We start from the raw sequence: 57,671 nt of genomic DNA on the forward strand, positions 1-57,671 counted from the left end.
TAAAAAAAGTGCTCCTAAAATTGTTAGATTATGTCTAACAATTTTAGGGCACTTCATAGATTGAGTCCCAGATATTTTCATTTGTGTTGGAGTTTCTTATAAAGTATTCCTTCAGGAAGTGAGGTAACAATTAAAGTAAGTAAAACTGGATAAATAATGAAATAAAATATGTGAGGCAGAAGAGAATATACATTTTGCTGTATTATGACTGCCATGAGAATCGCTACTTCAAGTATGTAAATTCCTGGTATTTTAAACTTTTTATGGATAGAACCCTCTTCGGGAACTGAAATAATAATCAAAATAATTAAAACTGAGCAAACTACATAATAGGGTGTAGAGGATAAAATGGTATATTTACTTTGCTCTACGATAATGTCGATTAAAATCATTACTGCAAATAGGTACATTCCTTGTGATAGGTAATGTATTACTTTTTTCATTTATTGGAGTCCCCATTTAACAAGTGAACCTTTGTTGCTTAATTTAATCCATACCCCTCTGTTAGATGGAATCTCTCCAATTAACGTACTGAGAGCTGAAGAAATAAATGTGGCTGTACCCGTGGAAAGACCAGCTGTGGCAGCTACAGAGGCAATGGAAGCTGCTACAGCACCCACTCCCACGGCTTTTGCAATTTTAACAATAGCTGAATTAAGATAAACTGTAAATCCAGTACTGTTAGTCTTTATATATGTCCCACCTTGGCGTAGCATATCCTGTCTTAGAAGAGCTATTCTCTCTGATTCAGGAATCTTAGCGTATGCTTCTGGATTGTTTTCTTTTAGAGCATCTAAAATTTGACCATTACTAATGCTGATATATTTATCAGGAATAGTAATTTCTTCATTTACGTTGTTAACTGTGTCTGCTTTTGCAGTAATTACACCAATAGAATTAGTTCCTAACATTAGTAGTGTAGCTCCTGAAATAACAAGTTTGTTCATTAAATTCATAATATATAGTTCCTCCTTTATTTTCTGATAGGATACTAGGTCAAAAAATAAATAGATTTTATCTAGAATTTTATCTTTTATTTTTTAGTAGCCCTATAACACCTTTTATTATGAAACCGATTTCTTTATAATTAAAGAAAGGAGTTCTTTCGAAAGAGCTGCTTTCTATCTTTTATGGGGGAAGGGGGAAATTATGAGAATGTCTGAAAAATTGAAATATCAAAGAAAAAAAAGCGGATTTTCACAAGGCGACGTTGCTAAAAAGTTGAATATTACTAGGCAAGCAATATCTCAATGGGAAAGAGGAAAAAGCTGCCCCGACTTAGAAAATTTGCATTTAATATCAGGTATTTATCATGTTGATTTATCTTATTTTTTTGATTAAGTATATAGAAAAGAATTACGATTATTACAAAAGAAGGCACTTCTCATTTTGATTAGAGAAGGCCTTCTTTTTTGCTGTTCTTTCTGAATTGAGAGGGACTCATATTAAATCTAATATAGAATTCTTTCCTAAATTGATGGTACGTAGAGAATCCACAATTATCGATGACCTGCATTATTTCTATATTAGTATTTTTTAGGTAATCTTCGGCGTGTTTCATTCTTACATTGGTTAAATATGTATAAAATGTTAAACCGGTTTGCTTTTTGAAAAAATCTGAGAAATAAGCTGGAGATAAGTGAATGTAGTTTGATATTTCCTTTAATGTTATGGGCGTAGAGTAGTTACTTTCAATGTAACCTATGGCTTGCCCCATTCTTTTGTGATATTTAAAGTTTTTTGCGGCAGATTTAGAGGTCAGAGTTGTATAGAAGTAAGTAGTCAAAAGATAAAGCAAATCAAATAGGGATGATAATCCAGATAAATAAGCATTTGCTTTATGGTTTTTATTAAGAAAGAAATCCATTCTAACGATATCATCCTTTAATTGAGTTATTGCTGGATGTTGATTATTGATCATAAAGTGATAAGTCGAAAAATTTGGAATGAAATTGATTAAAAAATCGTAGGATATTTGTAATACATAATTTTGAATATGCGTTGAAGAACTCGTTGTTGAATGAATATCATTGGAATTAATAATATAGACACTTCCTGGATTTAATTCGGTAACTGAATTATTATCAAATATTTTTACATTACCTTTTATTAGATAAATAATTTCAACGTCGTCGTGATAGTGAGGGACGATGTACGAATGGTCAGTCGATTTGGGATGTTGATCACTCATATATATTTTAAAGGGAATATTAGGTAAAAGATTAATTAATTCATGTTGGACATTATCCCGATTTTCATTATTATTTTTTAACATTTTACGATCTCCAAAATCAATTTAGAATCTTGAATTAATTATAGCTTTATAAAAATCGAAATATAAGTACAATATTTACCAAACTAATGGGCTAATTTATATCTGGATAGATGCTAGAATTATCAATTGTAAGCGATAACAATAACTTACAAAATCATTAGGCCTAATGATTAATTAGAAAAAGGGGCAAAAAGATGATAAAAAATAAACACAGTTTTTTATTTAAAGCCTCCATACTTGGGATATCTATTGATACAACGGCAGCGGGTGTTATTTCAGGAGCTATTCCCGTTATTAAAGATAGTTTTCCAGGAGTGGCTTCATCAGCTATTGAATCTATCACGACTTTACCTAGCTTGGCAATTTTAATATTTGTCGCCATTAGTCCTTTAGTAACAAAGAAAATTGGGTATAAGAATACAGCATCTTTAGGACTATTAATTTCATTTATTTCCGGAATTGCTCCGGCATTTATAAATAGTATCTATGGAATATTAGTTTGTCGTTTCCTGTTTGGAGCCGGAATCGGATTGTTAAATCCTCTATCATACAGTATAGTTTCGTACTTCTACGAAGGAGACGAGCGTGCCCAGATGTTTGGCTTTATAGGTACAGTTTCAAATTTAGCAAGTACGTTGTTAACTATGTTAGCGGGAATATTACTTCAAATTAGTTGGAGATTTAGTTTTCTAACATATTTCATACTTTTAATTGTCTTGCTATTGGTTATTGCCTTTCTACCTAAGATGAACATTCAACAAGAAAATAAAAAGATAAGTATAGTTAAAAGCTTAAAGAAGTTAAACGGAAAAGTATTTGCATTTTGTGCGGCTATGTTTTTTATGCAGTTTATCTTTATGACATTAATGATTAAATTGTCATTGTTGATTACGGATGTCGGTTATGGAACAGCCACTTCAGCTAGTTTCATATTAAGTTTCACATCTTTAACTGGGATGATTGTTGGGGTCTTATTTGGAAAAGTTCATCAGTTATTAGGTTCGAAAATGTTCCCATTGTTCATCTTGATTCTTAGTGGAAGCAGTATCCTGATTACATTTTCGAAGAATCTATTGTTCACAGGCGTTCTAGTAATTATTATGGCTGCATCATTCACATTTTTATCACCATATATGTTTTTAAGAATTTCAGAATTATGTCCTAAGGAGTTAACTAATTTTTCTAATTCGTTAGCTTTGGTATTTATCAATATCAGTGTTTTCTTAACACCTTATATTCAACAAATAATCGGTGATGTAATTGGAAATCAAACTCCAGCCGCTGCCATGATAACAAGTGGTGTTGTTGGATTAGTAGTACTTATCGTTGTAATTTGGAATTCATTCGGTATGCAAAAGGATTCATTAAAAAATAAAGTAAATTAATTATGTATAATTCATTTCGTCCAGGACAAGTTTGGTTAGATACAGATGGTAACAGAATTCAAGCACATGGTGGTTCTGTTATGTATATAGATGGTACATACTATTGGTACGGTGAAAACAAAGAGAAGTCAGATGGTGAGAATGGAATTTGGCAATGGGGTGTTCGTTGCTACAGTTCTCAAGATTTGTATAATTGGAAGAGTGAAGGAATTATTATTCCAGCTAATACTGATGATCCAGAATCACCATTCTATTACAAGAATCAAATGGATCGTCCACATATCATCTATAATAAGAAAACAAAGAAGTATGTCTGCTGGGTCAAAGTAATGCATAAGGATGATACTCAAACAGAAACAGTTTTGACGGCTGATAGCATTCTTGGACCATACACAATTGTTAACGAGGATATTTCTCCATTAGGTATGAGTGCTGGTGATTTCGATTTGGCTGTTGCTCCAGATGGAAAAGGCTATTACTACTTTGAAAGAGTCCATTCAGAAACAATTTGTGCCGATTTAACTGATGACTACACTGATCTAACAGGTTATTACACAACTCACTTCCCACATCGTTTCCCACCATATGTACGTGAAGCCACAGCTCATTTCATTAGAAACTATAAACATTATTTGTTGACTTCAGGTACTACTGGATACTTCCCAAGTCCTTCAGAAGTTGCTATTGCCGATACATGGCATGGTCCTTACACTGTTTTGGGTAATCCTAGTCCTCAAGACACAACAAAGACTTCATATTATTCTCAAGTAACTTCAGTCTTTAAGGTACAAGGAAAGAAAGATTTATATATTGCTTGCCAAGATCGTTGGTTACCTAATGAAATGAATCGTAAGTATGAAGATTATGCTAAAACATTTGAACAATTCTTCAATCCAGCAATGAAAGATACAAAGCCTGATAATTTGGATGATGTAGTTGTTGCGAATACATCAATTGCAGATTATGTATGGTTACCAATTAGATTTGTTGGAGACAGACCATATATTGATTGGCATGATGAATGGTCTCTAGATGATTATGAATAATCAATAAAAAATATAGCAGTGATTTCACTATGGAATCACTGCCTTTTTTGGAGGTAGTTAAATGTCATTTAAATTTCAAATTAATGAGAATATAAAATTTACACGTAATAAAAAATTTTTAGAAAAGGCAGAAGAGAGTAAAACAGCTTTAAATTACGAAAAATATAAACCAGTTCGTTGTATTGAGGCGAATTCTTCTACAGAAATAAAAAACGTAAATCACCAAATTGAAGATTTGCATAGTAAGCAATTTGGACGGGATGACAGTATTATTTTAGATTTTGGTGAACATCACGTTGGCAGATTTTCTATTGATATCAATAGAATTGGATCAATGATGGATGCACCTTTGACGATAAAATTTCAATTTGCGGAAATTTCTAGTGAACTATTGAGTAATCCAAATGAATATGACGGATGGTTATCTCGCTCCTGGATACCAATAGAAACTTTTCATATTGATGAATTACCTTGTAAGTTACATTTACCAAGAAGATATAGTTTCAGATATGTAAAAATTACTGTAATAGATACTTCACCAAAATGGAAGATAGAATTAAATAATCCGATTGTTGAAGCACAGAGTGCAATTTCGAATAGAGAACTATCAAATATGGAATTGTCGGGAAGTACTCAATCGTTACAAAATATTGAAAAAGTTAGTCTAAAAACCTTGGCAGAGTGTATGCAAGATGTATTTGAAGATGGGCCTAAGCGAGATCAAAGATTGTGGCTTGGGGATTTACACTTGCAAGCATTAGCTAATTATTCGACTTTTAAGAAAAACTCATTAGTTAAAAGATGTTTGTACTTATTTGCAGGAATGACGACTGAAGATGGAAAAGTTAGTGCAAATATTTTTACTAGCAAAGATGAGGTACCGGACGATACTTTTTTGTTAGATTACAGTTTGTTTTTTGTAAGTACGTTAAAGGACTATTTGAAAAATACTCAAGATCAGGAAACTGTTAGAGAACTTTATCCAACAGCTAAAAAGCAAATTGATCTAGCACTCGCATGTGTTAATGGAGATGGAAAACTGATGATTCCAGACGAGTGGCCGTCATTCATTGATTGGGGAGATGGTTTTGACAAAATCACTGCTACTCAGGGCGTACTTATTTATGTGTTAAAAGATTTTTTGGAATTAAGTAAAGATTTGATGATTGAAGTTGATGATGAATATAATAAAAAATTACAACTCTTATCTGATTATTCACGAAAGAAATTGTATGACTCTTCTAGACAATTATTTATTTCGGGTGAGAAGGCAGAGTTAAATATTTATAGCCAAGTATGGATGATTCTGGCAGGAGTATTTCCTGAAAATATTGAAAAATCAATCATGCTTGCTACGTATAAAAAATTCTTTCCTATTAAAAATATTGAAACCCCGTATATGTATCATTATGTTGTAACGGCATTATTGAAAGCTAATATGAGAGCAGAGGCCATCAATTTAATAAACGATTATTGGGGGTCTATGATCATTAATGGTGCCGATACTTTTTGGGAAGCATACAAACCTGATGAACCAAACTTTTCTCCGTATGGAAGTTCCTTAGTTAATAGTTATTGTCATGCTTGGTCTTGTACCCCGGTTTATTTAATTAATAAATATCGTCTTTGAGTGAAAATTTAAACGTTTTCTTTAAAAAATGAAAATTATAATTTTTCTAATAACTCCTCTAGATTAAACCAGACTTTAATTCTATACTGGTTTTATATAAGGGAGGGAACGAAATGAAAAATCCAAGTTCCGATTGTACTGAAATTCTAGTTGGTAAAGCCGCTAGTATGGATGGTTCCACTATAGTTGCCCGTAATGAAGACGGCTATGGCCCAATTAATCCGATCAAATTTGTCGCACACGCTGCTAAAGATCAAGAAGATGCATTTTATATTTCTAAGACGACAGGTGTAAAAGTTCCGCTACCTAATCATGCTTATCGCTATACAGCAACTCCACAAGCTGATCAAAGCGATGGCCAATATGAAGAAGCTGGTATCAATGAATTAAATGTTGGTATGAGCTCAACTGAAACAACTGCTACTAATGCCCGTGTTTTGGGTTACGATCCATTAGTTCATGATGGTGTCGATGAAGAAGCTATGTTAACTTTGGTATTGCCTTATGTAAAGACTGCCAAAGAAGGCGTTCTTCGTTTAGGTGAATTACTTGAAGAATATGGTACTGGCGAATCAAACAGTATTGCCTTTAATGATAAAAATGAAGTTTGGCTTTTAGAAACAGCTGGTGGACATCACTGGGCTGCAATGCGTTTACCAGACGATGCTTATGCTATTGTTCCTAACCAAACTGTTATGGAAGAGGTTGACGTTAGCGATCCTGAAAACTATTTGATAGCAACTGATTTAATTGATTTTGTTGAAAAACATCATTTGAATCCAAATCCTGATCATTTTAATTTCCGTGAAATTTTTGGAACACAAAGTGAAGCTGATGCATATTACAACACTCCACGTACATGGTATGGTCAAAAATTATTCAATCCTGAATTTGAACAAGAACCTACATCTCAAAAGATGCCTATGGTTAGAAAACCAAGTAAGAAGATTGCAATTGAAGATGTAGAGTACTTCTTATCATCACACTATAACGGTACTAAGTATGATCCATTTGGTACTTTTGCTTCTGGTACAGCAAATGAACAACGTCAATTCCGTTCTATCGCGATGGATCGTAATCAAGCATCATCAATTCTTCAAATTAGAAATGATGTTGATGATAATCATGCCGCTATCCAATGGTTGGCATTAGGATTCTTCGCATATAGTCCATATGTTCCATTCTATACAAATATTACGGATACACCTGAGGACTATAAGAATACAACAAATGAAGTTTCAGTAGATAACATGTATTGGCTAGAAAAAACTTTGTCCGTTATGATCGAACCTCACTATCATGAATATTCAGATATGGTTCACGCATATTTGGACGCTTGTCAGTCATATGCTCGTCAAAGAATTGAAATTACTGATGAAGTAATTGATGGTTTCAATAATGATGTCTCACAATTCTTAACTTCAAGCAATATGAAGACAGCCGCTGAAGTTACAAAACGTACACATCAATTATTCAATGATTTGGTTAAAAAAGGTTTGATGCTATCCAAGACAACTTGGGAAAAGGGTCAAAACTTATAGTACTCATAGTTTGATAATTGAAGCCAATCTCAATAGAGGTTGGTTTTTTTTGTTGACTAAAATTAGATTTGATTTAAACTTTGATAATAAATCAAATTGGTGATATTCATGAAAAAAAGAAATTTATTAATGAGCCTGTGCATAATTATTTTTGGCCTTGTAATGGTGGAAGTACATTCACAACAAGAAGTTTTAGCTGCCACAAATAATCAAAGTCAAAAGCGGCAGGTACCAACGCTTTTCTTTCATGGCTTTGGTGGCACAGTACATTCAATGGACTATTTAATCGATCAATCTCAAGCTGATGGTTATGCTACAAGAACTTTAACCATTTTTGTTTCCCCTAAAGGAAAGCTGAGCCTTGATGGAAAATGGCCTAAGTCAGCTAAGAATCCGGAAATCCAAATTCTATTTGGTAATAATCACGAATCTGATTATCATCAGACTGCGAAGTGGATCAATTCAATTGTGAAGATGTTACATCGTAAGTATGGCGTTACAAGTTTCAATGCAGTGGCCCATTCTTGGGGTAATAACGCCGTTATGTATTATCTTGAGAAATACAGTGATAATAAGAATCAGCCCCAAATTGACTCACTAGTTAATATTGCGGCTCCAATGCAAGTTTTGAATCATAATATTTATCGTCGTAACGGTTGGCGTTATTCGCCACAATTAACAAAAGACTTTAGATCTTACATGGCCCCTGATTCAGTAATTCATAAATTACATATTCGTGAATTGAATATTATGGGACAGTTATCAATGAAAGATCACTTTGATAAGGCAGTTCCTGTATCTTCAGCTAAATCTTTGAAAAGAGTTTTCAAAGGCCCACATCAAACATATGAAGCACGTCTTTTCACTGGTCGTAGAGCCGAACATAGTGCTTTGACGAGACGAAATCCACGTGTATTACATGATATTGAAACTTTTCTTTGGGAAAGAAATAAGTAATTAAATTTACATAACAAATTCATTAATTCGTCACATTTCTTTTGTAAAGTTCTTGTTATCGAAACTTAATTAGAAATGATAGGTGACAGGATGAATTTCTTAATAATGGTAGTAATTTTTATAGTAGGACTGTGTTTGATAATGTCAGGCAGTCATATGAAAAGCAATATTATATCTAAACTATTTTATTTCGTTGGCACATTTAGTGTCCTCTTAGCAATGTATATTGCCTGGCCAAAATAAAAAGCATGTTCGTATTTTGAACATGCTTTTTTGACCTATTCAATTGAAATTAGTTGTACATTATTAACAAAATCGGATTGTTTTAATTTATCAAGTAAATCATCAATCGTACCATTTAAATGACCAATATCTAAAGAGATCACAACAGTAGCAATATTATGGATAGGAATATTTTGATTGATAGTTAGAATACTGGCATTAGACTCGGAAATGTCCACCAGTACTTTAGATAGAATTCCTTGTTCATGATGCAACATCATTGAAATGACAGCTTTACGATCGTTCATTTCTTCATCAGGTAGAAAGACTAAGTCCTTATATTTATAATAAGTACCACGACTGATACCGACCTCTTTTACGGCTTCACTAACGTTGTGGACTTTTCTCGTTTCAAGCAGATTACGTGCTTTAATTACTCTATCAAAGGATTCAGGAAGAATAGAACTGTCGACAATATAGTATTTTTCCATTGCTATGCTCCTTAATTGTACTTCATATCACTTAAATTATATCATTCAACGAAATCCATTTTAGCAAAATTTCAAAAATAAGTTGTTCAACTGTATAAGTCCGCAAATTTTTGCTATTCTAAGGTTGATTGGAGATGTTAATTTGAAAACGTTAATAATTGTTTCTCATCCGGAAATAAATAACTCGCAAACGCAGCAATTCTTGATGCAAGGAGCAAAGTTATTTGATGTTACATGGCATCATGTCGAAGGATTGAAAAAAATTGATGTCGATAATGAACAGAAGTTGTTAAGAGATGCCGACAGAATTATTTTTCAATTTCCGCTCTATTGGTATGCTGCTCCAGCGGGCTTAAAAGATTGGGAAGATAAGGTTTTGACTCGGAACTTTATTTACGGTGATGGTAATGACAATTTACGTGATAAGGAATTCGGAATTGTTGTCAGCACCGGTATGCCACTTAAGGAATTTAGACGAGGCGGGACCGAAAACATTACAATTGATCAAATCATGGCACCGTTACGTGCTATTGCAGATCGTGCTAAAATGCAAAATTTGCCAGTTTTCGTTATTTCACAATTTCAATATTTAAAAGAAGAACAACAGATGCAAACTTTGATTGATTATCAACGTTATCTAACTCAGAAGTATCCTGATACGTTAACTAATCGTCAAGAATGGTTTGAACAGGAATTTGCTGATCGGTTGAAGACTTTCGATGAAACAAACTGCACTGAGTGCGAAACAATTTTGAATACATTTATTCAGCAAAAAGAAGATTTAAGTCAGTTGAAGAGTACCATTAGTCTGATCAAGCAAGGGGAGGACGAATAATCATGGCAGAAGATACTGGAATTTGGTTAAGTAAAGAACTCTCCAAATTAGCAGATAAACAGAAGGCTTATGAGAATCGTGCTTTTTTAACAGCTATGAAAAAGGTTGTTGAAGAGCAAAATGATCGTATGAAATTACTACAGGGTGAAGTAGATGGGCGTCTATGGAATCATGAGCAATGGTAAAAAAATAACATCTAATAAGGTTTGTCATACATATTCTTTGTGTGATAAATATATTAGATGTTTTTTAAAACTTTATGTTTGTTATCTTGTTAATTATATAGTAACATGTAGTAGAAAGTTGAGGGTGAAATAAATGAGATATATTATAACTGGTGCTACAGGTCATTTAGGTAATCATATTTTTAATGAATTAATCAAGTTGGTCCCTAGTTCTTCAATAACTGCTGGAGTCCATACGGTTTCAAAAGCTGACAAATTAGCTCAAGCAGGTGCTGAAGTTGTTGGTATAGACTTTTTTAATGAAGATAGCTTAATTAAGGCCTTTCAAGACAAAGATGTTTTAATTTATGTTCCAAGTAAGAGCCATGATAGTTACAGTCGGATAACTGAACTAGAAAATGTTTTACAAGCCGCTAAGAAGGCATCGGTTGGTCACATTTTGGCAATGGGCTTTATTGCAGATCAGGTTAACAACCCATTTGACTTGTCGGCGTTCTATGGATATTTGCCAAGAAGATTAGCTGAAACAGAAATTCCTTACACAATTATTAGAAATGGACTCTATGCTGATCCATTAGTTCCGTATTTGCCAGAATTGGTTGAACGTCATAACGTTATCTATCCTATGAAAGACCAAGCTTTATCTTTTATTAGCTTAGATGATAGTTCTAAAGCTTTTGCGAAAGTTGCTGCTACAAAGTCTTTACTTAAGGATGGTCGTATCTATACTTTGACACAATCAAGAAACTATACGATGCCACAATTGGCTCAAGTCTTATCAAAAGTTGCGAATGCTGAAATTGGTTATCAACCAGTCAGTTTGGATGAATTTGGAGCCATGTATAATGAGGGCAACGAAGGTCATATGTTATCTTCAATGTATAAAGCAGGTGGTATGGGACTTCTTGATGAGGTTAGTTCTGATTACGAAGAAATTATGGGACATCCGGCAACTGATTTAAAGGAATTTTTGCAAGCAAATTATCAAAATAATTAAAAAATATTCTTATTTTAAATAAAATTTTGTCACTTGGCATAGAATTGTTGTAACATATTCAACATACTGTGAGGAGTGATAGCATCAAAAATTCAATACAAACAAGGGTAATCGGACTAGTAAGTGGCCTGATACTAAATGCTTTTGGCAACGGCTTGTGCATAACAGCTGATATGGGAAGTGGCTTGTGGACGGCCGCCGCCGTTAATTTAAATAAATGGTTTGCTTGGAATACCGGATTAATCTTATTTGCATTCGGTGTCATCAATGCGATAACTAATCAATTTTTAATTAAAAAATTCGATGGTAAGAGATTGATTGGACAAATCTTATATGTTCTATTTTTTAGCTATTTTGTTAATGTTTTTACTGATTTACTGACATACGCGGGTGTTCCCAACTTGCCAATTGTCGTTAGAACAATCCTATCTTGTTTAGGAGTTGTCTTCTTCTGTGTCGCCATATCTTTATACCAGAGAGCTAATATTGTAATGCATCCCAATGATGATACGACAAATATTCTCAGATTCTTCTATTTGAATGGTAATTCAACCAAAGCCCAGATTATTGATTTTCTACCACCAATTATTATTATTCTAATTGCTGCGGTCGGCATTCATAATGTCTATTCAGTCAATATTGGAACACTATTCTCATTTATCTTTAATGGTATTTTGATTGCTTCGGCTGACAAGCTTATTTGGCCACAATTGAAACACAATTTTAAAACGCAAACTGATTAATATTTTCTTTTAGACTGAAATTTTTTACTATAAGTCGTATAATGTAAATACAAGATATAGAAACCGCTTACATAGAGCGATATCTTGCGAGAGATTTTAATAATTAATTAGGTGGTGCGTATTGATGAAATTAAATGACAATACAGAGGCAAAGAGAATTCTATCGGAGCTATATACCGATATTAATAATAATAAAGAAATCGATAAAAACGACTATAGTAAAGATTTTGTTTTGAAAACATATAATTTGTTAGATAAGAATTATTCAGAAACATACTTATTTGGTCGTTTGCGAGATGATCGTCAGGTTCAAAGCGTTTTGAAGCATATGGATAATGGTTCAGAATATCAAGAAAGCATTGATCAACTTTCTCGTAATTTAGGTTATGCGGTCAACTAAATATAAAAATGGCAACGTGGGGTTGCCATTTTTTACGGTTGAATTTTAGTTGCAAATGCAACAAAATGATTGTACAATACCTTTATTGAAAGCGAGGTAGTCTGGTGGTAGAAATTTTGCGGTCAATTGGTGTAATTGCACGTTCCTTAGATTCAATTAGCAACATTGAATTTAAGGATTATGATCTAACTAAGGGGCAATATTTATATTTAGTAAGAATTTATGAGAATCCTGGTATCATTCAAGAAAAGTTAGCTGGAATGATTAAGGTTGATAAGACAACAGCTGCTAGAGCCATTAAAAAATTGGAAAAAAACAATTTCATTGTCAGAAAACAATCGGTTGATAATAAAAAAGAGAAAAAATTGTATGTGACCGACAAGGGTAAAAAGGTTTATCCGGTTATTAATCGAGAAAATGTTTATTCTAATCAAGTGGCCTTAAAAGGCCTAGATGCTGCGGAACAAAAGCAGATTTTAAAGCTATTGAAAATAGTCGAAAATAATATAGCGTCCGATTGGGAATATGTTAAGAAAGGTAATAAGAGAGAATATTGAGAATTAGACAGTGCAACCTAGATGACTTAGAGGTTCTTCAGAATTTAAGTAGAGAGACTTACACAGCTACTTTTGGCCAGGATAATACAGAAGAGAATTTGAATGCTTATTTGGAAGAAGCTTACAATACTGAACAGCTTACTTCTGAATTAACGAATCAAGATTCAAAATTTTACTTCATTTATCAGGACGAACAATTAGCTGGTTATATGAAACTTAATATTTTATTAGCCCAATCAGAACAAATGCCTGATAACTATTTAGAAGTGGAACGAGTTTATTTTAAAACAGCTTATCAACATTTAGGATTAGGAACCAAAGTATTTGAATTTGCCGAAGAACGTGCCAAAGAATTATCAAAAGATAATATTTGGTTGGGGGTTTGGGAATTCAATTATCCGGCTCAAAAATTCTATCAAAAGATGGGTTTTGAAAGATTTAGTGAACATAAATTTGTTATGGGAGATTCAGTACAAACTGATTTCCTAATGAAAAAGGATTTGAGGGTAAGATAATGACAAAGGTAATCGTTGATCAAAAATTTTGGGAACTATTTCCTGATGCACAAATTAGTACTTTGGTAATTCATCAAATAAATAATCATGTTGATGAAAAAGATGATCCATATTTTGCTAAATTGTTGAGTGATGGTGCGGAAGAATCAAAGAAATTCATTAATGAGGAAGTTTTCCGCGAGAGTGAAGTAGTAGACCAATGGCGTCAAGCTTTTCGTGAATTCAAGACTAAAAAAGGTGCACGTTGTTCAATTGAAGCTTTGTTGAAACGAGTTAGCCAAGGAAGAACATTTTCACCAATTAATCCACTAGTTGATATTTATAACAGTGTTTCTTTGAAGTACGCAGTACCTTGTGGTGGTGAGAACTTAAATGCTATGTCAGGTGATTTACATCTTGGAGAAGCTCAAGGTGGCGAAGGCTTTAAACCATTAGGTGCTGATGAAGATGCTCCGGCTTTACCAGGTGAAATTATTTATTATGATAATGATGGTGCCATCTGTCGTTGCTTGAATTGGCGTGAGGCTCAAAGAACAATGTTAACTGAAGAAACAACGGATTCAGTTTTGGTTATCGAGGCCATTAATCAAGAACAGGCTCAAAGAGCTAATGAAGCAATTAAAGAATTAAAGCAATTGATTGAAGATTATTTCCATGTAGATGGGAAAATAGAAATTTTGACGAAGAACAATTCAGAAACAGATGAATTGTAATACAAATTTAAAAATTCACCCCATAATTGGAGTGAATTTTTTGTTTAGTTTTCTATTTGAATATTTTTCTGATCATTATCGACCATTCCGAAGACTAATATAAGAATACCGATAACTAATGAGCCGACGAAATAGGAAAAAATAGTTGAAATACTTAAATTAATACTTAATGAGAAGCCAATTAAGTAAGGTCCAATGGTAGCGCCAATACGTCCAATTGATTGAGTGAATCCGATACCGACGCCACGAATGTTCATAGGATATTGTGTTGGTGTTAAAGCAATCAGAATTCCCCAGGCTCCCAGAGTAAAGAAGGAAAGTAGACAGCTGCTGAATACAACCATAAAGACATTTTGCGCAGTTCCAAATAGAAAAGCTCCGATAATTGTCCCAACTAAATAGATCCCCAAAACTTTTTTACGACTCAATTTACCCATTAGATAGGCTGCTATAAAGTAACCAGGCAATTGAGCAAAACTCATTATTAATGTATAACCAAAACTGTGGACGACTGAGAATCCTCGTTTGATCAGTACACTTGGTAACCAAAGGAACATACCGTAGTAGGTGAACATAATGATAAACCACAACAAACTTAAACAAACAGTGGCACGACGATATTTTTTAGACCAAATTTGATTTAATGCAGTACGCAAGTTTAAACGTTTATTTTTAACGTTAGTTTGCTCTGGTAAATGGCGACGAATTACCAAAGTGTATAGAGCCATAATGGATGTGGCGATAACTGTAAATCTCCAACCATATAGTGGCATGAAAAGGAAGGCTAGAAGGGAGGCCAAAATCCAACCGATTGCCCAAAAACTATCAACTAAAATCAACATCTTGGAACGTCTGTGACCAGAGAAGGAATCAGCGATAATAGTTGTGGCAACAGGTAATTCACCACCAAGACCAACCCCAGTAATGAAGCGAACAAGCATAAATTGTTCAACGTTAGTTGTTAAAGCCAGTACCAAATTACTAACGGAAAAAATTAAGAGCGTAATAATGATAATATTCTTCTTACCAAATTTATCAGCTAGATAACCGAATAATATAGCACCGAACATCATACCGACAGTAGTAATAGAACTGACTAATCCAATTTGGTTGTCGTTCAAAAACCATTCTTTTTTGATCAGTGGCATGATAAAAGATAATAAGGCTACATCGGCTGCATCAAAAAGCCAGGCAGTTCCGATGACCATTAAAAGTTTAAGGCCACTCTTTTCTTTTGTTTGTGTGTCCAAAACAGTAAATACCTCCTAAATTTATAAAGACAAATAAATAATATTATTAAAGGTAAAAGTTACCTTTAATAATGCAAAACAAAGACTATCATTAGTCTTATTTAGGGTCAAGCGATTCACGCAACTTGTACAATTTTGCAGGGCGACCACTCTTACCATGTTCAGTTCCAATTTCAACAAAAAGATGTGTATGGGTCTTACGAAAATTAGAATTATCAATGGTTTGATAGGGTTGTTTCCAAAATGTTGAGTAGACCTCACGTGCTTCTTTGAGGGTGAAATCATCACCTAAAATCAAAAGGATTGTGGGTAAATAATTCAAACGATTTGTAATTCTTTGAAAAGCGTTACGCAAAATCAAAGCATGATCGGCGCTAAGATGCTTGTCATCATTGTATTCTGCTAGATGTTCATAAAAATCTTTATCGGATACTTTTTCACTTAAAGTTTTGAAAGTTAAATTATTATGTTCCAATAAGAAACAGTCTTGATCGTAATTAACATTGAACCATGCAACTTCTTTCGCTCCATAACCAGCTGTTAGTTCAGGCATATAAGGCAAGTAAGTCATGTAACTTAAGGCAATTTCGCGGTCTTGTACTGTACGGTTAACATTACTGAAAGTGGCTAATTGTTCAGTATAAAAGTTAGGCAATTGAATACCAATTTTTTCATTGATCAATCGTAAAGAGGCTTCCTCAGCATCTTCATTGGCACGTAGCATTGTTGTAGGCAAGCCCCATTTGTCAACATTAGGTCCGAGAGAATTTTTAACTAGGAGAATTAATACTTTATTATTAGTAGTATCGAAACTCCAGATGATATTAACGACACTGATTTTTAATTGATCGTCGGTTGCTGTATCTGTCATACTATTGACTCCATTCTAGATATGCCCTCATTATAATTTACTTGTTGTACAGTTCCAACGTTTTGACGAGTTTATTCTTGTTTATTTATCCAAAAAAATATATAACGTACGCAGAGATTGAAAGAGGTCTCTATGTGATGGATATTCTCCAATTCAGCAGAGTCCAATTGATCCACCACATTAAGGCTCTGCTTCATAGCGACCAACAGTCGTTTATGAGGGGGAAAATATTATGAAAAAACTCGTAAGAAATAGCATGCTAGTAGGGGCAGCTGTTTTAGGAATTGGTTCATTGGGTGCAGTTGCTCAAGCAGCAACGACACCAGTTACAAGTACGGCTACGGCTGACATAACGCCTGGAACGATTACTTTAAGTTCGGCCCCTGGTTTCCAATTTGGTACAGTAGCAGCTTCAGCAAACGATATTTCGTATACATCAACTTCCACATCGGGAGTCTTAGATATTGCTGATGCTGGTACCGGTACTGGATATACTGTAACTGTTGCAGCATCACCATTCACGGCAACAGGCGGTGCGGCTTTAAAGAATGCACAACTAATATTAGATAATAAAGAAGCAACTCCTATTAAGGCGGATGATGCTGATAATGTATCAACACCTCCAACACTTGTTGCAAATCTTACACTATCAAGCTCACCAGTAACTGTTCTTAGTGCTGCAGCTGGTAGTGGTGTAGGTGCTTATACTGGAACATATGGTGCTACTGATGCTTCACTTAAGGTCCCAGCTGGTAATATTGGCGGATCCTACAGTTCAACATTAACATGGACATTAGCTAATGCACCTGCTTAAATATAAAAATTGAGGGCTTGTAACTTAATTGTTGCATGCTCTCTTTTTTTCTTCGGGAGATGATATTTTGAAGAAGCGTATTTGGATTTTTATGCTGTTTTTAATTAGTGTCATAACCTTTGGCTGCTTGGGTACCCAGAATGTTTTAGCCGCTACCTCAGAAGCTCAACCAGCAGTGACTTATAATATTGTGCCAGAACTTTCAAATGATCAGATAGATAAAAAAGTTGGTTATTTTGATTTGAAAGTGACGCCAAATCAAAAGTTACAAGCTAAATTTAGGATTAACAATAACGATACTAAAACGCATACTTATACTGTAATGGTGAACCGCGCATCGACTGATACCAATGGGGTAATAGTCTATAACGAACATAATGTTAAAGCTGATTCATCTTTGAAATACGATATTGAAAAATTAGTTACATATCCTAAGAGCGTCACCGTTGATGCAAAATCCTCAAAAGAGGTAGTCATCGATATTAATGCTCCTAAAGGAAATTTTGATGGCGTATTGTTAGGTGGTATCTTTATCGAACAGGATAATCAAGTCAGCAAGAGTAATGCTAAAGGTGTAACGCTGAAAAATAAGTATAATTATGTTTTAGGGCTACAGTTAAGACAAAGTACTGCTACAGTTGAGCCAAATTTGAAGTTGGTCAGAGCATATGAAGATACTAAAAATGGTCAGATTACAGTCAACGCACTATTAGATAATGATGTGCCAAGATTGGAAGAAAAAGTTGATATTAAGGCAAAGGTAACATCAGAAAATAATAGTAAGGATGTTATCTTACAATCGGAAAAATCAAATATGTCGATTGCTCCGAATAGTTACTTTGCTTATCCAACCAATGTTAATACTGTTATTGGTACTAACAAAGATAAGAGGTTAAAGCCAGGTACTTATATGCTGTATTTGAATGTGAAGGCTAATGATGGTCAAAATACTTGGAAACTCCAACGTAAATTTACGGTTACTGGTAAGCAAAGTCGTGAAATCAATAAGAAGACACCAGTTAAAAATAGTCATGCTAAATCCAATATGGCTATTATCGAAACAGTTGCTGCAATTATAGTGGTTGCTGGATTAGGTGTTTGGTATTATAAGAAACACAGGAAGTAGAATATCTTAAAAATAAAGGACCCAATAACCCAAATGAGTTATTAGATCCTTTATTTTTTTCTTGTTTTTTGTATTTGGCTAAAATACATTAATTAGAACTGTACCTGAGACGACTAAGAATAGCCCGGCAATTGAGTAAATTGATAGTGTTTCATGGTAGAAAACAATACCAGCAATAGTGACTAGAATTAGGCCAACGCTACCCCATGTAGCGTATGTAAGACTAAGTGGTAGTCTTTTAAGGACGTGGGAAAGAACAAAGAGACATATAAAATATGACATTAAAGTTCCCACTGTAGGTAAGAGGTTGGTAAAGCCATCTGTTTTCTTCAAAAGTGAAGTTCCCAAAACTTCAAAACCGATGGAGACCAACAATAGTAAGTAGTTCATAAGCATTTCCTCATTCGAAATTTCTTTCAATATCATACACGAATTTAAACAAAAAAACACCAATTATTTTTAAAAATAGAAAAAATTTTTTCACAAATTCTAATACAAATGAAAAGGTTTACAAATGTCGATATTGTGATAATCTGAACTAGAAAGCGAGGGATTGTAATGGCAGATTATAAATTTTTGAAACCATACACGTTTGAGAAGAAGGGTATTACGGTAAAAAATCGTATTGTTATTCCACCAATGACCGAGGAAATGAGTTTTTCAAATGGTGAAGTAACATCAGATGAATTACGTTATTATCATATGCACAGCGGTGGTGCTGGGATATTTGTGACTGCTGTTGCCAATGTTAATGCGCTGGGCAAAGGCTTTGAAGGTGAACTTAGTGCCGAGGATGATAAGTTCATACCTAGTTTAAGAAAATTGGCTTCAGCTATGCATGTGAATGGCACCAAGGCAATTTTACAAATATTTAGTGCTGGTCGTATGTCTTCAACTGCTATTTTAAGAGGGCAACAACCAGTCAGTGCTAGTGCCGTCAAAGCAACGAGAGATAATTCAGAAGTACCACGTGAATTAACGGAAGAAGAAATTGAACAAACAATTAAGGATTTTGGCCAAGCCACAAGACGTGCAATTGAAGCAGGGTTTGATGGGGTCGAAATTCATGGCGCTAATACATATTTGATTCAACAATTTTTCTCACCACATTCTAATCGTCGAACTGATAAATGGGGTGGTTCAGTTGAAAAGAGAATGACCTTCCCATTGGCAGTGGTTGATGAAGTAGAAAGCATTATTGAAAAATATGCTGATAGACCATTTTTGATGGGTTACCGTATTTCTCCAGAAGAAATCGAAGATCCAGGCATCAGATTTGAAGATACATTGGAATTGGTTGATGCCCTGAAGGAGAAGCCACTCGATTACCTTCACGTTTCAATGGGAGATGTTTGGAGGAAATCGCTTAATGATAAATCCGTTACTACACCATTGAATCTAACTATTAAAAAGCATATTGGCGACTTACCATTGATTGGTGTCGGCGATATTCAAACACCCGCTGACGCTGAAAAGGTTGTCGACGAAGGTTTAGACTTTGCGGCTATTGGTCGTGAGAGTTTACGTGAACCACATTGGGTTCAAAAAGTTATTGCTGGTGATGAAGATGCTATTCGTTACACTATTGCTCCAGCAGATCATGAAGAGCTAGGTCTCTATGGTACTTTCTGGGACTTTTTAATTACAGCTTTTCATTCAGGCTTGCAATTGAGCAGTGAACCACATACAGAAGAGAATCGTAAAGAGTTTAGTGGTATCTTGGATCACATATTTGGTGGTGGAAAATAAAACCTAGAGCTGTCCGAAAGGATGGCTTTTTTTATAAAAAAATTCTAATAAAAAGTTATATCAAACAGCTAATTGACAGTAATAGGGACCTATATTAATTTTGTTAGTAAATATTTAATTGTTATAGGGGATTGCTAAACTTGTTTGAGAATGATTGGAAATTATTTAAACTGCAATTAAAAATGATTATGCAAGAAAAGATTGTTTTCTTTTATACCTTAATAGTGCCAATAATTATAGCTTTTTTGAACAATAATCTTAATTTTCGGGGAAATGAAGTTTTGTATATTTATTGGGCATATATTGTTGTAACGACGGTCTTGAATGGCTTTCTAATGAATCTAATTCGAGTCCGAGAAAGTGGCTTTTTTAGGCGACCGTCAAATTTGATTGATTCTAATTTTTCGATTTTGTTTACAGCATTTTTTGTTCAATTGTTTGTCATTCAAATACAGATCTTTATTTTTAATTTGGTGATCGATTGTTTTATTACGCCAGTGTCACCATATACGTTCTTATATGGATTCTTAGTTTCATTTTTAACAACAATTATTAGTATTTCGATGATGTCCTTACTACTACTATTTAAATGTAAGCAAAGAACCTTCTATATGATTATAAATTTGTTTCTATTCGGTGGTTTACTATTATTGAGTGCTCGTCCAGAAGGAGTATGGAATTATATTCTGACAATGATCAATCCTTTTCAATTTATTTATGCACTTTATTCAGTACCGTGTATCATTAATTCCTTCAGTTTGATTTTAGGAGCATTTACTATTTGTTATATGTTAATCGGAATTATTGTTTTAAGTCGTTTAACTAAAAAAGATGATTAACTCATTTTAAAATAAAATATTCCATATCTCTTAAAAAGGAGATATGGAATATTTTTTGTTCGACCATTATAGATGGAATTCCAGCAAATAATGTATTGTATTGAGTTCATTTATAAAGGAAATTGTTGGTGAAGCAAAAGTATTTGAATTTGAAAAAATCTAACTGATATGGCATCAAGAATCTTTTTACAATATCCAGTCGTTGTTAGGAATATCAGGACGATTACGTTAGCCGTTCTAATTATATTAATAGAAATTCTTCCAAACATGATTTTAAGGAAAAATATATTCTTCCCAACTATTCTTCATTCAGATTTGGATGTTCTTTTGTTGCTATCAACTATTTGGAATTGATTTAAGAAAATACCATTAGTATTGTTAATCTTTTTAATTATATACAGGAAGCAATAAATATTTCAAAATCAAATAAACTTTGCCAATAAAAGGATATAACATATAAATATATGAATTGATTTTTAATTCTAATACTGGGGGAATCAAAAAATGCAAAACGATATATTAGAATACTTAGAAAATGAAACAGCCTTTATTAATTTAGATGATATTAGTAGTATCTTTACAGCCAAGGATATTGCTAAGAAATTTAGTATAAAAAGAAATACAGCAAGCCATTATTTAAATGAATTAAATAAAAGTGGAGTTTTAGTGAAAATTGAATCACGTCCAGTCTATTATTTTGATAGAAAAGTATTCGAATCACAAAATTTTGCACTGGATAAGAATATTTATAAGTCTATTGAATCCCTAAAAAACGAAAAACCTATGATTCTTAATAAAAATAATCTTTTTTCGATGTTAATTGGGCATGACAAGAGTCTAAAACCTGTTATTGAACAAATAGAATCAGCATTATACTATCCAGATAATGGGTTGCCTGTAATATTGACGGGGGAGAGTGGAACTGGAAAAACATATATGGTTCATCTAATTTATCAGTATTGTTTAAATAATGGATTGATTGATGACGATGCTCCTTTTATTTCTGTCAATTGTGCACAATATGCTAACAATCCTGAACTTCTTACTAGTAATCTATTCGGATATGTAAAAGGAGCTTTCACTGGTGCTACAGAGGATAAAAAAGGAGCGTTCGAAAGCGCCGATAGAGGGATACTATTTTTAGATGAAGTGCACCGTTTGAACTCCGAAGGACAAGAAAAATTATTCACTTTTCTAGATCAAGGTATTATCTATAGAGTCGGAGACACTAATAGTCCTATAAAATTAAAAATAAGATTATTTTTTGCTACAACTGAAAGTTTGAGTGGTGACTTTTTAACAACCTTTGTTAGGAGAATCCCAATCCAGATCAGCCTTCCCTCCCTTAGTGACCGTAGTAGGGATGAAAGACTTGAACTTATATATTCATTTTTCTTAAATGAACAAAGGAAAATAAAAAAAGAGATTACTGTGACTGGTCAAACTCTTAATTTGTTATTGAATCAATCTTATGGGGGAAATATTGGCGAACTAAAAAGCAATATCAAGGTAACTACCGCTAGAGCAATCTCAAAACAAATAAAAAGCGAAATTATCGATATCAGTATTTATTCACTGCCAAAAAGAGTTTTAATGGATGCTGATAATACAGGAGAATTGTCCAAGCAAGATTCAATTCATTTGACTAGCGATACTGAATTAGAGGATTTGTTAGTTGAACAAAGACCCCAACAGGAAAGAATTATCAAGTCTTATGAGAGAATAATACAAATATTTCAAAGAAATAATCAATCATTAGAGCATGCGATTAATGAAATTAAGGAAGAAGTCGAGACGCTCTTTGAATTTTTAATATTTGAAACTAATTTTAAGGAAAATCATGAGCCATTAACATATTTGACAAAATATACGAGAAATATTTTAAATCAGATGGAATCCTCCTACCAGATACATTTTAACGGTAATAGCGTAAATGCAATAAGTTATTATATATTCCAAAGAATCAATTGTAATTGGACGATAGAAGATGATGGAATCAAAGAAATAATCATTAACCTAGAAGAACAGATCAAAAATACCTATCCAAATAGTTTTAATTATGTAAAGAGAATTCTACAACTATGCAAGCCAAAAATGGATATAGATATTCAACCAATGGACATAATAGTATTGACTCTACATTTATCCAAAAATGAATGGAATAAAAAAGCGGGAATTCCTAAAGCAATAATTGTGGCTCACGGTTATGCAACTGCCAGCAGTATTGCTGATGTTGTAAACACTTTCCTAAAAAAAGACTTATTTGAATCATTTGATATGCCAATAAGTATCTCGCCAAGAGAAATAGCAGATGAAATACTCGATTACAGTAAAAAAAATGATATTTCAAATGGATTAATTATTTTGGTAGATATGGGATCTCTCAAAGATATTTATCAATATTTTCCAAGTCAAATAAAAGCACCAATTGTGATAATGAATAATGTAACGACGCCATTAGCTATAGCAGTTGGAGAGCAGATTCAAAAGAAACTTTCCTTAAAGAAGCAGGTTGAACAATCACTTAAACAAATAAAGATGGACTACAAAATTATTTATCCAGATGTACATAGGGACAAAATGATTATAACTACGTGTCTAACGGGGATTGGTACTGCCACTAAAATATCTTCCCTCATAGAAAAAAGTTTACCTAGCTCAATTTCATTAAAAGTACTACCGTATGATTTTGCAGCTCTAAAGGATAAAGGGCAAGTTAAGACTCTTTTTTCAATGTATGATTGTTTAGGAATCATCGGTACTGATAATCCCATGATAGAAAAATTGCCATATATTTCTCTAGAAAATCTGATATCTGGAGAAGGAATAAATACACTGTGCTCGTGGGTTTCAAATTACTTTACTCCAAAAAAATTGATGGAATTTAATGATAATATTATCCGTAATTTTTCTTTGGAAAAGGTTATGAATGTTGTTACGATTTTAGACACAGATAAAGTGGTTAAAGAAGTTGACGTATTTCTTAAAAAGATACAAGAAATAGGAGATTATCATCTAACTAATGCTAAAAAATTAGCTATATATATACACGTTAGTTGCTTAATAGAAAGATTAGTTAGAAATTCTCCCATAAAATATTATGGGGGGTATTCAGAATTAGAGAAGTGTCAAAAAGATAAGTTAAATAAAATAAAATTAGCATTTAGTGTCATAGAAAACGATTATAGTGTCAAAGTTCCAAAGCCCGAAATTGCATATGTTTATGATTTGATTTTTGGAAAGACTGACAGTTCAACAAAAGATGAAGACTTCTAAAAAATATTAACGGCGTGCCATTAAGTTGGCACGCCGTTTGCTTATATAAAAGTGTAAAGGGGAGATGATCAAATATGGAAACGAGAATTGTATTGGCATCTCATGGCAAATTTGCTTCTGGTATCTTAAGTTCTTTGAAATTGCTTTATGGGAATACCGAGTCTGTAACCGCAATGGATTGCTATATTGATCCAAAATATGATTTACAAAAAAATGTAAAGAAAGTGATAGATGAAAACAGTGATAATAGATTACTAGTAATTACGGATATTCTTGGTGGGAGTGTTAATAATGAATTTCTAAAATATATAAAAAAGTCTAATTTTTATCTAGTTTCTGGATTGAATCTCCCATTTCTTTTAGAACTTATGACACAAATAACGGAGACTAGTGATTTAGAATTACTGATAAAAAACGTTTTGGATAATTCAAAAGAATCAATCCAATTTTGTAATGAAAGTATAAAAAGAATTAATAAAGAAGAAGATTTTTAATTTGAGGAGGGAAAAATAATGATTGTATTAACCAGGGTTGATCATAGACTGCTACATGGACAGGTCGCATTTTCTTGGACATCGCATTTGTCAGCAAATTGTATATTAGTTGCTAATGATGCGGCATCATCTGACCAAACGAAAAAGACCATTATTAAATTGGGAAAGCCAAGTGGCGTCAAATTAGTTATTAAAAATATCGATAATTCAATAAAAGCTATTAATAGTGGAGTGACTGACAAATATAATCTTTTTATTGTTGTAGAAACTATTGATGCCGCATACAAACTTATTAAAGGCGTGGATGCCATTAAAGAACTTAATCTAGGCGGTACCAAATTTGAAGAGGGAAAGGAATCGTTATCAAGTGCTGTATTTGTTACACCGGATGAAAAAAAGGAGTTAGATGATTTAGTTTCAGACGGAATAAAAGTTTATACCCAACAAGTTCCTACCGATAAGAAAAAAGATATCTAAATAAAAGGGGGAAATAGTTATGCAGACCTTTCTAATATTTTTAGTCGCTATTTTTGGTTATGCTGAATATTTTTTGTTTGGTAGAGGTCAAACTTATCGTCCAATTGTTATGTGTGCAGTAACCGGGTTAGCATTGGGAGATTTTAAAGCTGGTATTATCATTGGTGCTCAAATGGAACTAGCATTTATTGGCGTCCAAGAGATCGGGCTTTCTACACCGCAAGATATGGTTTCAGCAAGTATTATTGGTACGGCGATTGCAATTAGAACGAATGGTAGCTTTTCTACTGCCATAGCATTTGGTTTACCGATTTCAATGTTGGTATTATTTGTTCAAAATCTTGTGTATATTCTGATATCTCCACTATTTGTACAAAAATGTGAAGATATTGCTGGAAAAGGCGAAACCAAAAAGTTCAGTAGATGGGCCTTCTGGGGCGGAACCTTACTTCACTTTGGTCCATCTATTATTCTGGTAACAGTAACATTTGTATTAGGAAATTATTTTGCAAAAACAATCATGAGTTTCATTCCAAAGTTTGTTCAAGATGGATTAGTAATTGCTAGTGGTATCTTGCCTGCGTTTGGTTTCGCAATGTTGCTGGAAATGATTATGAAGAAAGATGTTTTTCCATTCTTCTTTGTTGGTTTTCTAATGGCAGCGTATCTGAAGATTCCAATTATTGGAATTGCGTTCTTTGGTGTAGTAATTGTTGCAATCATGTACTTCCGTGATGAACAAAATAAAAATAATCAAAAAGAAGAGGTGTCAACTGATGAAGATGATGACTTCTAGCAATTTGAAGAAAAAGGATTTTGTTAAAGCTTTTTGGAGAACATTCTCGATGGGAGCATCTTGGGAATTTAGTAAACAATTGGGAGTTGGATATGCTTATGCTATGACCCCCTTACTAGAAAAGATTTTTAAAGATAAGCCAGATAAACTTAAAGAATCACTCAAGAGAAATACTGAGTTTTTCAATGTTTCGAATTTCTGTTCTTCATCGATTATGGGAATTACAGCTTCTATGGAAGAAAAATATGCTGTAGATGACGATTTTGATCCGACAACCATTAGTAGTATAAAAGCCAGTTTGATGGGACCATTGTCGGCAATTGGTGATTCATTAATGATGTCTACTTGGAGAATTATTTGTACAAGTATTGCTGCAGCATTTGCTTTAAAAGGTAATGTATTAGGACCTTTATTATTCATCCTAGCTTATAACATCCCTTGTACGTTAATCAGATGGTACGGATTGAAATATGGTTACACGATGGGGGTTAGCTTTTTCGATAAATTGAGTTCTAGTGACATTATTGGCAAATTATCTCATTACTCATCTATTTTAGGAATGATTGTGATTGGCGCTATGACTTCCAGTTATGTTGTAATGAAAACGCCTGTTTCTTTCGGTAAAGGTGGAGCAAAATTATCATTACAAAGTGACGTCTTCAATCAAATTATTCCTGGATTATTACCACTTGTAGCAACATTTATTATGTACAAATTACTTAAAAAAGGCGTAAGTGTCGGCTGGATTATTTTGGGTACATTTGTTCTCGGTGTAATTTGTTCATATTTCCATTTATTAAGTGTTTAAAAATAAAAATTCTAAGGAGAATTTACAATGTTTGACGAAAAAAAGTTAGTTTCAAAAATCTTAGGTAGAAATAAAAATATTACGGACGTCTTTTTTGCAGCATGTGGTGGATCACTAAATGATTTATTCCCTGTACACTACTTTATTGAAAGTGAGAGTAAAAAATTACATTCAATGTGCAAGCCCGCAAGAGAATTGGTATTAATTGATTCTCCAAGATGGAACGATAAGAGTATTACTTTTGTTTTAAGTCATAGTGGGAATACTCCTGAAGCGATTGAAGCAGCTAAAATCGCAAAAAATAATGGTTCGTTTGTAATTGCAATAACAAATGATAAAAATTCAAAACTTAATGATTCATCATTATATGATGATTTGATAGTCTACAATTGGGGGAAATCAGTAAGTCACAAAGATGTTCCTATGGGAATTGAATTTAGAATTGTTAACGAATTTTTACATCAAACTGAAGATGATTATACCAAATATGAAGATATGTTAAGCGGCCTTAATCAAATTGATTCAATTATTGAAAACGCTAAGAACATCCAAAAAGATAGTGCAGCTAAGTTTGCCCAAAAGTATAGAAAACAACCATTCCTATACATCTTAGGATCAGGTGCCTCTACTTCTCAAGCATATGGATTTGCAATTTGTTCATTAATGGAAATGCAATGGATGGACTGTGCATATATTAATTCAGCAGAATTCTTCCATGGTCCATTTGAAGTTCTACAGGATGACAAAGTGTTTGTTCAATGTATTAATGCAGGAAAAACAAGAGTACTAGATGAAAGATCTAGAGACTTCATTGAAAAGTATCATGGCCAACTTGAAGTTATCGATGCAAATAAGTTTGGAATGGATAAAATCAAAGATAGTGTAGTTGATTACTTTAATCCATTTGTATTCTATGAGATGGGTGTATTGTATCGTGATGAATTGAGCGAGAAACGTGGACATCAAACAGATTTCCGTCAATATATGGGTAAAGTTGATTATTCATATGAATCAGATATCAAGTAACATTTAATACATAAAGGAAATATAATACAGAATCCATCAGATAGTTTGCAAAAGAATATTCAGAAGAGCTAAATATTTAAACACAATTGTTAGATGCAATAGTTTCTAAAATCGGAAACTATTGTTTTTTTGTTTTGAAACACGTTTTAAGTGTGAGTAACACGTTATCAAATTTGTGAAAACGCTTTCTACAATTGGGGAGTGCATTTATACTTATAATCGTTAAATCAAATAAAGGAGATGTTTCGGTAATGAAAGAAAAAGTTATGAACGGACTTCAACGCTTTTCTAAAGCAATGTTTATTCCTGTTCTTATTCTTCCCATCGCTGGTATTTTAATTGCCATTGGTAACATTTTTACAAACCAAAAACTATTAGAAACTGTTCCATTCTTGAATAATCCAATAACTACTGGATTTGGAACAATTCTTTCAGGGTCTTTAGTCTCAATTCTGACTAACTTAGGTGTTATCTTCTGTGTTGGACTTGCAATAGGTTTGGCAAAGAAGAAGAAAGCTGAAGCGGGTTTCACAGCTCTATTAGCTTTCCTAGTTTTTATTAATGCAATGAATAAATTTATGGAACTCAATAAAACATTGATTTCCGCAAAAGACCTTCAAGGAACTGGCCAAACGATGGTTCTTGGAGTTCAAATATTAGATATGGGTGTTTTTCTAGGAATTATTCTTGGAATAATCGTTGGAATTGTTCATAACCGTTTTATTGATACAGAGTTTAAAAGTGCATTTCAAATTTATGGTGGTTCAAGATTCGTATTTATCGTAATCATTCCAGTTACAGTACTTTTAGCTATTTTATTGACATATATTTGGCCAATTATTCAAACTGGAATTTCAAGTATGGGTGGATTTATTAAACAAACAGGTAATTTTGGAATTTTTCTGTATGGTTCACTAGAAAGACTGTTGATACCTACAGGTTTACATCATTTAATTTATACACCATTTTTATATACATCTCTTGGTGGTACAGAACAAATTGCGGGTCATATTTATGAAGGCGCAAGAAATATTTATTATGCAGAAATGGCTGATCCGGCAATTCATTTACTATCAAAGTCAGTAATTTGGGATGCAAGAGGTATTTCAAAAATGTTTGGTTTGATTGGTGCATGTCTTGCAATGTACCATACAGCAAAACCAGAAAACAAAGTTAGAGTTAAAGCCATTTTGATTCCTGCAGTAGTTACATCGTTCTTAGCGGGTGTTACAGAACCGATTGAATTTTCATTTATGTTCTTAGCACCATTATTATTCGTAGTTCATGCAGGCTTGGCCGGGCTAAGTATGGTTGTTTTAAACATATTAAATGTTCGTGCTATTGGACCAAATGGTTTCTTAGATTTCTTACTATATAACGTGCCATTAGGAGTCGGAAAAACCCACTGGCCAATGTACATATTAGTAGGAATCGCATTCTTCTTTATTTACTATATTGTGTTTAGGATCTTAATAACGCTATTGAATTTGAAAACAGTAGGTAGAGAAGATGATTCTAAAGATGTAAAACTTTACTCAAAGAAGGACTTTAAAGAAAAAGAGAAATCGAAGGCAATCGTTAAGGATGCTAGTAATACAAGAAATGGTGAGGTGCCTGCTGCGTTGATTGTTAGTGCTCTTGGTGGTGAGGACAACATTGAAAGTGTCACAAATTGTTATACAAGGCTTAGAACAGTTCTAAGGGATCCGTCAGTTGTCAAAGAAGATGTCCTTAAAAATGAGACTGGAGCAAGTGGACTTATAATAAAAGGACAAAACGTTCAAGTAGTTTATGGATTACAAGTAACGGCCGTCAGAAAAGCTGTAGATGCTGAATTAGGTATTTCAGATATGGATGCTGAATTAGAATAAATGGAGGAAAAGAAAAATGAAAAAATTTTCAATTTTAATTGCTGGTGGTGGAAGTACATTTACACCAGGTATTGTAATGATGTTATTGGATAATTTAGATAGATTTCCAATCGATTCACTAAAACTTTATGATAACGATGAAGAAAGACAAGCCAAACTTGGTAGAGCTTTAGATATTGTATTGAAAGAAAAAGCTCCAGAAATTAAATTCTCTTATACTATTGATCCTAAAGAAGCCTTTAAAAATGTTGACTTTGTATTTGCACATATTCGTTCAGGCAAATATCGCATGCGCGAACTTGATGAAAAAATCCCATTACAACACCATGTAGTGGGACAGGAAACATGTGGTCCTGGTGGAATTGCTTATGGTATGAGAAGTATAGGAGATATTATCGAATTGATTGACTATATGGAAGCATATTCTCCAAATGCTTGGATGTTAAATTATTCAAATCCAGCATCTATTGTTGCTGAAGCGTGCCGTCAATTAAGACCAGATTCAAAGATTTTAAATATTTGCGATATGCCAGTGGGAACTCTAAGAAGAATGTCACAAATTGTTGGACTAACACCAAATGATTTAGAGGTTAAATACTTCGGATTAAATCATTTTGGTTGGTGGACAAGTGTTAAAGATCATGATGGTCATGAATACTTACCAGAAATTAGGGATTATGTTGCAGATCATGGATATTTAACAAAAGTTGAAGTAGATACACAACATATGGACGCTAGTTGGCAAGCTACTCACAAAAAAGCTAAGGATTTATTGGCAGTTGATCCTCGATTCTTACCAAATACCTATCTAAAATATTACCTATATCCTGATTATGTTGTCGAAGAATCAGATCCAAACTACACAAGGGCCAACGAAGTTATGGATGGAAGAGAGAAAAATGTTTTCTCAGCAGCAAAGCGTATTGTTGATGCAGGGACTTCATCAGTAGGAGAGTTTAATATTGACAGTCATGCCTCGTTCATCGTGGATTTAGCAAGAGCAATTGCATACAATACTCATGAAAGAATGTTATTAATTGTCGAAAATAATGGTGCTATTGCAAACTTTGATGATGATGCTATGGTAGAAGTTCCATGTATTGTGGGCAATGATGGTCCAGAACCACTATCTCAAGGAAATATTCCACTATTTCAACGTGGAATGATGTACGAACAAGTAACTGTTGAAAAATTGGCTGTGCAAGCTTGGATTGAGCATGATTATCAGAAATTATGGCAAGCCTTATCTCTATCTAAAACTGTTCCAAGTGCTCAAGTTGCTAAAGAATTACTCGATGATCTAATTGAAGCTAACAAAGAGTTCTGGCCGGAGTTGAAAAGACCTGATAAGAAATATGGTTTAATTTCAGAGGTTGGGGAAGAAGAGCCAGTATAGAATATTTATTTTATTAGGTAGGATTTCGTTAAAAATCTTACCTTTTTATTTTCAAAACTATTTGAGAAGAATATTATGCAAATGTCTATGGTCGGCTTGGGTAAGATGGGATTAAACGGTGCAATAAATATCTCTTCTGATAACTTTTACTATTCCAAAAATAATAATGTAAATACTTATTAAGCTAACGAGAAAATTACATACATATAAAAATTAATAAATAACTATAGTTGTTCGTAAATTCTAATTATTCTTTCAAATACAAACAAAACGTTTGGAAAAAAATTATTTGAAAACTGATTATAATCATCGGTTGGGTAGTCGTCTTTACATACGATGGGTAAACTGGAAAGGTAATTAATAGTATTATCATTACTCCCCGTTATACTAAGAACTTCTATATTTTCGTCGGATGCCATTTTTACTTTATCTATTACTTGCTGTGTTTCTCCGGATTTAGATATAACAATAAGTGTTGAGATATTGTTCAGATTATTTTCAAAAACACCTATGGAGTCTCCACCTGTCGAAATAAGACATTTCTTACCTAGCATTAACAATTTTTTATAAATATATTCAGCAGCCGTTGCAGAAAAACCAGTAGCATAAATATATATATAATTGTCATCTTGCTTATTGATAATATTTGCAAAATTTTCTAAAAATGAATTTGGGGTCTTAGATAAAATTGATTGAGCTTCTGCAGAACGATCTATTTTATCGCTGGGCTTATTTAAATATTCGGCTATTTTATAATGCATTTCCACAAAACCAGAATAACCAAGTTTTTGTGCGAGTCGCATTACTGTTGAAGTTGATGTAAAGTTTGCTTTCGCAACACCACGAACTCCTAGATTTAAAACTTTTGTATTATTTTCCATAAGAAAATCTAACACTTGCTGTTCATTATCAGTTAAGTTGTTTATATTTTTAAATTTGGAATATTTCAAAATGGTCACCTCATATGTATTCTACATGGATATGACAATCAATCAAAATAATAAAATTAATTAAAAAGAGGTAATTCTAATGAGCCTATTTGGATTTGGACAGAGAAAAATTATTTTTACTACGCCAGTGTCTGGTCAATTTCAATTTTTGGAAGATATTGAAGATGAAGTTTTTTCCAAAAAGTTGATGGGAGAAGGATATGGTGTAATACCTGATGACAATAAGATCTACTCCCCTGTTTCAGGTACTATAAATTCTATTTTTGAAACTAAACATGCACTGGGGATTACGACAGATAATGGACTTGAAATATTGGTACACATGGGACTAGATACAGTAGAATTAAACGGAGAGCCTTTTAATATTATGGTAAAAAAAGGTGAAAAAGTGGACAATAGCACACAATTGGCGGAAATGGATATAAATGCTATTAAGAGTAAGAGTTATGGTACTGTTGTTCTAACAATAATCACTAATGTGCAGGAAAAGGTCAAGAATCTGAATTTTCTTATGAAAAAATCAGAGAATGTTGATGTTGGCCATGAAATCTTAGAAGTAAAAATCAATTAGTAAAAAAAGAGATGTCCTTTTCATACAAAGAGGACATCTCTTTTTTTACTATTTACTAATTTTATAGAACGTATATTACTCTAAACGGTTGATGTGTCCTTAAAAGTAACTTTTCCTTCCTTCTAATCTTAATTCTCATATAGTTTTTGGATATATTAATAATATCTTGATTCCTCAATAAAGTGGTTTACATTAACAATTAGTTCGGGGTGCCTTTTTAAATATTCAAGGTGACAAGTTATGTATTGCTTTTGTTTTTATATAGGACATTTTTTCGTGTATAGTCTTTAGTTTTCCGTTTAACCGTATCACTAAAGATATATAGTATTCCAAATGAGAAGAATTGAGTTGTTCCGTCAATTTTAGGACATTGATACTTTTATTATATTGTCACATGCATATGTGTCGTTAAAAAGCTTTTGTTTAACCATTATAAATTGATTGTTTATTTTTCTGGTGAATCGGCGGATGTGGAAAGATTATGTAGTTCTTTAAATGAATTCAGGTTCTTCTCATATTTTTCAATGGCAGTGTCGGATGCATACTTTCCTAAAGGCAATCTCAAAGGAAGATTTGGATTATTTGTTACTTGATCATAGATAATTTGAGCTGCTTTATTGGGGTCACCAGGTTCATGGTGGGCACCATTTTCATTGTCCTCAATGAATTTAGAAAATTGTTGATAATCAGGAATATCAGGTAGAACTTTTTTAGATGAGCGTCCAGCCCAATCAGTTCTGAATCCACTTGGTTCAATTAAAAGTATCTTTATATTTAAATCTTTAACTTCTTCAGCCAAGGATTCACTGATGCCTTCAACCGCATACTTTGTTCCGTGATAGAACGATAACGTTGGGAATGATGCTAAACCACCAATAGATGAAAAATTAACAATTGTACCAGATTTTTGTTCTCGCATGGTTTTAAGGACAGCTCGACTCATGTTGACTAGTCCCCAAACGTTGACTTCAAACATACTTCTGGCATCCGCAAGATTACTTTCTTCAAAAGTTCCGAAGTAACCAATTCCAGCGTTATTAATTAAAACGTCAATTGTTTTAAATCTGGATTTAGTATTGTTGATAACACTGACGACATCATTTTCATTGGTGACATCTAAGGTTAACTTAATGATTTGACCATGATCAAATTGATCCAAGTATGATAATTTTTGAGTATTTCTGGCTGTGGCAACAAGATTAACATCTTTTTGTTGAGCCAAGTATGTTGCTAGTGATTTACCAAAACCTGTAGAAGTTCCAGTGACGATCCATGTTTTTTTAGACATAATAAAGTTCTCCTCAAATTAATATTTAACGTTATTGGAAGCTAGGCGTAACTCAACGATGCGTGAATGTTTAGGCTGAATGCAGACTGATAGTAGAGCATTGGCAACATCATCAGGTGTTAGGAATCCTGATTGGGCGAGGCCTTCAATTGAACGACCAAAGCCAACCTCAAAGTTGGTTGCTCCAGCATGTGGACAAAATACACAAGTTCTAATACCATCGTCTAATAGTTCATGATCGAGTGCTTGCCCAAAGCCACGCAAGGCAAACTTACTGCAAGTATAAGCCGTTTCATCAGCATGGCCTTTAATACCAGTAACTGAAGAGACCAAGATGATTTGGCCATCGTGCTTTTTCTTCATTTCAGGAACAGTGTATTTAGTGAAACAAAAGGCACTTTTGACATTGGTATCCATGATTAAGTCAAAGTCTTTAACAGAAGTTTTCTCAATGGGTAATAATTTACCAATTCCGGCGTTATTAATTAGAATATCTATTTTATGGAACTTTTCGATGGCCAAATTAATAACACTTTGTGCAGTTTTTTCCTCACGCGCATCTCCAGCATAATAGAAGGTTTGGTTACCCATTTTTTGACATTTATCGGCAACCTCTTTCAATTTTGCCTCGTTTCTAGCTGTAATTATTAGATTACAGCCTTCAGATGCAAATTTGTAGGCTGTTCCTAAGCCAAATCCCGAACTAGCACCAGTAATAATGGCAACTTTGCCGTCAAGTTGATTCATAATAAAAAAACCTCCCAACGTTTTAATCTCTTAACAAAATTTATGTTAGGACTTAAACCATGGTTTAAGTCAAGAAAAATTATACATAAAAGAACACCTTCCATTAAATTTGGGAGGTGTTTTTTGCAATTTTAATTTATCGTTATAACGATAAAAATCTTTTTGGATTAAGAATCGGAAGCAACGGATAAAAGATTGCTAAATCAATAATGATTGGTGATTGCGAACATTTAGGTTGCGCAAATATCTATTTACTTTTGACTAATTCTTTAAATTAGTTGCTTGTTGCTTAGATTGATTAGTACAGAATTGAAGTTAACAAGGATACGAATGGAGGAATAAAAATGTTGTCTATAAAGAATGTAAGCACCTTCATCGAAGGTAAAAAGATTATTCATGATGTTTCTTTACATATAAAGCCAGGAGAAATTGTGGGATTGATTGGACCGAATGGTGCTGGAAAGACGACTTTCATGAAGACTATATTGGGGCTCACTAAATTTACGGGAGATATATCAATAGATGAGCAAAGTGTCACTGAGAATAATCATCAAGCTTTGAGAAAGGTAGGGGCGTTAATAGAACATCCGGCGATATATCCATTTTTGACTGGTCGGCAAAATCTATTATTGTACTCAGAAAGCAATAGTGACTTGGAGGAGATCATTAGTACTTTAAAGATGGAAAAATTTATTGATAAAAAATCTAAAGATTATTCATTGGGGATGAAGCAGAAATTAGGGATAGGAATAGCATTATTAAATAATCCTGAATTTGTGATATTGGATGAACCTATGAACGGATTAGATATTGAATCGACTATTATGATTCGTGATGTTATTAGAAAGTATGCAGAACAGGGATGTATGTTCCTAATTTCCAGTCACATACTGGGTGAACTGCAGAAAGTTATGACACAAGTGGTGCTTTTACGATCAGGGAGAATAATTTTAAATAGATCAATGTCTTCGCTTAATCAAGATAGTAGTAAAAAATATTTTGTTCAGATGGATAAAATAAATTTGGTAGAGGACTTACTTAATCATAATAATATTCAAAATCAACGAGTTGGAGAGTATTTAGAAATAGACGCTCAAAACATCGATTTAATGCAGAATTTAGTTTTTCAAAATGGATTGTATTTAACTAGATTAGAACCTGAAAAGTTAAATCTAGAGGAAAAAATAGTGAGAATATTATCTGACAAAGAGGGTTCAAATAATGAGGAATAATCTATATCAGGAAATGAAAAAATTTTGGTATCAGAAAAAGCCACTTTGGGGAATTTTAATATTATTTATTTTGATGTATTATTCATTAGTTACGAGTCATCACAATGAAAGGGATGTAATTCAATTATTTGGAGCTAGTCAATGGACGCTGATAATTTTAGTTACAATATCGTCGGCTTTTATGACTATGGAATATCGGGATAATACGATTGTTACCATGCTTTATAAGAGTTCAAATCGATTCAATATTTATTTTTCGAAAATTATTGTTCTGGTGCTATATAGCGTATTACTTAGTTTCTGTGGAGTAATATTCACTATTTTAGAAGCCGCGTTTAGTCACCAATTATTAACCGTTAATGTTTTAAGGGCACTATTGTTTAATACGTTTGGGACACTTTTGTATTCAGTTTTCATCGTTACACTATCGTTATTGCTAATTTCTTTAGTTAAAATTGATGCCATTGTTATAGTAATAGGATTAATGCTCGGCTTTTTAGGAGCTACATTTTCCAATATTCTCATGTCTTTATTTCACACATGGAGTAGGGCAATAAGATGGAATCCGCTGAATATGATTTACGTTATTAATCAATTATCCGATCCTAAATATTTTAAATATTCTTCGTTGAGCAATTTGGAATTGGTCTTGGGGACAGTTAGTTACGCAATAATCTTTCTGATAATCGGATATTGGACCTTTAAAAAGAGACTAGTCTGAAAGGAATGGTGGAGAATGATAAGTGATTTAAATAAGGAATTTTATAAACTAATTCACCAGAAGATAACTTGGATTGCGCCACTCTTTGTACTCGTCTTGATGATTATTATGGGCATTTCAATGAATGGTTCTGAACAGAAATTGTTAATTATGACAAGTTATGATTCAAGTGAATGGATTTTATTTGCGTTAGTCGTTGTGTCATCTACGATATTTACTTTGGAATTTCAAAACAATACGATTTTGACAACGTTGTATAAATCGGATAACAAGTTGCAGGTATATGGTTCAAAATTGATGATTGTTCTTATTTATAATATAACCCTGCATATATTAGCAATTATTTTTACCGTGTTGTTACAACTCACACCATTAAATGTGCATCTTTCTTGGTTGATGATCAATCAGTACCAACAGACATTGTTGTCAAATTTATTAGTAACTACCTTAATTGATATTGTTTCATCTACTTTGATAATTAGTATAATATTTTTTACTTCTTGCATTGTAAATGTAAATTCAATAGTAATTACTTTGAATTTAGCAATTGTCTTCTTGGGACAAAGTGCATCTTCCAGTCTTATGATGGCAAATCTAAAATATATTGATGTAATTAAATGGAATCCTTTGAATATGATTAACTTAACGAAACAGTATTATAACTACGGTTCATATCATTTCGTCAGTCATTTAAGTAATTCCCAACTATTAGTTGGAAATATTCTCTATTCATTATTATTTTTTGCTTTAGGTTACGTAATTTTTAGAAAGAAAAAATTTTAGAAGTCAATTTTGTACATAACAAAAAGGCATTACATAGACTCAATTCTATGCAATGCCTTTATTTGACTCCAAATTAATCACTTACGACAACGTATGATTTGATAACTTTTCTATCAGTCATTTCTTGATAAGCGTCATTGATTTGATCAAGATTGAAACTCTTGGTGAAGACTAGTCCAGGATTAATTTCACCATCTAGAACGGCTTTCAATAGACGACTCTTGTCATAAGTAGTAACGGATGCGGGACCACCGGCAATGATAATATTTTTACCAAATGATGGGGCAATATCCATTTTTCCAGTATGTGGCAAGCCGACGCGACCAACAACAGAACCAGGACGCCCAACTTTCAAAGCTGTTTCAGTAGATAATTCAGTACCAACACATTCCAAAACAGCGTCTGCACCAAAACCGTTAGTTAGGGCCAAAATCTTTTTAACACCTTCATCGCCACGTTCGGCGACGTTATCAGTTGCTCCAAATTTTGCAGCTAAAGCTTGACGATCGGGATGACGACTAGTTGAAATTATTCTCTTAGCACCAAGCAATTTGGCAGAGATAATTCCGCAAAGTCCAACAGCACCATCACCCATAACAACAACTGTGTCGCCGTGTTTGATGTTGGCAACAGTTGCGGCATGGAAACCAGTAGCCATAACATCAGCCAAAGTCAAAAGTGATTTGAGCATGCTTTCACTGTAATCACTAGGCTTTCCAGGAATTTTAACTAGAGCCCATTGTCCGTGTTGGAATCTGATATATTCAGCTTGATTACCATTACTGAAGTTATCAGTATGAGATTGGCAATCACCATCAAAACCAGCTAAGCAAGCAGGACAGTGACCACAGCCATGTGTAAATGGAGCAATTACGAAATCGCCTGCTTTGACAGTTGTAATATCGGCCCCGACATCTTGAACAATACCAATTGCTTCATGTCCAGAGTTTTCAGAATTCTCAGATTTATCTTCTAAACCACGATAAGACCATAAGTCTGAACCGCAGACACAAGCACGAATTACTTTGATGATAACGTCATCTGGTGCTTGAACTTTTGGCATTTCAACATCTTCGACCTTCATTTGGCCGACTTTTTCAAAGATCGCTTTTTTCATAAAAATCCTCCCTTAATTTGCTAATTTAATTATAGCGTTTCCAAAAAATATTTTAGTGTTAATTGAAACTTTATTTTAAATTGATTGTTAGTTGTCCTAGTTGTTCGATTTTACTAATTAATTGATCTCCAGGTTTGAGAAATTCCTGAGGATTTCGCCCTGTACCGACACCACCAGGAGTACCAGTAAAGATAAGATCTCCCGGATATAGTTCGGTAATAGAAGATAGGTAGCTGACAAGTTTTTCCGGTCCAAAAATTAGGTTGCCTAATTTACTGTGTTGTTTTTCGACGCCATTTAATTCAGTAGTAATAGTTAGATCTTCTAAATTTGTGATTTCATCTGGAGTCGTTAGCCAAGGTCCAATGGGTGAGAAATTTTCATAAGACTTGGCTAAGGAAAACTGTGGATTATCGTTGGCAAATTGTAATTGACGATCGGATAAGTCTTGTCCAACCATGTAACCGGCAATGTGTTCATTGGCGACATTTTGTTTAATATCGCGACCACCTTTACCAATAACGATAACTAATTCTGTTTCCCAATCTGTTTTAGAACTAGAAATTTTGACAATGGGGTTGGGTCCAGTTAAAGAACTGATGAATTTAGTAAAAATATTAGGAACCTGAGGTCCTTTAGTATGTAACTCATTTAAGTGATCTCGATAGTTGAAACCAACCGCAAAAATTTGTTTAGGATTAGCTATAGGTAAAGAAAAATCGTTCATTTCTGGTAGAGTACGTTCACGACTTAAAAATAATTTCTTGTTTAGATTAGGTAAAATAGACTGAACATTTTCGATACCATTGATAAGTTGTAAATGTTGATTGTCATTGATAATGGCAGCTCGACCGTGATACATTCCCAATTTCATAATTATGCCTCTTTTGTATAAGCTTTTATTCTATTTTAATACATAAAAAAATTCTTATGTATGTTATTAACATAAATAGAGCCTTTAGTCTAATTGACATGTAAGTAAATTAAAATTATTATAATATTTTATACATGAAGAGGGGGAGACTATCAATGGATGACAGTTTAAGTGTCGAGAGTGCTATGAAGGATACATTGCCAACTGTTTTTGGTTATATCGGAATTGGCATTTCCTTTGGTATTGTAGCGGCATCTGCGGGGATGAGTGTATTAATGGCGACCTTGATGTCGTTGATCGTATATGCAGGATCAGCACAATTTATTTTGGTTAGTCTACTGGCAATTGGCACACCGATTGTTTCAATTGTTTTGTCAGTTTTTTTGGTCAATTCACGGATGATCTTGATGAGTATGACTACAGCCAATTTTTTTAAAAAGAATTCGATATTTGAAAATATTATTATAGGTAGTTTGATTACAGATGAAAGTTTTGCTTTGAGTATGAACAAGCTTAATTATACCGATGGCAAGCTCTCATTTAAGTGGTTCAATACCGTTAATTTATTAGCCTATTTAGTTTGGGCAGCATCAACGATGGTTGGAGCTATGTTGGGTAAAGTCATCAGTAATCCAGAAAAGTTGGGCTTGGATTTTGCCTTAGTAGCGATGTTTATTGGTTTACTGTATCTACAATTAATTAGTGACAAGTCAATTTCCTTAAAAGTACAGTTGATCGTTGTAGCTATTATGTTGCCATTAGTATATTTTGGCTTGATTTTTATTTCCAGTGATTTGTTAATTCTAGTTGTAACCTTAATTGGCTGTGCGTTAGGAGTGATTTTGAAACATGCCATCAACTAAATTTGTTTTATGGACATTAATTGCCTGTGGTTTGGCGACTTGGCTGTCCAGAATTTTGCCATTTGTTTTATTGAAAAAATTTAATCTACCTGCGAAAGTAGTCGAATTCCTTGGCTTTGTACCAATTACTATTATGGCTGCCTTATGGTTTGAGAATCTCTTTCATCAAAATCTCGGTCACTTGCCACAGATTGATTATGCTAATTTAATAGCCTCAATACCAACGGTTCTAACGGCTGTTCTGACTAAAAAGTTATTATTGATTGTAGTTGTAGGCATTATTTCCCTAGCGTTAGTTCGATTAGTCATATAATAATATTAATGGGAGGGAAGGTTGATGAAAGCAATCGTTGTTAGAAAAGCCGGTGGACCGGAAGTTTTGAATTATGAGGATGTTCCAACTCCTCAAGTAAAACCAGGTTGGTCACTAGTTCAGGTTAAAGGTTTTGGTATCAATCATTCTGAAATTTTTACGCGTCAAGGATTATCACCTAGTGTTAAATTTCCACGTATCTTAGGTATTGAATGTGTTGGTATCGTAGCTGATAGTACTTCGGATAAATTGAAAGTTGGGCAAAAAGTCATTTCCATTATGGGTGAAATGGGCCGTGCATTTGATGGTTCATATGCCGAGTACGTGTTATTGCCAAATGAACAGATCTATCCAGTTCAGACTGACTTAAAATGGTCTGATTTGGCTGCCGTTCCGGAAACTTTTTATACTGCTTTTGGTTCGTTGAAACATCTCCAAATAAAGTCAGATGATTCAATTTTAATTCGTTCCGGTGCCAGTGGTGTTGGTATTTCGGCTTTACGATTACTCAAATCTAAATATCCAACTATGAAAATTGCCGGCTCGGTTAGAAGTCTTAAGAAACAAGAGGTTCTTCTAAAAGCTGGTTATGATTCAGTGATTGAGGATAAGAATGGGCGTTTACAAACCGATAAAAAATTTAATAAAGTTCTAGAACTGGTTGGCCCCGCTACATTGAAAGATACATTTAATCATGTTTTGCCATATGGAATCGTCTGCAATACTGGTGAGTTAGGTGGTCAGTGGTATATGGATGACTTTGATCCTATTGCTGATATACACGAAGGAGCTCTGTTAACATCATTGTCATCAGGCGAAGTTAATAGTCAAAAACTCAATGAAATGTTGAATTATATAAAACAATATCAAGTTGAAGTTGCACCAGCTAAAATTTATAAATTGAATCAAGTTAAAGACGCCCATGAGTATTTGGAAAGCGGTCATAACTTAGGTAAAGTTGTTATTGTTAATTAATTCTAAGGAGATTGGATATGTCTATATCTGATTTCTTTTTAACTTTTAAAAATATCTGTAAAATAAAAAAAGTGTTCATGTCGATCTGTATTGAGATTCTTTCTCAATGATTGATCAATATGAGCACTTTTTTTGTAAAAATTTTGATTACCAGAATTCGTTTCTATGTACATCAATTACAAATTTTGAGTGATTTTCATCAAATCTAGATTTGGAATATTCAAAAGCTTCACCTTTCTGATCATATGCAATTTGTTCAATAACCAGTAGGGAAGCACCTTCGTCAACATTTAAAGCTTGAGCGCTTTCCTTACTTGCAGATTCAGCATAAACAACCCTTCTAGCATCCGTCATGAAGATTTTCATCTTGCCACCGAGGTAGCCATAAATGGTTCCCTTTAAAATGGATTCGTCTAGTGGAGCGATTCTTGTGGGCATAATTGTGTGTTCATAACTGTAGATTTTATCATCACGTAGACGAACACGCTTAATTTCATAAACAGGTTCGTTAGCTTTTATCTTTAGATTTTTTTGTTCAATTTCATTGGGCAATCTTGCACCAAAAAATAATATTTTGCTCGTTATCTTTTGATCTCGATGGGAGTAGGTTGCTCCAATAGGAAGGTCTAAAGGAAGTAATTCAGGTGAATTTTCATCTAATTGCGGACGTACATATGTACCACTGCCTTGCTGAGTGTGGATTAGGCCTTCGTCTATTAGTAGGTCTAATGACTTTCTCAACGTTATACGACTAATATTGTATTTTTTTGCAAGTTCGTCTTGAGTAGGCATTAATGTTCCCGCACGATAATGATTTCGTAAAATATCTCTTTTTATATCAGAATAAACTTCTTTATATCTATACAAATTTCTTCACCTCAATTGCCTTTATTATGGTCAATTATATCACTTGCTGATAATTTGTATACAAATTATCAGAATTTAGTTAAAATTCATCTATACAAATTTATTAAAAAGTCTTTACATAAAAATAAATCAAGATATAATTGGTGTTGTGGAAAGCGCTTCCAAATAAATCAAGGGGTTGAATATATAATGAAGTTTGATGTTAAAAAAGTTCAAGAGCCTATATTAAAAGCTTCAGTATGGGTTCAAGGTAATAGCATTCTTCAAGCTATCAAGAATGCCTTCATCATGACCATTCCGTTCACAATTGTCGGTTCTTTTTCAAATGTTATTAAAATGCAACTTGATCAATTAATTAAAAATCAACATATTCATAGTGAAATTTTAACCAATATAAGCAATTTATTTGGTTACTTAAATGCAGCAACATTAGGTATTATCGGAATTATTGTTGTTTTATGTTCTTCATATTCCTATGCAAGAGAGCTAAAGAAAAAGTATAAAGAAGTTAATATATTTCTTGCCGTTATTTTAGCTTTGGCTGCATACTTCGTAATGGTTCCAAACAATGTTAACTTTGCGGATCCTAAGGCAAAAGTTATTCAGGGATTCTCCACTAATTTCTTTGATTACCAAGGAATGTTTACAGCCTTAGTCGTTGGTATGATTGCGGTTTGGGTTTACGCTCGTTTTGGTAAAACTAAGTTCAAAATCAAAATGCCCGATAGCGTACCACAGAATATCTTTGATTCATTCGCATCTCTTGTACCTATCACTGGTGCATTAATGATTTTTGGTATCATCCGTATTATCATTCAAAGTTTAGGTTACACTTCAATCATTGAGATTATTACGGTTGTTTTAGTTAAACCTTTATTATCTGTTGGTACTGGTTTACCCGCAATTATCGTAGTAATTTTGATGGAACAAATTTTATGGTTCCTAGGATTACATGGATTTAACATCGTTTGGGGTGTCGTTTCAGCATTCTGGTTACCAATTTATTTACAAAATTGTGCACAATATGCAAGAACTCAGAGCTTCGCAGGTATTGGAATCGCTCCTAATACAATGACAAATGTTTATGCCATGATTGGTGGTTCTGGTGCTACATTTGGTTTGTTGATTGCTATGCTTATCTTTACTCACAAAGGTGAAAAGGAACGTGAAGTTGCAAAACTGGGATTTATCCCTGGATGTTTTGGAATTAATGAACCTATCATTTTTGGTTTACCAATTGTTTTAAATCCTATTATGTTCTTACCATGGATCTTTGTACCACTTATCAATGCTGTTATTGGTTATGTCGTTACTAAGATTGGATGGGTTGTACCGCTGGTTGTTTTGAATTCCGGTAGTGAGCCGATATTCTTTAGTACTTGGTTAACCGGTGCGTTCCATACGAGTCCGGTTGTATTAACACTTGTATTAGTTATTTTGGATACGTTCTTATACGCTCCATTCGTAATTTTGAATCAACGTAGTGAACGTGCCGCTATTGCAAAACAAAACGAACAAGAAAATGATGAAGATAAATCAGTTTTCAAGAATGAAACTGAAGAAGAACCAAGTGATGGTCCTGAAACAGCTTAAATAATACTAAGAAAGAAGACTCCAACAATGAAAAAAGTATTCGTTATTGCTCATACTCATTGGGACTTCGAATGGTATTTCACCAGACAAGATGCTCGAATTCAATTCATATATCACATGGATGAAGTACTTCGAGCCTTGAAAAATAATGTTATTGATTACTATCTATTAGATGGACAGATGTCTATTATCGATGATTATTTGGAAAGTGTACCAGAGAATGCCCCAGAATTAAGAAAGTTTATAAAATCCGGTCGTCTATTTGTAGGTCCTTGGTACACTCAAGTCGATGAAATGGTTACGTCTGGAGAATCGATGGTCCGTAATTTACAACAAGGAATCAAACTTTCATCTGAACTAGGTAGAAGTGTTCCTATTGGATATTTGCCTGATTCATTTGGTCAAAATCACGATATACCAAAAATTTATAATGGGTTTGGCATTAAGAATGCTGTTTTCTGGAGAGGAATGCCTAAAGAAAAATCGGCTAGATACTTCTATTGGACAAGTGATGATAATTCAAAGGTTCTAGTTGCCAATCTAAGAAATGGATATCCTGTTGGCGTTGATTTAATGGAATCTCCAAATTATTCTGACTTGTTACATAAAATTAGTACAGATACTAATGTCAATAATTTAGTGCTTCCTGTAGGTGGCGATCAAAGACCTGTTGATTTTAATTTAAAGCAAAGAATAAAGGAAGCTAACGCTTCACAAAATGAATTTAAATTAGTAGAAGGAACATACCCTGAGTACTTTAAAGAACTTGCTAAGGAGAAGGAGTTACCTACTTATTCTGGTGAGTTTGTAGATCCTAGTACCTCTAAGATACATAGAGGAATTTATTCTTCTAGAGCTGACCTTAAGATGTTATATGACAGATTAGAAAGATTAATGACATATGAAGTAGAACCGTTAATGGCCATGGCCCAGTATCATGGAATTGAAACGAAACCAGGAATAATTTCTCAAATTTGGAAGACCATTTTTAGAGGTCAAGCTCACGATTCTGCAGGAGGATGCAATAGTGATGAAACTAATCGTGACATTTATCATAGAGGAGAAGTCGCTTTACAACTAGGATTGTCATTGAAGGGCTATCTTCTTCGCAAATTGAGTAGCAATGTTACCGATAAGATGGATTTGTTCTTCTGGAATCCTACCGTTTCGCCTATTACAAAAGTTCATAGAACATATGTTATTACCCAAAGTCCTGATTTCAAACTTGTTAATGAAAAAGGGGACAAAGTAGAATATCAAGTTATTAAACAGGATAAGATTAATAGAGCAGTATTGCGTCATAATGAAAAAGAAATGGTACCAGATTATTATTACAAGACAACAATTGCTGTAGTGCTAACCATTCAGCCTACTGATTGGACTGGAATCTTAATAAAAGAGAATGTTGTTGATAAAAATATTGTATCTAAAGATTCAGATGTAATTGAAAACGAGTATTATCTAATTTCAATGAATCATTCTGGTCTTACATTGACTGATAAGAATAGCGGAAAAGTTTATCATGATTTTCTTACTATTGAAGATGGTGGAGATGAAGGAGACACGTACGATTATTCACCTGCATACAAGGATTGGATTCTGTCATTGAATTTCAATGATTCTGAGACTAAAGGAATTAAAGGTGAACTCTACAATTCACTTTCCATTAAGGGAGATTGGTCATTACCAGCGGATTTAGAAGAAAGAAGTAAGAAACAAAAGAGTAAGAAGTTAAAATATAATTTACAACTTACTTTGGAGAAAAATACCCCAGTAGTTGGTGTGACATTAAATCTGGCCAATAATGTTTTAGATCATCGATTAAGAATGGTGATTAATACTGATATAAATGCTAAGAATAGCTATTCAGATACACCATTTGGAACAATTGAACGTCCGGTGATTGATCCACATTTGAAAGATTGGAAGGATATTGGCTATCATGAGGAGCCAACCTCAATTAGACCATTTCTTCATTTTACTAACATACATAATTCTGAATCGAGTGTTTCATTTATTGGATTGGGAGAAAAGGATTTTCAAGTTATTGGTGATTCGTTCAGTAGCCTTGCTGTGACATTATTTAGAGGAGTTGGATTCTTAGGTAGACCTGATCTGTTAAGAAGACCAAGTGATGCATCTGGTCTGCAAACTAAATATGTTCCGACACCTGATAGTCAACTTCAAGGAGATATGACATTCAAAGGCGGAATCATTGTTGATAAGGAATTTGATCCTTCCAAACTACAAAGAGAACATAACTTATTAAGTGTCGATGATTTGTTCTACCAAAATCAGGATATAGACAAGTTTACGATGCGTGTTCAATATTTCAGAATTAATAAGAATATTGAAACGTTAAATCATAAATCATTGGTTAATGTAAAAGCTGATGATTTGGTAGAAAGTTCATTTACATCAACAACAGATGGGACAGGCCTAGTTGTAAGATTATATAATCCATTTAAAAACACGCTTAAAAATCCCGGTAGTATCTCATTGTATGACAACTGCAACATCAAAATTTTAGACCTCAATAATCAAGTGATCGAAAATGGCGTTGATAACGTCAAAGAATATGAATTATCATCATTTGGTCCAGGTGAAATAAGAACTTTTGGAATATATCCAATTGAATAAAAAAACTAAAACACTCTATTAATATAGGGTGTTTTAGTTAGTTATGGAGAATAATTATGAGGGAAAAAGTAAAAGGTAATGTGCTTGAATCAGCAATTGCTAGTCTTAATCAATATTCATCTAATCATGAATTAAACAATACTAGAAACACAAGATTGTTTAGAAATCTATTAACCGATGTTTTAACCAAAGCAACGAAGTATGAAGACGATGGATCATATTTTGTAAAAACGGGGGATATTCCTGCTATGTGGTTAAGGGATGCTACATTTCAAGTTCTTCCATATGTATCATTAATCAATGAAATACCAGATTTATATGATTTATTAACAGGAGTATTAAAGAGAGAATTACGTTTTGTAAAAATGGATCCTTATGCAAATGCGTTTAATCAAACTTCGTCGGGAGCACATTGGAGTGATGATGATTCGAATATTCCTGTTTCAGATCACGTTTGGGAAAGAAAATTTGAAATTGATTCGTTATGCGCACCATTATTTTTAGCAAATAATTTATATGAAAAAACAGGAAATACTGATATTTTTGATGAAGAATTTTGGAATACTCTTTCAATAATTATAGATGTATTCAAAACTGAGCAGCATCATGATACTTCACCATACTATTTCAAACGCAAGGATTGTCCTTCAAATGATACTTTATCAAATGATGGAAAAGGAACACCAGTCAAGTACACAGGTATGATTTGGGATGGATTTAGACCAAGTGATAATGCATGTGTTTATGGTTATCATATTCCTTCTAATATGTTTGTTGTTTCTGTTTTAACGCCATTACTGGATAAGGTTCCCGAAAGATTTGCAACCTTAAAGAATGAAATATTAACTTTATTGAATGAAATTAAATCAGGAATCAATCGTTATGCAATTGTACAATTATCAAATGATACGTCTGGATATGCTTATGAGGTCGATGGAATGGGGAACTATAAGTTAATGGATGATGCGAATGTACCGAGTCTTTTGTCGCTTCCGTTTATTAAGTATTGTTCAAAAGATGACCCGCTATATGAAAATACGCGTGAATTCGTTCTAAGCTCGAAAAATCCTTATTATTATTCAGGAACAGTGTTGCAAGGAATTGGAAGTAACCATACACCAGCTAATTATGTTTGGCCGATTAGTATCGCTATGGAAGGTTTGACTTTAGATAATTTAGATAAAAAAGCTCAACAACTTGACGTTATTTCGGAAACAAATAATGAAACGTCTCAATGCCATGAAAGTATTGATATGAATGATCAAAGCAAGTATACAAGAGAGTGGTTTTCTTGGTCGAATATGACATATTGTCAGTTAGCATTAGATTTCATTAATGAAAATGCAGGGAGGTAGCGCTCTTGTTTCCTTATCAGAATAAAGATCTAACTATTAGAGAACGGGTCAATGATCTGATTTCTAGAATGACATTACAGGAAAAAATTGGACAAGTTAATCAACATCTTTATGGATGGCAATCATATTATAAGGATTCATCAGGTATTAATTTAACTAATAAATTCAAAAATCATGTCAATTGGGGACAAGGATTAGGTGCTCTTTATGGATTGTTTAGAGCTGATCCATGGTCTAAAAAGAATTATGATAATGGTATTCGTGCTAATGAAAGCGCACATTTAGCAAATATGATTCAGTCATATGTTATTAGTAAATCTCGTTTAGGAATACCAACTTTAATTGTCGAAGAAATGCCTCATGGACATCAGGCATTGGATTCCGTAACATATCCAACCAATATTGGTAAAGGAAATACATTCGATCCAGAGCTTCTACAGAAGTCGGCTGAATTACAGGCTGAAGAGCTTCAACTTAAAGGTGGAAACTTGGCACTTGTAAGTTCTCTGGATTTATTGAAGGATCCTAGATGGGGGAGGTCGGAAGAGACCTTTGGTGAGAGTCCATACTTAACGGGATCCTACACGAAGGCAATAATTGATGGCTTTCAAGGTGACCTCATTAGTGATACTAATTTTTTAGATGAGAAGGTATCAAAAAATGCTCGTAAACATGTTGGGGTTGTAATTAAACATCTTATTGGTCAAGGTGAAGCATTAGGTGGGCATAATTCCGGTACGGTTCCAATGGGACAAAGGGAATTCTTGGAAGTGTATGGTCCACTTATTCCTAGTCTCAAGAAAGCTGTCGGAGTGATGGCCGCATATAATGATATTGATGGGGTACCTTGTCATGCAAATCGTAATTTGTTAGATAATTTATTACGTAAGAAAGATGGTTTTCAGGGAATTGTCATGGCTGACGGTACTGCTTTGGACCGATTAGTGGATCTTTATAGCAATTATAGTGAGTCAGTATTTGCCGCATTAAATGCTGGAGTTGATTTGAGCCTTTGGGACGACGTATATATGCACATCGGGGATGCAATAGAAAAATATCCTCAATTATTACTAGATTTAAATAATTCAGTAAAACGTGTGCTTTCAATAAAATTTCTGTTGGGACTTTTTGATGATCCGTACGTTGATGAGGATGATACAAATATAGAAGAAGTAATACATGAAAGTAATGATTTAAATTTAGAACTTTCATCTGAAAGTATAACTTTAGTTAAAAATGGAGTACCATCAGATAAAAGTTCCAGCATACTGCCACTTAAAAAGGGAACCAAACTTGCTGTAATTGGTCCACATGTAAAAAATATTTATCATTGGTTAGGTGACTACACTGCACCTCAATTAAATAGTCAATACATTTCATTCATCGGTTCCTTGAGAGAATATACCTCAGATATTACATATGCTAAAGGAAGCAATATTAGAGAAGTTGCTCAAGATAAAAAATTGATTAATGATGCAGTAAATATTTCCAGTAATGCTGATGCCGTGGTACTAACGATGGGTGGTTCATCGATGAGAAACTTTGATATGAGTTTTTTAAATAATGGTGCTATGAGCGATGAAAGTATTTTGAAAAACACAGATACTGGAGAAAATGTAGATGTTGCAAGTCTTAGTCTTGGAGGTAATCAAATTGATTTATTAAAAGCCTTAAAGAAGACTGGAAAACCGATCATTGTAGTTATGATTCAGGGGCGTCCTTATGATATTACTGAGATAATGCAATTAGCGGATGCTGTATTATTAGCGTGGTATCCTGGACAGCAAGGTCCTAAAGCAGTGTCGAATATTTTATTTGGAAAAACGAATCCAAACGGGAAATTGCCAATCAGTTATCCTAGAAATGCAGAACAATTACCTGTTTACTATTATCAGAGACGAGTTTTAAAAAATGAGAATTATTTTGATGAAACCGGATCTCCTCTTTTGAGATTTGGTTATGGACTTAGTTATGCATTTTTTGATTATAAAAATTTAAAAGTAAATTATAAAGATAATATTGCTCGTGTATCCGTGGATGTAAAAAATATCTCTAATCAGGATGGTAAGGAAACAATATTATTATTTTCAAGCTTCTTTGGAACCGATGTACTTCCACGGCAAAAGCAATTAATGGACTATAAGAAGGTTTTTTTAGAACCCAATCAAATAAAAACAATCCATTTTAAGATAGAGAGCGATAGATTGTTGTACGTAGATAAAGATATGCAACGCAAAAAGCCGAAAAAAGTTAAGCTATCAGTAAAGGAATTAAGTGGATTAATTGAACTATAACAAATTTGATTTTTTTATTGATGAAAGTGGTATTATGATTGAATTATCGATGTATTAAAATTTTAGGTAAAACAAAAAAGAAACGAATAAATAATCGTTTCTTTTTTTTTTTTTCAACGTTGTTATTTAACTAAATATCGTAACCAAACAGCACCGTCTTCATACGTTTGAGCACTCTGTAATTTTAATGGCATTGGTTTACGATCCTGAAGACGACCATCAAAGACAGCAGGCATACCTTGGCGTCCGTCAACTCCGGGTCCAATCAGTAGACTGATTTCATCAGTTAGACCAGTGTCTAAAAATGATCCATCAATATGTCCACCACCAACAATTCCCATTCTTTCGACATTAAATTGTTCTGCCAAAATCTCAACAGCTCTAGCTAAATCAATTTGGTTTTTTCCGGTAGCAATCCAAGAAATTTGTTTAGAATCTAGGTAATCTAAATAGTCCTTTTTTACTTGTTCACTAGTAATAATGATGTGTGGCTTACTGTAGTTATAGTCTTCGTCCCAGAGTAGAACTCCTTTGGTATCGACGATTACTTCATATCCAGCAGCGTCGTTATTTTTATTGAAGGATTCTTTATTAAGGGATTCGTTAGTTTTTGATTCGAATTCACCAGTCTGTGCCAATTCTAATTGGGCGGTAACACGACCACTTAAAGTAGTGGGAGCTTCGATAGCTTTGAGAGTTGAGTAGTATTCTTGTGTTCCTTGAAGTTGGGCAGTCATATCACAATCGATGCGACCGTCAACTGATGTCATCATATGACAGATAATATAGGGCTTAGTCATGTTTATTCTCCTCGTAAATTAGTTGATAAATTAACCTTATTACTTAAAGTCGACTTGAGGTCAAGCTTAAATTGCAATTTGACAACAATATCGGGCTGATATATATTAAAAAAGTTGATTTTATATCAGACTGATATATTGAAGGAAGTAAAATAATGTATGACTTGTTTGTCTTAGGACAGCTTATGGATGAGTCGATGAGTGGTTATTTGATGCGGCAGATTTTGCAGCAGATCGTTGGTCGACAAAGAAAAATTAGTTTTGGCATGATTTACCCATTGTTTAAACGATTGAATGAGGCTGGTTATATTACTCTGGATGACCAAGCTGATGTGGGGAAACGTTCGAAAAAGGTGGCAACGATTACTGATCGTGGTCGGACTCGTTTTAAGGAATTAATGATGCAAAAGGTACCTTTGAATCCTAATGTGGAATTTACTTATAGTGTTAAATTTCGTAATTTTCATCAAATAGAACCTGAATTGCGTCGAGAAATTTTAAATGAATATAAGAATTATTTGTTGGAGAATCAAAAATCATTATCTCAGCAAATAGTTGATATGAAAGAGACACCTATCTCAGCTCCTGATTTAAGGAATGCTCAATGGGTGATTTCATTAAAACAAGTACAGATGAAGGCCGCTTTACAATGGGTTGATTCGTCATTGAAGAAATTTGCAGAATAGGGAGATATTAGTTTGGAAGAGACGGAGACTTTGTCAAAAAAGACCATCTTATTGATGGCAGTGGTGACTGGGGTTATTGTTGCCAATTTGAATTTTATTCAACCGATTGAAAACTTGATTGCGACTGATTTCAATATTTCTAAGTCGGTTGTAGGGATGTTAGCCATGATCACTCAATTGGGCTATGCTTTTGGATTGCTACTGATCGTTCCATTGGGGGATATTTTCGACCGCTATCATTTGATTCAATTCATGATGATATTATCGATTATTTCGTTATTATTAGCTTTTTGGGCACCAAATGCGGCTATATTTGCCGTAGCAACAGCTTTGATAGGAATAACCTCTGTAGCACCGCAAATTATTATTCCATACGCTGGATATTTAGCTCCGGTTTTGCAACGTGGTAAAGTTTTGGGTATCGTGTTGAGTGGTTTATTGACAGGTATCTTATTATCACGTTCATTTAGTGGTTTGTTAGGTAGTATTATGCCTTGGCAATATATTTATTTGATTGCAGCTGGAGTAGATTTGATCTTTCTATTAATAGTGCATCTTTTCATGCCTCATGATAAACGAGGACATCGTGATTTAAAGTATTTTACCGTAATCAAAACTTTGCCTAAGCTTTTCGTTGAACAAAAGGAGTTGCGTGGTTCGGCTATTAATGGTTTTTGCATGTTTGGTATGTCTAATGTTTTATGGTCTACATTGGCCTTTTATTTAGCAGCTCAATATCATTTAGGCAGTAGTGTTGCCGGATTGCTAGGTCTACTGGGGATTGCCGGTATTCTGGTAGCACCTTGGGTCGGTAATTTGGTAGATCAAAAGTCTCCTAAATTAACGATTGGTCTAAGTATGATTTTATCTGGTCTAGCTTTCGTAGTTTTTTGGTTAGGTGGATTCTGGATGATTGGTTTAATAGTTGGTATTGTATTGCTCGATTTGGGAACACAGTTCAGTCAGGTTTCTAATCAAGCAATTGTACAATCATTGAATCGTCAACAAAGTAGTCGTAACAATTCAATTTTTATGTTTAGCTATTTCTTAGGTGGTTCAATTGGTACTTTGGCGGCAACTTGGGCTTGGAGTCGTATCGGTTGGATAGGTGTTTGTCTAGTTGCCTTAGCTTTCTTAGTTATTGCTGTTATTGATCATTTCGTTATTGGTGAACCTGAAAAATTGAATACCGAAGAAGAATAATTAATCAATTTACAAGAAAAAATAAGTCTAGTGTAGTTATCATTTTTGGTGGTTGCTATGCTGGACTTTTTTAGATGGGAAAAACCATGTTCTATTTCAAGTTGGTTTCTTTTGACTTTTTGTCGATAAATAATTATTGTTTTTGTTGTTAATTGATTTTTCATTTTGGGATAATTTTGTGTTTTGTTTTAGAATAACTATGGTTCTATATTTTATAGTGGAAATGAGCTACGCAAGGGCAACCTCTTCCGGTTTGCTACAGTACTGAAATTGCATACAAAGAACGTATGCGATTCCAGTACTTAGGCAAAACCTCGGAGGCTGAACGCCCTTGCTCCGCTCTCTGAGGTTGTTGTTATGGGAAAATTTGCTTTATTGATTGTATTATTTGCGGCTTTGATCACGCCACTTATTACGGCTAGGTTCCATTTGCAACGGATGCCTACGGCTATTTCGGAAATTATTATGGGGATTATTATTGGAAAAACTGGTCTCAATATCGTTCATCCAGATGTTAGTGTTCAATATATTGCTAATTTGGGTGTAATCATGTTGATCTTTTTAGGTGGGATGGAGATTGATTTTTCTCTATTGGAGCCTAAGAAGGATAAGTCAGTTTATTCACCTTTGGGGAATTCTTTTGCTGGATTCATATCGATCTTTATTATGTCAATGATCTTGAGTGGTATTTTATATGTTACTGGAATTTTTAGTGAATTTATCTTAGCAGTTATTCTGTTCAGTACGATTGCTTTAGGTGTCATTATTTCACTTTTAAAAGAAGCTGGATTGTTGAATACTAACTATGGTCAGACCATTCTTTTAACATCGGCTTTTGGAGAATTCATTCCGTTGGTAGCTTTGACGATTTACTCAGCTGTTAAGCAACAACACTACATTTCAGTGTTGGGATTGCCGGTTATCTTTATTATTGCAATTGTTCTATTGCATCGTTTCAATCGAATTTACGTCTTCTTCGATAAAATTGATAAGTCGACGACACAATTGGATATTCGTTTAGCCTTCTTCTTGATTTTTACTCTAGTTACTTTTGCTGAACAAATCGGTGCGGAAAGTATCTTGGGTTCTTTCTTAGCCGGTGCTGTAATGAAGCTGCTGAAACCTAAACCTGATACTGAAGAGAAGTTGAGTTCAATGGGATATGGTTTCTTTATTCCAGTTTTCTTCATTACTACAGGGGTAAATCTAAATTTGAGAACACTATTTACTAACAAGCAGGCACTATTATTGATTCCAGTATTTTTAGTAGCATTCATCGTATCAAAGGCAATTGTCTACTTTGTCTTTCGTAATCGCTTTGGCAAACGTTATGCCAGTGCCGCTGCGATTGTTACGTCTACAACGATCACTTTAGTTTTGCCTATTCTACAAGTTGGACGTAATTTGAAATTGATTACTACCGCTCAGTCAGGAGCAATCACGTTGGCGGCCATTATTACTTGTTTGGTCTGTCCAATCGTCTTCAATAAGATTCTTAGTTCAGAAGACGAATCTATAGAGTAAGAGGGAATTTCTAGTGACTAAAGATAGATTATTAGCATTTAGCGATGGCGTCTTTGCCATTTTGATTACTATTTTAGTTTTGGAATTTACAGTTCCAAGTTTTAAATCTGGTCACTTATTGGTGGCTATGTTTCATCAATGGCCGATTCTGATAGCCTATGTGGTTTCATATTTTTATGTCGGTACATTGTGGTTATTTCATCACGATTATTTCAATGCACTCAAAGCCATCAATCGTAATTTGAATTTGATCAATCTTTTAATGCTGTTTACAATTACTCTGATTAATTATCCAATGGCATTAGTAGCTGACACATTAAGCCGAGGAAATTTGAACGACATCAGAGTGGCTTTTATTACTTATGACTTAGTGGCGCTGATTATTTCGTTTATGTTTTATATTTTGTACTCATATATTGGCAAACATCATGAACTCAAGTCGAATCGAATGGAGAACAGTGCTTTTGCTAAGAATAAATATGATCCTTTAGTCAGCGTTAGTCTTTACATCCTAGCCATTATCAGTTCATTGTTTTCCGTTCCATTAGGGGCATTTTTCTTGTTGGCAGGAATTGGATTTCACTTTATAGCCTATCTACGATTAAGTAATGTCTTAGGGCATAGATAAGTTTAGAATCCTTCTTCATAATCAGATAGAAGTTTTAAATTAAGAGGACAGTTTTCATCAGGTGTTCAAGGTGTACTTGAACTTCTTGGTAGGGACTGTTCTTATTTATTATCTGGGACAATTGGACTTGTTGTGGAAAGCAACGTTCAACACTAATTCTAATCAAATTACACACTATTTTTTATAATATTTTAGTCACTAATATTAAATAAATTATTTCATTAATATTAAAAGAAAAATTGATATTTTCGGAACAAATTCCAGCAAAATTTACAAATGTAGGTTAAACTGATCCTGTTGAACAAATACAAGTAAAAAGGATGGGATTTTTAATGAAGAAGAAGTATGAAGCAAGTACTGCTGAGAATCATGTAGATATTCTAAATATTGCTGGTCTAGAAGCTCGTGTGAAGGATCATATGAGTAATGAAAAAGGTGCCTTTGGTTATATCAGTGGTGGTTCTGAAGACGAGTGGACTAAGAAGCAAAATACTGAATCCTTTAATAAGAGAAAGATTGAACCACGTGTACTCCAAGGTATCGATCATGCAGATCTAAGTACTAAATTATGGGATATTGATTTGAAGACCCCTATTATTCAAGCACCTTCAGCTGCTCAAGGTTTAGCACACGCTAAAGGTGAAACTGATACAGCTAAAGGTGTAGCTGCCGCTGGTTCTATCTTCTCAATCAGCACTTATGCAAGTACTTCAATTGAGGATGCCGCAGCTGCTGCTCCTGATGCTCCACAGTTTTTCCAATTATATATGAGTAAAGATGATAACTTTAATGAATTTCTAATCAAAAAAGCCGTTGCCGCCGGTGCTAAGGCAATTGTCTTAACTGTTGATTCCACTTTAGGTGGTTATCGTGAAGCTGATGTTGCTAACAAGTTCCAATTTCCACTTCCAATGCCTAACTTGGCTGGATATTCAGCTGGTGATGGTGAAGGAAAGGGTATCTCTGAAATTTATGCTTCAGCTAAACAAGGAATCGTACCTACAGATATTCAAAAGATCAAGAATATGTCTGGCTTACCAGTTATCGTTAAGGGTATCCAATCACCGGACGACGCTGAATTGGCTATCGAGTTTGGTGCTGATGGTATTTGGGTATCTAACCATGGTGGCCGTCAACTAGATGGTGGTCCAGCCTCATTTGAAGTTTTGCCAGACATTGCTGATGCAGTTGATCAACGTGTACCAGTTATCTTTGATAGTGGTGTTCGTCGTGGTGAACATGTCTTCAAGGCCTTGGCTAGTGGTGCTGACTTAGTTGCTATCGGTCGTCCAATTATTTATGGATTGAACCTCGGTGGTGCTCAAGGTGTAACAGATGTAATTGAGCATTTGAATATGGAATTGTCCATTACTATGCAATTGGCTGGTACAAAGACAATCAATGATGTTAAAAACACTGAATTACTTTGGTAATAATAGTTTAATTTGATTTTAAATAGCGGTATTCTTATTTAATTATGAGAATATCGCTATTTTTTGTAATAAAATTAAAAAAATAGTCAGAAAACGTTTTCTAAGTTGCCTTAAAGTTAACTTTAGGGTGTAAGGTATTAATAATGTATTTTTTAGATTGTAGGTGAGATAACATGGGGATTTTTTCACGATTAAAATGGTTTTTCAAAAGCCAATGGAAACAATATTTAATCGGAGTTATAGCTTTAATAATTGTCGCAATTGTAAATGTTATTCCTCCCAAAATTATCGGGAATGTCGTTGATGCTGTTAGTAAACGTAACGTCACGGGTAATTTCCTATTAGTAAGTATGTTGATCTTTTTAGGGACAGCGATTGCACAATATCTTTTAAGATTTTTATGGCGAAAAATGATATTTGGTAGTTCGTTCGTTTTAGAGAGGGATCTTAGAAGTAGACTCTATCGACAATTTATGAAGATGGATGCCACTTTTTATAAAAAATGGCGTACTGGTGATTTAATGGCACACGCTACCAATGATATTGATGCGGTGCGTGATGTTGCGGGGCCAGGTATTTTAACTTTAGCTGACTCCATAATTACCGGAACTTCTACTATTCTGGCCATGGGATTATTTATTGGCTGGAAATTAACGGTTCTGGCGGTATTGCCACTTATTCTTTTAGGATTCATGGCTAATATTTTAGGGGGTAAAGTTCATGATGCCTTTTCCAAATCACAAGCGGAGTTCTCTAGTATCAATAATAAAACACAAGAAAGTATTGTCGGTATTAAAGTTTTAAAGGCTCTTGGTCAGGAACGTGAAGATGAGGCTGATTTCAACAATTATGTTGATGATAATATCAGGGCCAATCGGCGCTCCTATCGTTTGGATGCTCTATTTGATCCATTGACGACATTGATCATG

Annotated in this window: 57 protein-coding genes (1 of these 57 running past the window's edge); 43 read left to right on the forward strand and 14 right to left on the reverse strand. The window is 33.8% G+C overall.

Annotated elements, in window-relative coordinates; translation table 11 throughout:
* Positions 1-77: 77 nt before the first annotated feature.
* The gene (locus FC97_RS02260; protein ID WP_056967724.1) at positions 78-443 is read right to left on the reverse strand and encodes a hypothetical protein; all 366 of its coding nucleotides are present in this window, start codon (positions 441-443) and stop codon (positions 78-80) included.
* On the reverse strand, positions 444-956 hold the full coding sequence (locus FC97_RS02265; protein ID WP_054643734.1) for a hypothetical protein: 513 nt from the start codon (positions 954-956) through the stop codon (positions 444-446). It abuts the gene before it with no gap.
* Between the two features lie 193 nt (positions 957-1,149).
* On the opposite strand from FC97_RS02265, the gene FC97_RS02270 reads away from it, so the two are divergent.
* On the forward strand, positions 1,150-1,341 hold the full coding sequence (locus FC97_RS02270; RefSeq protein WP_054643735.1) for a helix-turn-helix domain-containing protein: 192 nt from the start codon (positions 1,150-1,152) through the stop codon (positions 1,339-1,341).
* A gap of 52 nt (positions 1,342-1,393) precedes the next feature.
* Here FC97_RS02270 and FC97_RS02275 read toward each other — a convergent pair whose 3' ends face one another.
* Complete coding sequence (locus FC97_RS02275; protein ID WP_054643736.1) at positions 1,394-2,275, reverse strand: helix-turn-helix domain-containing protein; 882 nt, start codon at positions 2,273-2,275, stop codon at positions 1,394-1,396.
* A gap of 194 nt (positions 2,276-2,469) precedes the next feature.
* Here FC97_RS02275 and FC97_RS02280 point away from each other — a divergent pair, with 194 nt between their 5' ends.
* From FC97_RS02280 to FC97_RS02300, 5 genes are all read left to right on the forward strand, one after another.
* Positions 2,470-3,660 carry an MFS transporter gene (locus FC97_RS02280; protein WP_056967725.1) on the forward strand — a complete coding sequence of 397 codons (1,191 nt, stop codon included), beginning with the start codon at positions 2,470-2,472 and terminating at the stop codon, positions 3,658-3,660.
* A 2-nt stretch (positions 3,661-3,662) separates the two neighbouring features.
* Positions 3,663-4,706, forward strand: coding sequence for a family 43 glycosylhydrolase (locus tag FC97_RS02285; RefSeq protein ID WP_173585314.1), 1,044 nt, complete (start codon positions 3,663-3,665; stop codon positions 4,704-4,706).
* Between the two features lie 61 nt (positions 4,707-4,767).
* Positions 4,768-6,336: an alpha-L-rhamnosidase-related protein gene (locus FC97_RS02290; RefSeq protein ID WP_054643739.1), complete on the forward strand. Its 1,569-nt coding sequence runs from the start codon at positions 4,768-4,770 to the stop codon at positions 6,334-6,336.
* 113 nt (positions 6,337-6,449) lie between these two features.
* The gene (locus FC97_RS02295) at positions 6,450-7,877 is read left to right on the forward strand and encodes a C69 family dipeptidase (protein ID WP_054643740.1); all 1,428 of its coding nucleotides are present in this window, start codon (positions 6,450-6,452) and stop codon (positions 7,875-7,877) included.
* Between the two features lie 108 nt (positions 7,878-7,985).
* A complete protein-coding gene (locus FC97_RS02300; RefSeq protein WP_054643741.1) occupies positions 7,986-8,834 on the forward strand; it encodes an alpha/beta fold hydrolase in 849 nt (282 codons plus the stop codon).
* 278 nt (positions 8,835-9,112) lie between these two features.
* On the opposite strand, the gene FC97_RS02305 is transcribed toward FC97_RS02300, so the two are convergent.
* Positions 9,113-9,547 (reverse strand): ACT domain-containing protein, encoded by a 435-nt coding sequence (locus FC97_RS02305; RefSeq protein ID WP_054643742.1) that lies wholly within the window; start codon positions 9,545-9,547, stop codon positions 9,113-9,115.
* A gap of 142 nt (positions 9,548-9,689) precedes the next feature.
* Between FC97_RS02305 and FC97_RS02310 the strand changes: the two genes are divergently transcribed.
* The 8 genes from FC97_RS02310 (at position 9,690) to FC97_RS02345 (ending at position 14,492) form a co-directional block, all read left to right on the forward strand.
* On the forward strand, positions 9,690-10,382 hold the full coding sequence (locus FC97_RS02310; RefSeq protein ID WP_054643743.1) for an NAD(P)H-dependent oxidoreductase: 693 nt from the start codon (positions 9,690-9,692) through the stop codon (positions 10,380-10,382).
* Positions 10,383-10,384: 2 nt separating this feature from the next.
* Positions 10,385-10,567: a hypothetical protein gene (locus FC97_RS02315; protein ID WP_054643744.1), complete on the forward strand. Its 183-nt coding sequence runs from the start codon at positions 10,385-10,387 to the stop codon at positions 10,565-10,567.
* Positions 10,568-10,700: 133 nt separating this feature from the next.
* Complete coding sequence (locus FC97_RS02320; RefSeq protein WP_054643745.1) at positions 10,701-11,564, forward strand: SDR family oxidoreductase; 864 nt, start codon at positions 10,701-10,703, stop codon at positions 11,562-11,564.
* Positions 11,565-11,674: 110 nt separating this feature from the next.
* Positions 11,675-12,307, forward strand: a complete 633-nt coding sequence (locus tag FC97_RS02325) for a DUF6198 family protein (protein WP_082604725.1) — start codon at positions 11,675-11,677, stop codon at positions 12,305-12,307.
* A gap of 124 nt (positions 12,308-12,431) precedes the next feature.
* Positions 12,432-12,707, forward strand: coding sequence for a hypothetical protein (locus tag FC97_RS02330; RefSeq protein WP_025086376.1), 276 nt, complete (start codon positions 12,432-12,434; stop codon positions 12,705-12,707).
* Between the two features lie 104 nt (positions 12,708-12,811).
* A complete protein-coding gene (locus FC97_RS02335) occupies positions 12,812-13,264 on the forward strand; it encodes a MarR family winged helix-turn-helix transcriptional regulator (protein ID WP_054643746.1) in 453 nt (150 codons plus the stop codon).
* Entirely contained in the window at positions 13,261-13,779 is a 519-nt protein-coding gene (locus FC97_RS02340; protein WP_306424888.1) for a GNAT family N-acetyltransferase, read from the forward strand. Before FC97_RS02335 ends, FC97_RS02340 begins: the two co-directional genes overlap by 4 nt.
* Positions 13,779-14,492 carry a B3/B4 domain-containing protein gene (locus FC97_RS02345; protein WP_054643748.1) on the forward strand — a complete coding sequence of 238 codons (714 nt, stop codon included), beginning with the start codon at positions 13,779-13,781 and terminating at the stop codon, positions 14,490-14,492. The genes FC97_RS02340 and FC97_RS02345 overlap by 1 nt, the downstream gene beginning before the upstream one ends.
* A 44-nt stretch (positions 14,493-14,536) precedes the next feature.
* Here FC97_RS02345 and FC97_RS02350 read toward each other — a convergent pair whose 3' ends face one another.
* Both FC97_RS02350 and FC97_RS02355 read right to left on the reverse strand, forming a co-directional pair.
* On the reverse strand, positions 14,537-15,700 hold the full coding sequence (locus FC97_RS02350; protein ID WP_056967753.1) for an MFS transporter: 1,164 nt from the start codon (positions 15,698-15,700) through the stop codon (positions 14,537-14,539).
* A 139-nt stretch (positions 15,701-15,839) separates the two neighbouring features.
* Positions 15,840-16,613, reverse strand: a complete 774-nt coding sequence (locus FC97_RS02355; RefSeq protein WP_056967729.1) for an NrtR DNA-binding winged helix domain-containing protein — start codon at positions 16,611-16,613, stop codon at positions 15,840-15,842.
* 232 nt (positions 16,614-16,845) lie between these two features.
* Here FC97_RS02355 and FC97_RS02360 point away from each other — a divergent pair, with 232 nt between their 5' ends.
* Both FC97_RS02360 and FC97_RS02365 read left to right on the forward strand, forming a co-directional pair.
* Positions 16,846-17,427, forward strand: a complete 582-nt coding sequence (locus FC97_RS02360; protein ID WP_054643749.1) for a WxL domain-containing protein — start codon at positions 16,846-16,848, stop codon at positions 17,425-17,427.
* A gap of 67 nt (positions 17,428-17,494) precedes the next feature.
* The gene (locus FC97_RS02365; RefSeq protein ID WP_054643750.1) at positions 17,495-18,553 is read left to right on the forward strand and encodes a WxLIP family cell surface protein; all 1,059 of its coding nucleotides are present in this window, start codon (positions 17,495-17,497) and stop codon (positions 18,551-18,553) included.
* Positions 18,554-18,631: 78 nt separating this feature from the next.
* On the opposite strand, the gene FC97_RS02370 is transcribed toward FC97_RS02365, so the two are convergent.
* The gene (locus FC97_RS02370; RefSeq protein ID WP_054643751.1) at positions 18,632-18,943 is read right to left on the reverse strand and encodes a DMT family transporter; all 312 of its coding nucleotides are present in this window, start codon (positions 18,941-18,943) and stop codon (positions 18,632-18,634) included.
* A gap of 168 nt (positions 18,944-19,111) precedes the next feature.
* On the opposite strand from FC97_RS02370, the gene FC97_RS02375 reads away from it, so the two are divergent.
* From FC97_RS02375 to FC97_RS02420, 10 genes are all read left to right on the forward strand, one after another.
* Positions 19,112-20,302: an NADH-dependent flavin oxidoreductase gene (locus FC97_RS02375; RefSeq protein ID WP_054643752.1), complete on the forward strand. Its 1,191-nt coding sequence runs from the start codon at positions 19,112-19,114 to the stop codon at positions 20,300-20,302.
* A 281-nt stretch (positions 20,303-20,583) separates the two neighbouring features.
* Entirely contained in the window at positions 20,584-21,141 is a 558-nt protein-coding gene (locus FC97_RS13605) for a hypothetical protein (RefSeq protein ID WP_146999472.1), read from the forward strand.
* 504 nt (positions 21,142-21,645) lie between these two features.
* Positions 21,646-24,417: a sigma 54-interacting transcriptional regulator gene (locus tag FC97_RS02385; protein ID WP_054643754.1), complete on the forward strand. Its 2,772-nt coding sequence runs from the start codon at positions 21,646-21,648 to the stop codon at positions 24,415-24,417.
* A gap of 74 nt (positions 24,418-24,491) precedes the next feature.
* On the forward strand, positions 24,492-24,911 hold the full coding sequence (locus FC97_RS02390) for a PTS sugar transporter subunit IIA (protein WP_054643755.1): 420 nt from the start codon (positions 24,492-24,494) through the stop codon (positions 24,909-24,911).
* 18 nt (positions 24,912-24,929) lie between these two features.
* Positions 24,930-25,388 carry a PTS sugar transporter subunit IIB gene (locus FC97_RS02395; protein WP_054643756.1) on the forward strand — a complete coding sequence of 153 codons (459 nt, stop codon included), beginning with the start codon at positions 24,930-24,932 and terminating at the stop codon, positions 25,386-25,388.
* A gap of 19 nt (positions 25,389-25,407) precedes the next feature.
* Positions 25,408-26,184 carry a PTS mannose/fructose/sorbose/N-acetylgalactosamine transporter subunit IIC gene (locus FC97_RS02400; RefSeq protein ID WP_054643757.1) on the forward strand — a complete coding sequence of 259 codons (777 nt, stop codon included), beginning with the start codon at positions 25,408-25,410 and terminating at the stop codon, positions 26,182-26,184.
* On the forward strand, positions 26,165-26,992 hold the full coding sequence (locus tag FC97_RS02405) for a PTS system mannose/fructose/sorbose family transporter subunit IID (protein WP_082397596.1): 828 nt from the start codon (positions 26,165-26,167) through the stop codon (positions 26,990-26,992). The genes FC97_RS02400 and FC97_RS02405 overlap by 20 nt, the downstream gene beginning before the upstream one ends.
* 27 nt (positions 26,993-27,019) lie before the next feature.
* Positions 27,020-28,018: an SIS domain-containing protein gene (locus FC97_RS02410; protein WP_225868786.1), complete on the forward strand. Its 999-nt coding sequence runs from the start codon at positions 27,020-27,022 to the stop codon at positions 28,016-28,018.
* A gap of 251 nt (positions 28,019-28,269) precedes the next feature.
* Positions 28,270-29,889: a PTS transporter subunit EIIC gene (locus FC97_RS02415; RefSeq protein ID WP_054643758.1), complete on the forward strand. Its 1,620-nt coding sequence runs from the start codon at positions 28,270-28,272 to the stop codon at positions 29,887-29,889.
* Between the two features lie 16 nt (positions 29,890-29,905).
* Positions 29,906-31,285, forward strand: a complete 1,380-nt coding sequence (locus FC97_RS02420; RefSeq protein WP_056967731.1) for a 6-phospho-alpha-glucosidase — start codon at positions 29,906-29,908, stop codon at positions 31,283-31,285.
* A gap of 224 nt (positions 31,286-31,509) precedes the next feature.
* Here the strand turns inward: FC97_RS02420 and FC97_RS02425 are convergent, their stop codons facing one another.
* On the reverse strand, positions 31,510-32,235 hold the full coding sequence (locus FC97_RS02425; protein WP_056967733.1) for a MurR/RpiR family transcriptional regulator: 726 nt from the start codon (positions 32,233-32,235) through the stop codon (positions 31,510-31,512).
* A 79-nt stretch (positions 32,236-32,314) separates the two neighbouring features.
* Here FC97_RS02425 and FC97_RS13195 point away from each other — a divergent pair, with 79 nt between their 5' ends.
* On the forward strand, positions 32,315-32,806 hold the full coding sequence (locus FC97_RS13195) for a PTS sugar transporter subunit IIA (RefSeq protein ID WP_082397597.1): 492 nt from the start codon (positions 32,315-32,317) through the stop codon (positions 32,804-32,806).
* Positions 32,807-33,251: 445 nt separating this feature from the next.
* On the opposite strand, the gene FC97_RS02435 is transcribed toward FC97_RS13195, so the two are convergent.
* Positions 33,252-34,094, reverse strand: a complete 843-nt coding sequence (locus FC97_RS02435; RefSeq protein ID WP_054643760.1) for an SDR family NAD(P)-dependent oxidoreductase — start codon at positions 34,092-34,094, stop codon at positions 33,252-33,254.
* A gap of 18 nt (positions 34,095-34,112) precedes the next feature.
* Complete coding sequence (locus tag FC97_RS02440; protein ID WP_054643761.1) at positions 34,113-34,841, reverse strand: SDR family oxidoreductase; 729 nt, start codon at positions 34,839-34,841, stop codon at positions 34,113-34,115.
* A 344-nt stretch (positions 34,842-35,185) separates the two neighbouring features.
* Here FC97_RS02440 and FC97_RS02445 point away from each other — a divergent pair, with 344 nt between their 5' ends.
* From FC97_RS02445 to FC97_RS02455, 3 genes are read left to right on the forward strand one after another with little or no spacing between them, the layout of a single operon-like run.
* Positions 35,186-36,073 (forward strand): ABC transporter ATP-binding protein, encoded by an 888-nt coding sequence (locus FC97_RS02445; RefSeq protein ID WP_054643762.1) that lies wholly within the window; start codon positions 35,186-35,188, stop codon positions 36,071-36,073.
* A gap of 13 nt (positions 36,074-36,086) precedes the next feature.
* Positions 36,087-36,794 (forward strand): ABC transporter permease, encoded by a 708-nt coding sequence (locus FC97_RS13875; RefSeq protein WP_158163565.1) that lies wholly within the window; start codon positions 36,087-36,089, stop codon positions 36,792-36,794.
* Between the two features lie 15 nt (positions 36,795-36,809).
* The gene (locus FC97_RS02455) at positions 36,810-37,577 is read left to right on the forward strand and encodes an ABC transporter permease (RefSeq protein WP_054643764.1); all 768 of its coding nucleotides are present in this window, start codon (positions 36,810-36,812) and stop codon (positions 37,575-37,577) included.
* A 73-nt stretch (positions 37,578-37,650) separates the two neighbouring features.
* Here FC97_RS02455 and FC97_RS02460 read toward each other — a convergent pair whose 3' ends face one another.
* A complete protein-coding gene (locus tag FC97_RS02460) occupies positions 37,651-38,694 on the reverse strand; it encodes a zinc-binding dehydrogenase (protein WP_054643765.1) in 1,044 nt (347 codons plus the stop codon).
* Between the two features lie 70 nt (positions 38,695-38,764).
* A complete protein-coding gene (locus FC97_RS02465; protein WP_054643766.1) occupies positions 38,765-39,568 on the reverse strand; it encodes a fumarylacetoacetate hydrolase family protein in 804 nt (267 codons plus the stop codon).
* A gap of 155 nt (positions 39,569-39,723) precedes the next feature.
* Between FC97_RS02465 and FC97_RS02470 the strand changes: the two genes are divergently transcribed.
* Genes FC97_RS02470 through FC97_RS02480 form a run of 3 tightly spaced genes read left to right on the forward strand, consistent with a single transcriptional unit; the run spans position 39,724 to position 41,719 of the window.
* The gene (locus FC97_RS02470) at positions 39,724-40,431 is read left to right on the forward strand and encodes an AzlC family ABC transporter permease (RefSeq protein WP_054643767.1); all 708 of its coding nucleotides are present in this window, start codon (positions 39,724-39,726) and stop codon (positions 40,429-40,431) included.
* Positions 40,418-40,744 (forward strand): AzlD domain-containing protein, encoded by a 327-nt coding sequence (locus tag FC97_RS02475; protein ID WP_054643768.1) that lies wholly within the window; start codon positions 40,418-40,420, stop codon positions 40,742-40,744. Before FC97_RS02470 ends, FC97_RS02475 begins: the two co-directional genes overlap by 14 nt.
* Before the next feature lie 24 nt (positions 40,745-40,768).
* The gene (locus FC97_RS02480) at positions 40,769-41,719 is read left to right on the forward strand and encodes a zinc-binding dehydrogenase (protein ID WP_054643769.1); all 951 of its coding nucleotides are present in this window, start codon (positions 40,769-40,771) and stop codon (positions 41,717-41,719) included.
* Between the two features lie 147 nt (positions 41,720-41,866).
* Here the strand turns inward: FC97_RS02480 and FC97_RS02485 are convergent, their stop codons facing one another.
* Positions 41,867-42,586 (reverse strand): GntR family transcriptional regulator, encoded by a 720-nt coding sequence (locus tag FC97_RS02485; RefSeq protein ID WP_054643770.1) that lies wholly within the window; start codon positions 42,584-42,586, stop codon positions 41,867-41,869.
* A 189-nt stretch (positions 42,587-42,775) separates the two neighbouring features.
* On the opposite strand from FC97_RS02485, the gene FC97_RS02490 reads away from it, so the two are divergent.
* From FC97_RS02490 to FC97_RS02505, 4 genes are read left to right on the forward strand one after another with little or no spacing between them, the layout of a single operon-like run.
* Positions 42,776-44,179, forward strand: a complete 1,404-nt coding sequence (locus tag FC97_RS02490; protein WP_082397598.1) for a PTS sugar transporter subunit IIC — start codon at positions 42,776-42,778, stop codon at positions 44,177-44,179.
* A 27-nt stretch (positions 44,180-44,206) separates the two neighbouring features.
* Positions 44,207-46,819 carry a glycoside hydrolase family 38 N-terminal domain-containing protein gene (locus FC97_RS02495; protein ID WP_054643771.1) on the forward strand — a complete coding sequence of 871 codons (2,613 nt, stop codon included), beginning with the start codon at positions 44,207-44,209 and terminating at the stop codon, positions 46,817-46,819.
* 56 nt (positions 46,820-46,875) lie between these two features.
* The gene (locus FC97_RS02500) at positions 46,876-48,174 is read left to right on the forward strand and encodes a glycoside hydrolase family 125 protein (protein WP_054643772.1); all 1,299 of its coding nucleotides are present in this window, start codon (positions 46,876-46,878) and stop codon (positions 48,172-48,174) included.
* 5 nt (positions 48,175-48,179) lie between these two features.
* A complete protein-coding gene (locus tag FC97_RS02505) occupies positions 48,180-50,468 on the forward strand; it encodes a glycoside hydrolase family 3 N-terminal domain-containing protein (RefSeq protein ID WP_056967735.1) in 2,289 nt (762 codons plus the stop codon).
* A 122-nt stretch (positions 50,469-50,590) separates the two neighbouring features.
* Here FC97_RS02505 and FC97_RS02510 read toward each other — a convergent pair whose 3' ends face one another.
* Positions 50,591-51,268, reverse strand: a complete 678-nt coding sequence (locus FC97_RS02510; protein ID WP_056967737.1) for a dihydrofolate reductase family protein — start codon at positions 51,266-51,268, stop codon at positions 50,591-50,593.
* 155 nt (positions 51,269-51,423) lie between these two features.
* On the opposite strand from FC97_RS02510, the gene FC97_RS02515 reads away from it, so the two are divergent.
* From FC97_RS02515 to FC97_RS02540, 6 genes are all read left to right on the forward strand, one after another.
* The gene (locus FC97_RS02515) at positions 51,424-51,954 is read left to right on the forward strand and encodes a PadR family transcriptional regulator (RefSeq protein ID WP_054643773.1); all 531 of its coding nucleotides are present in this window, start codon (positions 51,424-51,426) and stop codon (positions 51,952-51,954) included.
* 54 nt (positions 51,955-52,008) lie between these two features.
* Positions 52,009-53,157, forward strand: a complete 1,149-nt coding sequence (locus tag FC97_RS02520) for an MFS transporter (protein WP_056967755.1) — start codon at positions 52,009-52,011, stop codon at positions 53,155-53,157.
* Positions 53,158-53,514: 357 nt separating this feature from the next.
* Positions 53,515-54,681, forward strand: a complete 1,167-nt coding sequence (locus FC97_RS02525; RefSeq protein ID WP_056967739.1) for a cation:proton antiporter — start codon at positions 53,515-53,517, stop codon at positions 54,679-54,681.
* 13 nt (positions 54,682-54,694) lie between these two features.
* Entirely contained in the window at positions 54,695-55,309 is a 615-nt protein-coding gene (locus FC97_RS02530) for a TMEM175 family protein (RefSeq protein WP_054643775.1), read from the forward strand.
* Positions 55,310-55,641: 332 nt separating this feature from the next.
* Positions 55,642-56,742 carry a lactate oxidase gene (locus FC97_RS02535; protein ID WP_054643776.1) on the forward strand — a complete coding sequence of 367 codons (1,101 nt, stop codon included), beginning with the start codon at positions 55,642-55,644 and terminating at the stop codon, positions 56,740-56,742.
* Between the two features lie 173 nt (positions 56,743-56,915).
* Positions 56,916-57,671, forward strand: the 5' end (the start) of a protein-coding gene (locus FC97_RS02540; RefSeq protein ID WP_054643777.1) for an ABC transporter ATP-binding protein. 1,008 nt of this gene lie beyond the right edge of the window; only the first 756 of its 1,764 coding nucleotides appear in the window; it begins with the start codon at positions 56,916-56,918; its stop codon lies off the right edge, out of view.

The organism is Companilactobacillus kimchii DSM 13961 = JCM 10707 (assembly GCF_001435445.1).
Classification (GTDB): domain Bacteria; phylum Bacillota; class Bacilli; order Lactobacillales; family Lactobacillaceae; genus Companilactobacillus; species Companilactobacillus kimchii.

Bases quoted from the DNA above. Each gene is read 5' to 3' on its own strand.
- FC97_RS02385 (WP_054643754.1), top strand. From the start codon at position 21,646: ATGCAAAACGATATATTAGAATACTTAGAAAATGAAACAGCCTTTATT.
- FC97_RS02410 (WP_225868786.1), top strand. From the start codon at position 27,020: ATGTTTGACGAAAAAAAGTTAGTTTCAAAAATCTTAGGTAGAAATAAA.
- FC97_RS02290 (WP_054643739.1), top strand. From the start codon at position 4,768: ATGTCATTTAAATTTCAAATTAATGAGAATATAAAATTTACACGTAAT.
- FC97_RS02265 (WP_054643734.1), bottom strand. From the start codon at position 956: ATGAATTTAATGAACAAACTTGTTATTTCAGGAGCTACACTACTAATG.
- FC97_RS02295 (WP_054643740.1), top strand. From the start codon at position 6,450: ATGAAAAATCCAAGTTCCGATTGTACTGAAATTCTAGTTGGTAAAGCC.
- FC97_RS02375 (WP_054643752.1), top strand. From the start codon at position 19,112: ATGGCAGATTATAAATTTTTGAAACCATACACGTTTGAGAAGAAGGGT.
- FC97_RS02360 (WP_054643749.1), top strand. From the start codon at position 16,846: ATGAAAAAACTCGTAAGAAATAGCATGCTAGTAGGGGCAGCTGTTTTA.
- FC97_RS02440 (WP_054643761.1), bottom strand. From the start codon at position 34,841: ATGAATCAACTTGACGGCAAAGTTGCCATTATTACTGGTGCTAGTTCG.
- FC97_RS02370 (WP_054643751.1), bottom strand. From the start codon at position 18,943: ATGAACTACTTACTATTGTTGGTCTCCATCGGTTTTGAAGTTTTGGGA.
- FC97_RS02435 (WP_054643760.1), bottom strand. From the start codon at position 34,094: ATGTCTAAAAAAACATGGATCGTCACTGGAACTTCTACAGGTTTTGGT.
- FC97_RS02390 (WP_054643755.1), top strand. From the start codon at position 24,492: ATGGAAACGAGAATTGTATTGGCATCTCATGGCAAATTTGCTTCTGGT.
- FC97_RS02320 (WP_054643745.1), top strand. From the start codon at position 10,701: ATGAGATATATTATAACTGGTGCTACAGGTCATTTAGGTAATCATATT.
- FC97_RS02490 (WP_082397598.1), top strand. From the start codon at position 42,776: ATGAAGTTTGATGTTAAAAAAGTTCAAGAGCCTATATTAAAAGCTTCA.
- FC97_RS02515 (WP_054643773.1), top strand. From the start codon at position 51,424: ATGTATGACTTGTTTGTCTTAGGACAGCTTATGGATGAGTCGATGAGT.
- FC97_RS02300 (WP_054643741.1), top strand. From the start codon at position 7,986: ATGAAAAAAAGAAATTTATTAATGAGCCTGTGCATAATTATTTTTGGC.
- FC97_RS13195 (WP_082397597.1), top strand. From the start codon at position 32,315: ATGAGCCTATTTGGATTTGGACAGAGAAAAATTATTTTTACTACGCCA.
- FC97_RS02395 (WP_054643756.1), top strand. From the start codon at position 24,930: ATGATTGTATTAACCAGGGTTGATCATAGACTGCTACATGGACAGGTC.
- FC97_RS02355 (WP_056967729.1), bottom strand. From the start codon at position 16,613: ATGACAGATACAGCAACCGACGATCAATTAAAAATCAGTGTCGTTAAT.
- FC97_RS02315 (WP_054643744.1), top strand. From the start codon at position 10,385: ATGGCAGAAGATACTGGAATTTGGTTAAGTAAAGAACTCTCCAAATTA.
- FC97_RS02405 (WP_082397596.1), top strand. From the start codon at position 26,165: ATGAAGATGATGACTTCTAGCAATTTGAAGAAAAAGGATTTTGTTAAA.
- FC97_RS02495 (WP_054643771.1), top strand. From the start codon at position 44,207: ATGAAAAAAGTATTCGTTATTGCTCATACTCATTGGGACTTCGAATGG.
- FC97_RS02415 (WP_054643758.1), top strand. From the start codon at position 28,270: ATGAAAGAAAAAGTTATGAACGGACTTCAACGCTTTTCTAAAGCAATG.
- FC97_RS02345 (WP_054643748.1), top strand. From the start codon at position 13,779: ATGACAAAGGTAATCGTTGATCAAAAATTTTGGGAACTATTTCCTGAT.
- FC97_RS02350 (WP_056967753.1), bottom strand. From the start codon at position 15,700: ATGGTCATCGGAACTGCCTGGCTTTTTGATGCAGCCGATGTAGCCTTA.
- FC97_RS02510 (WP_056967737.1), bottom strand. From the start codon at position 51,268: ATGACTAAGCCCTATATTATCTGTCATATGATGACATCAGTTGACGGT.
- FC97_RS02480 (WP_054643769.1), top strand. From the start codon at position 40,769: ATGAAAGCAATCGTTGTTAGAAAAGCCGGTGGACCGGAAGTTTTGAAT.
- FC97_RS02400 (WP_054643757.1), top strand. From the start codon at position 25,408: ATGCAGACCTTTCTAATATTTTTAGTCGCTATTTTTGGTTATGCTGAA.
- FC97_RS02525 (WP_056967739.1), top strand. From the start codon at position 53,515: ATGGGAAAATTTGCTTTATTGATTGTATTATTTGCGGCTTTGATCACG.
- FC97_RS02260 (WP_056967724.1), bottom strand. From the start codon at position 443: ATGAAAAAAGTAATACATTACCTATCACAAGGAATGTACCTATTTGCA.
- FC97_RS02305 (WP_054643742.1), bottom strand. From the start codon at position 9,547: ATGGAAAAATACTATATTGTCGACAGTTCTATTCTTCCTGAATCCTTT.
- FC97_RS02330 (WP_025086376.1), top strand. From the start codon at position 12,432: ATGAAATTAAATGACAATACAGAGGCAAAGAGAATTCTATCGGAGCTA.
- FC97_RS02460 (WP_054643765.1), bottom strand. From the start codon at position 38,694: ATGAAAAAAGCGATCTTTGAAAAAGTCGGCCAAATGAAGGTCGAAGAT.
- FC97_RS13875 (WP_158163565.1), top strand. From the start codon at position 36,087: ATGAAAAAATTTTGGTATCAGAAAAAGCCACTTTGGGGAATTTTAATA.
- FC97_RS02270 (WP_054643735.1), top strand. From the start codon at position 1,150: ATGAGAATGTCTGAAAAATTGAAATATCAAAGAAAAAAAAGCGGATTT.
- FC97_RS02535 (WP_054643776.1), top strand. From the start codon at position 55,642: ATGAAGAAGAAGTATGAAGCAAGTACTGCTGAGAATCATGTAGATATT.
- FC97_RS02420 (WP_056967731.1), top strand. From the start codon at position 29,906: ATGAAAAAATTTTCAATTTTAATTGCTGGTGGTGGAAGTACATTTACA.
- FC97_RS02280 (WP_056967725.1), top strand. From the start codon at position 2,470: ATGATAAAAAATAAACACAGTTTTTTATTTAAAGCCTCCATACTTGGG.
- FC97_RS02465 (WP_054643766.1), bottom strand. From the start codon at position 39,568: ATGAAATTGGGAATGTATCACGGTCGAGCTGCCATTATCAATGACAAT.
- FC97_RS02275 (WP_054643736.1), bottom strand. From the start codon at position 2,275: ATGTTAAAAAATAATAATGAAAATCGGGATAATGTCCAACATGAATTA.
- FC97_RS02500 (WP_054643772.1), top strand. From the start codon at position 46,876: ATGAGGGAAAAAGTAAAAGGTAATGTGCTTGAATCAGCAATTGCTAGT.
- FC97_RS02520 (WP_056967755.1), top strand. From the start codon at position 52,009: ATGGCAGTGGTGACTGGGGTTATTGTTGCCAATTTGAATTTTATTCAA.
- FC97_RS02285 (WP_173585314.1), top strand. From the start codon at position 3,663: ATGTATAATTCATTTCGTCCAGGACAAGTTTGGTTAGATACAGATGGT.
- FC97_RS02470 (WP_054643767.1), top strand. From the start codon at position 39,724: ATGGATGACAGTTTAAGTGTCGAGAGTGCTATGAAGGATACATTGCCA.
- FC97_RS02475 (WP_054643768.1), top strand. From the start codon at position 40,418: ATGCCATCAACTAAATTTGTTTTATGGACATTAATTGCCTGTGGTTTG.
- FC97_RS02445 (WP_054643762.1), top strand. From the start codon at position 35,186: ATGTTGTCTATAAAGAATGTAAGCACCTTCATCGAAGGTAAAAAGATT.
- FC97_RS02455 (WP_054643764.1), top strand. From the start codon at position 36,810: ATGATAAGTGATTTAAATAAGGAATTTTATAAACTAATTCACCAGAAG.